The organism is Pantoea sp. SGAir0215 (assembly GCF_043543215.1).
Genome location: NZ_CP028031.1, coordinates 4,319,533 through 4,377,203 on the forward strand (window position 1 = coordinate 4,319,533; position 57,671 = coordinate 4,377,203).

Genomic DNA, 57,671 nt, shown 5'->3' on the forward strand with positions numbered 1-57,671 from the left:
CGCAGATCCCGACGCAGCTGCGCCGGAGCCTCCGCGTCTGCGGGCGGAATGCCGCTGAAGCTTTTGCGCCATAGCCGGACGGTCTCTTCCCCCATCATCCGGGCAGCGTCGTCCTTGTTCAGCCCCTGCAGCGCACCGTAGTGGCGCTCGTTCAGTCGCCAGCTCTTTTCCACGGGCGTCCAGCTTCGGTCAAGACGGTCCAGCACCCGCCAGACCGTGTGAACGCAGCGTGTCATCACCGAGGTGAAGACACGGTCGGGCATAAGGCCCGCTGCCCGCAGCGCGTCACCGGCCCGGTCGGCCTCCTGCCGCCCCCTGACCGTCAGCGGCACGTCCGTCCAGCCGGTAAAACGGTTTTCCCGGTTCCACTGGCTTTCGCCGTGCCGCAGGAGGATCAGCGTTGCAGGGGCCACAGGCATTCCTTCTTTGCCGGACGGGGACCGTCCGGCGGATGTGTTACGTGCGGCGCACAAACGCATGAAGCCCCGCGTAGTGCGCGTCCTCACCCAGCGCCTGCTCAATGCGCATCAGCTGGTTGTACTTTTCCACGCGTTCGCCGCGGCACGGCGCGCCGGTTTTCAGGTGTCCCGCGCGCAGGGCCACCGTCAGATCGGCAAGGAACGTGTCCGTGGTTTCCCCGCTGCGGTGAGACATGAACGCACCCCAGCCGTGCCGCTGGCAGAGAGCCACGGCGTCCAGCGTTTCGCTGAGCGAGCCTATCTGATTGAGCTTGATCAGCGCGGCGCTGGCGAGGTTTTCGTCAATGCCGCGCTGGATGTACTTCACGTTGGTTACAAACAGGTCGTCACCAACCAGCTCGGCCCTGCCCGCAAGCTGCTGGTGCAGATGCTTCCAGCCCGCCCAGTCGTCCTCGGCCAGGCCGTCTTCCAGCAGGATGACCGGAAACTGGTCCATCAGCTCGCCGTAGTATGCCGTCATTTCCGCCGCGCTCAGCGCGCTGCCCTCGGTGCGCAGATGATACTGACCGTCAGCGAAAAACTCACTTGAGGCAGGGTCCATGCAGATGCTGATGTCCTCTCCGGGCCTGTATCCCGCCTTCTCAATCGCCTGTACGATAAACGCCAGCGGGTCACGGTTCGACGACACGGCGGGCGCAAAACCGCCTTCGTCGCCCACTGCCGCTGAGAGTTTTTTGTCCAGCAGGATCTGGCGCAGCGCCTGGTAGACCTCGCTGCCCTGACGCACGGCCTCGCGCAGCGTGGGTGCCCCGTGTGGCGCTATCATGAACTCCTGGAAGTCCGCGCCCTGACCGCGGGCGTGCACGCCGCCGTTGATGATGTTCATGCACGGCACGGGCAGCAGATTCGCCTGCAGGCCCCCCAGGTAGCGCCACAGCGGCTCGTGCGAGGCCTGTGCCGCCAGCCGGGCCACCGCCAGCGATACGCCCAGAATGGCATTGGCACCCAGGCGACTCTTGTTCTCCGTGCCGTCCAGCATCAGCATGATGTTGTCCAGCTGCCGCTGCTCGCGCACGTCCAGGCCGCGCACGGCTTCGCAGATTTCCGTATTAACCGCCCTGACGGCATCCAGCACGCCTTTGCCGCCAAAACGTTGTGCGTCACCGTCGCGGCGCTCTGCGGCCTCGCGCGACCCGGTGCTGGCCCCGGAAGGCACCGAGGCGCGTGCCATCATCCCGTCCGGGGTCCGGGCCTCAACTTCAACGGTGGGGTTGCCGCGAGAGTCAAGAATTTCCCGGGCGGTCACGTTATCCAGTGTAAAGTGCATAGCGTTTCTCCCGGTTTAGTCATTCAGGTGAGTAATAAGCACATCCACCGTGAGGTGGTTGATGTATTCCGCCGAGCGGGACGTCAGCATTCCCATAAAGCGGTTGCGGTGCCCGGCAAGCACGAGGTCCACGCCCAGCTCATTGATGCACTTCTCCACGTCCTCAAAGCGGCGCATGGTCACCAGCTCCCGCGTGTCTACCGCCTCAGGCACGGAGGCCGCCAGCTCGCTCATAAACGCTTTGGCTTTCAGCACCTCTTCCGACACGACGTCGTCCATCAGGCTGTCGGACACGTAGTTCATTTCCCGGTAGTCGTCGCTGATGTGGGCCAGGGTGATTTTCATGCCGAGCGGCTGCGCCAGCGCGACCGCCCGTTTCAGCAGGAGGGTGCCGTCGTCTTTGTCGTTCACAAGTATCAGTGCGTGGGTGTAGCAGGTCATAATGAACTCCCGTTCTGGTTAAGGCGGGACTCAAGCCACGGCAGAAGCTGTTTTTTGCGGCTGAGCATGCCCGGTACGGAGCAGGAGGCCGCGTTAACGCTCTCCCGCCCGGCGAAGTAAAGCGTTGAAAACCCGGCGCGAATGTCGGTCAACATCAGCACCGTCAGCCCGGCACCCGACTGGTCCGCCAGATACGCCAGGGCAGCGAGCAGGTCGTCCATCACGGGGGCAACCTGTGTCGGTGAGCTGACCTCAATCTGGGCAATGCGCACGTCGGTGCCGGCAATGACGAAGGCCTTGAGGTCCCTGCCCAGCAGCTGCTGGGCGCTGAGGCCGCTGACGTCCGTTTTGGCGGTGAGGAGGTCACGGGCGAAGGCTCTGCGGTTTACGCCGGACAGCACGCCCAGTTCGGTCGCCGAACGGATATCGTCTTCGGTGGTGGTCGGCGAGCGAAGATTCACGGTGTCACTCAGGAGTGCGCCCAGCAGAAGCACGGCGAGCGTCGGGGGCAGCGTGCGGCGCGCTTCAGCGTCCATCAGCAGCCAGAGCAGCGTGGCGCTGCTGCCAACCGGGCGGATATGCACCTCCGGCGGCAGTTGCGTTATCAGCCCGCCCAGCCGGTGGTGGTCAGTGATGCCCACGACGTTGCTCCGGAGCAGGTCGTCAGGCCCCTGCGCCGGCTCGGTGAAATCGACCAGCCACACCCGTTCATCCTGCAGCGGAATAGCGAGCAGCGGCGGCAGCGTAAGACCGGCGGTGTCAAAGATAAAGCGGGTTTCCCGGTTAGCCTCGCCGAGACGCCATGCGCGGGCGTCCATGCCGCGCCCGGTCAGCCAGTGAGCGGTGACGACCGCCGTGCAGATGGCGTCGCTGTCAGGATTGATGTGGCCAAAAACGTGTATCAAGGGTCTCTCCCCGTAAAGGGAAGTACGCAGGCCGGGAGGAAAGTAAGGACGGCCTGACGCACCTCCTGAAAATCAAGAGTCACATCAGGCGTCATCAGCTCCGGAACGGAGCGGTTGGGAAAGGTGGAACGCCATCACCCTGTACTCTGAGTATAGAGCCAGACGGAAAGCCTGTCAGTATTATTCTGCTGGCACCCTCAGCCCGCCAGCGCAGCGCGTGCTTCGCGGAGCACCCGGCGGATGTTTTCCGGCACCGCCGGGCTTGTGCAAAGTGAAAGCGGACTGGGGTGAGGCATCTTCAGCACCGTGACGCCGGGGCACTGATGACTGACCGTCCCGCGGGCCTGAGCCGCTACGGCACCGGCCAGCACCACCACGCGCAGCGCGGGCAGATACGCCAGCACGTCCTCAAGCCAGGCGCAGCCGCTGCGGATGTCCGCCGCTGAGGGCCGTTTCTGCGGCCCGTCGCTGACCCAGGGCACCGTATTCCACAGCACGCTGTCCCGGCGCGCAATACCGGCTTCCGCCAGAAACCGCCCCAGGTTCTGCTGGGCCGGCCCCGGGTTATCCCGCGACACAAACCGGGGTGACGGGCTGCTGCGCGCCGGCGACTGCAGCAGGACGAGCAGTCCGGCCCCGGTCCCGCCGTCGGCCGGATCAAACCACGGCAGCTCCACGCCGTGCTGACGCAGCCCGCTGACCCAGCGATTCAGCGCAGCCACGTGCGGCGCGGTGACTGCCGCGAGGCGTTCCTCGCGTAAAAACGGGTCCAGCAGCGACGTGCAGGTTTCACTCACGGCTTCCGGTCCAGGCCTGCCAGACAGGGGGAAACAAACAGTTTCCCGCTCCATGCCCCGCGCACCGTCTTCACCGCGACCAGCAGCCACATGGCGGCCAGCATGACGACAAGAAGCGCACCGAAGCCTTTAAAGAACGCCAGGTCAACGAGGGTGGACAGCTTCAGCGTGGCGACCGTGTACACGCCCAGCGGGAAGGTAAAGCCCCACCATCCCAGATTGAACGGAATGCCTTCACGGAAGTATCGCACGGTTATCAGCGTGGCCAGCAGCATCCACCACAGGCCGCAGCCCCAGAAGAGAATGCCGGCAACGAACCCCACGCCCTGCGCGATATGACCGATTTCCGGCATGCCCGCCGCGGCAAACACCCCGGGCGCATCTCCGCCGATGACCAGCATCCCCAGCGAGCCGGTACCAATCGGCCCCAGTGCCAGCCAGCTTGAGGCCGCCATGCTTTCGTGTGGTAGCTTGTGCAGCGCCATACGCAGCAGCAGGATGGCGAGGATGCTCAGCGCCACCGGCACCGAGTACGCCCACAGCACGTAGCTGGTAATAATGATGCCGAGCTGCGCGTGGGGGTCGGCAATGTGCGGTGCCAGCAGGCCGCCACTGACTGCCGCAACCTCGGCGGCCACGACCGGCAGTAACCAGACGGCGGTCATCTGGTCAATGCTGTGCTGCTGCCGGGTAAACATCATGTAGGGAATACACACGCCACACAGCAGCGACATCGCCACGTCCAGCCACCACAGGGCGTGCGCTACGGGAATGACGTCAGCCCCCCACCGGGGGAGGCCAAACGCCAGCAGCCCGTTGATGATGGTGGCCATGCCCATCGGGATGGTGCCGAAGAACATGGACACCGTTGAATGGCCAAAGATGCGCTTTGCCTCACCGAAGTACATCACCCAGCGGGCCAGATACATCACGGCAAAGACGCTGAACAGGAAGATGTTAAACATCCAGAGTCCCTCGGCGACGAGGCGTAATCCCGGAACCGGCCAGGGGAACTGCGCCAGAGACAGAGACAGGATACCGGTCCCCATGGTCGCGGCGAACCAGTTAGGCGTGAACTGACGTATGGCCTCTTTCGGGCTGCTCAGCGCGCTCAGCGGGCGCGCTCCGTTATGCAGGGTAAATATTTTATCGTTCATGCCGTAATCTCCTGAGTAGACAGAAAGAGTATAGGCACGTCGGGTTAAATCTTTAAAACAGGTTATTCAGTTAAAATAAACCAGTAAAAGTGGTTAGACTCTCCCACTCCGGGAAGGACCGTCACACCGCCGGAGTGAGGGAAGGACTGAATCAGGCCTGCGGCGGGCTTTTAATCGTGGCCGTGACGCGGTTCTGTTTCAGGTCAACGACCGCAATGCTGAGGTCTTTATTCAGCACCCACGCGCGGGCACCGTCTTTGCTGAAAACGATGGCCTGACGGGGCGCATCCAGTCCGGTAACGGTGGAGACCACCTTACCGGCGGCGGTATCAATAACGGAGAGGCTGTTGTCGCCCAGGTTGCCGCTGTAAACATAGCGGTTATCCGGCGTCAGGGCGGCACCGTAAGGATCCTGCCCCACGGGAATGGTTGCCGTAATGGCGAGCTTCTGCGTGTCAACCACGGCGATGGTGTTGCTGCCGCTGTTAGCCGCGTACAGTGTGCGGCCGTCGGCGCTGACTGAAATGGCGCGCAGCTTGCTGAAGCCTGTTATCTCGCCGCGAATCTCGCCCGTTACGGCGTCAACCAGGGTAATTTTATCGCCCTTAAAGTTAGTGACGTAGACGGTTTTGCCGTCCGGGCTGATTTTTATGCCCTGACGGGGCTGGGCAAAACCCGTCACGACCGCAACGGGCCGGTTGTGCGTCAGGTCATACACCGAGAGCGTGCTGGCGGCCTCGTTATTCACATACAGGCGCTGACCGTCACGGCTGATAGCTGTGCCGAATGCCCCGGGCCCCAGCGGCAGCGAGGTCTCCACATCAAGCGTCCCGGTGCTGATTTTTCTGACCACGCCGAGGCTGCTGTCTGAAAGATATACGGCCTTCCCGTCGGGGGAGAAAAGCGCATTGCGGGGCGTGACGTATCCCTTCAGCACCTTTCTGACTTTCCCGGCAGCCAGGTCGTAGACCACCACCTCAGAGCGCTCACTGTAGGACGCCACCGCCGTTTTCTCATCGGGACTGACAGCAAGGGAATTGTTGTGGATATCGCCGTCAAACGTCCAGCGTTCCTCTGCGGCACCGGCGAGGGTGCTGATAAGAAGAAACGCCACCGCGGTCAGTCCCGGGATCCTGTATTTTTTTATCATCATTTTTCCTGCATTGGGGTGGGTAAGGGATAAGACTCATTGCCCGATTGAGGGCTTCAGAGTAAGCGTGGCAGATTAAATCCTGGCGGGCAAATCGATTTTCCGACTATGTCTTACCACCCTCAACCTTCCCCCCTGTCAGTAAGCATACTGAGGTAGTTCAAGGCTGAATAATTCCTGTTCAGAAAATAAACTTCAGAGGAATGGTAACTGATTTTTTTTGTTTAAATTGCATTCCACATAAACGCCTCGATGTCGAACAGGGTAATGAGCGTTTTAGAGGCTCTGTCACCTCGCGTGGAACAGTATTCGATTGATGAGATGTTTCTGGACGTACGCGGAATCGATTTTTGCACGGACTTCGAGACGTTTGGCCGCGAAGTCCGGCGCAGTGTGCGTGAATATACCGGCCTTACGGTCGGGGTCGGCATAGGTAAAACCAAAACGCTCGCAAAATCAGCCCAGTGGAGCAGCAAGGAGTGGCCCCAGTTTGGTGGTGTGCTGGCCATCACGTCGCACGTCCGGGCTGAGAAGATGCTGGCCCGCCAGCCCGTTGAGGAGGTCTGGGGAGTCGGCAGACGCATTGCCAAGAAACTGAATACTATGGGAATTACAACCGCACTGGAGCTCTCCCGCGCCAATCCTGCAATGATCCGTAAACACTTCAGCGTGGTACTGGAGCGAACGGTGCGCGAGCTGAACGGCGAGAGCTGTATCAGTCTGGAAGAGGCACCGCCGGCGAAGCAGCAGATCGTGTGCTCCCGTTCGTTTGGCGAAAGGGTCACCGAGTATGAACACATGAGGCAGGCAATCTGTCAGCATGCCGAACGGGCGGCCGTTAAATTGAGAGGGGAAAAGCAATACTGCAGACAGGTTTGTGCATTCATAAAAACCTCTCCTTTTTCGCCCGGGGAGACTTACTACGGTAACGTGGCTTCAGAGACGCTGATGTCGCCCAGTCAGGATTCCAGAGACATTATTGAAGCTGCGATGAGAGCACTTGATCGGGTGTGGATGAGTGGCCATCGCTATGCGAAAGCAGGCGTTATGCTGAACGATTTCACTCCTTCAGGTGTTGCGCAGCTCAATCTCTTTGACGAAGTTCAACCCAGAGCGAATAGTAAGTCTCTGATGCAGGTGATTGACCATATTAATCAGACTGGCCTAGGGAATATCTGGTTTGCCGGCCGAGGGATAGCACCAGCCTGGCAAATGAAGCGCGAGATGCTTTCACCAGCCTATACCACTCGTTGGAGTGATATACCTTTAGCTAGAATCTAATAGCTAGATAAAGTATACAATAAGTGATGCAGATAAAACTGCATCACTTGGGAACTTAAAAAGCTTTTCCTTGAATAATATTTAAATGTGGCCGATACAGGAAAGGGACCTTCAACTGTAAATCATTTTTAAATATTTTTTGATCTATAAAGCCAATTTCGGAGAGCTGAATTGCAATTTTTTTGGCTTCATCAACGTCTACTTTCCATACTTCAGCAGCTGTTTCTAAAGAATGTTCAGCTTTTTGGTTTTCAAAAGCCATAATGTGCTCCCTCAAATATGGATACTCGGCAAATATAGTTTGCTCTAATTTTACTTTAGATATTTCCAGTGTAGATTTTTTGATGGATTGTCGACTGACAATGTTTGGCGGCTCAGCCTTATCGCTGCTGATATCTTGTTCTCTCCGCTCTTCCAATACCGTTTGATTATAGAAATGGATTAATTCACGGGGCGCGACATAACCCAATCCATCCCTAACCCGACTTATAATCCAGTCAAAGGTATCTGATTGCTTCTCACCAACATCAACCTGAGTTGGAAATAATGTATAATAATAGTCTTTTTGCTTATCAAAATCAGATTTTATTTCATCTGGCACGATAGATAAAGAATCTATTATTTCCTGATTCTCCAGAGATCTTACGACGATAAGATTTAATAGGTTGTTAGTTGACCATTCAATAAGTGTCGTTCTTGTTATGTGGCTGGCTTCTCTAAAGCCTTCTTTTGTAATTCGATTCCAAATATCATTTCTCAGGAATATTTTTAGGTAAATATTCTCAAATTCTTCTAAGTCCAAATAAACCTTGAATAAAGCACGTAACGCATTTTTCTCTAAATCTAAACTTTGCTCAAATGCTACATCAAGACGATCGCATAATATCCAAAAAATTATATTATTTTCACCAAGGTAGGTGTCTAATATCTCAATTAATTCGTCTACAGATTTATAACCCTCCTTCCTCTGTAATTCAGTGGGAGTTTTAAATGTAATTTTTCCTGTAAGGCCGCCCTCTGCGGTTGCGCCGGCTTCGATGGATTCCACATTGACTAACCTTTTTGCGAATCTCATAGCGCTATTTACGAAGTTTTTTAATGAATTTTTTTGTTCAATTAAACCTGAAGTTATTAGCTTATCTATAACTAATTTCGCGCCATCTTTATTATGGCCGTTATTCAAAAGCCAGTCGCACGTTACCTGTAAAAAATATACTTTCCATAAGGTAATAAACTCTCTTTCTGCTGTAGGGGGTTCATCACTCACATCTGAGAAAACAGTTTGACCTGTGGGCTTCTCAGCAGACAAAAGAATCGTATTGCGTCTCTTAAAATCATCGGTGCGCTTAAGTAATAATGTATATAATGCACTTTTTCCTGAACCTTTTGCACCGAAAATGATATCTATATCTCCGTTATAAAGAGATTCCCACTGCTGAGTTTTTATAAAGTAATTAGATAACTTATCAGATTCTTGCTCGGCAACTCTTTCACCGAATGAGATTTTGTCAAGTTTCATTATGGCTCCATATCCAGATAGGTAGAAATAAAAACCGGTAGACCAAGGACCTTTATTCATTTAAAAAAGAGCTTTTTAATCAAAGCATGCTATAAATAAATGCATTACAATGTCAACTGTTTTAAATGATGATAATGATTCATATCATGATTCCAAAAAAAACATTTTATCTTTGATTCCAGAAAAGCTAATTTTTTGATATGGACACTAAATCATTGATATCTATGATTTAGTCCGCTAGAAAAAAGTAACAGCGATGGGTAAGTCATTTAGATTTAGTTCTAATTAGAGTGCTTCAATAAACTAAAGCATGCAATTTTATTCAATTAAAACAGCCTGTTAGGCGGTGTTGATGTAATCCACCCCGACTCAAAATCAATTCTATCTACGTACATGACAGGGCATTTGGCTTCAGCAGGTAAATAATAAACCAAGCTAAGGAAATGTTCACTTGTCCTAGGCGTAAGTCATTCGAGTCCGAACCTGTCGCAGGACCGTTTAACTCAGAATAAATTATGAGGAGATTGTAATAGAAAAAAGGCTTTACTGATTGTTATTTAGTTTGCCCCTAGTTTTGATATAAAAGAACAGTATCTCGCTAAAACATCAAGGCTACGTTTCTGTAGTGCTGAAATTTTTGTGTGAAGAATTCTTGGAAATGTGCGGTCCAGATCCACTTTAAACTTATCAAGCTGTCCTATTATTTTGCTGCTATCTTATGTGACATTTTTAGTAACTTGAGAGAAAATATGCCTCTGAAATTATAAATAGGTTACTAATTCATTGAAAAACTGCATAATGCTTTAAGTAGGTTTTTAGGTCGGAATGAGGAGTCAAGCCGAATGAGGTCAAGTGAAAATCTTTTTATAATTAAAAAACATCTCAAAGGTGAATTTGAGAATCAATTACTTAACGCTGCCTTGTACAACCTTTCAGATGAGAACAATCAGCTGAGGTTCAGTAACTATGCATATGCGCTAAGAGAGCTTTTCTCACTAATCATAAAACGAATGGCTCCGGAGGAAAATGTTATGAGTTGCGAGTGGTTCTCAGGATTGAATGAAAAAAAACAGATTAAAAGAACAGATTCCTATAAATATATTATTCAAGGCGGCTTAAGCGATGAATACGTTTTAGAAGAATTAAAAGTTGATGTCTCAGGGATATTCCCGAGATTACGTGATGCATTCAATGCGCTAAATAAACTCACCCACATAAGTGAGAAAGTATTCCCTATACATGCTGATAAAGGTATCGATATAGTGAATGATGTAGAAGAACATATTAGCACTTTATTCAACAAGCTGGATGAGTGTCATAAGGAGGTGCTTACCAAGCTTGAAGAGGCAGTGGGTGATGCTGCAATTTACAGTTCAGTTACAGACAGTATGTCTTCAATCGATGAATTATCGACTCATAGCTCCATTGATGAAGTATATATAGATGATATTAAAATAATTGAAATAAATGATATTGAAATAGTTTTTTTAGCTACAGGCACTGTGTACGTTGGACTACAGTGGGGTTCTAATTCGGATGTCCGTAATGATATAGGTGCGGTTGGCAATAAAACCTTCCCTTTTTCATGTGAAGTTAGAAGCACCGTATACGAACCTGATAACTTAGGATGTGAAGAAGGCGCATTCAATATAGATACATCTAGTTGGTGGGAAGGCTACTACGATTTAGAAGATTAAAAATATCAATAAAAATTTCGTATCAATTAGCCCGGTTAGACGGGCTTTGTTATGCCTGCCAATTAGTCATGTAAACTGATATAGCGGTTTTTGAGCGCTTTTATTATTCACCGCGTGCTGCTACGTGAATCTGACTGAAGAGACGTTTCACCCAGGCGTCAGTAACGTGCTTCGGATCGGATGAGATATACGTTGATACAACAAAGCTCCCCGCTTTGTTGCCGGTGGCCCCCGTGCCTTTGAACGTCCGGCTAACTTCAATCGTCAGCCTGTCATTTCCGGCCCAGTTCCTGGACATGCGGTAATAACTGCCGGGCTCTGCCGACCAGCTGGTGCCCTCTGAAATGGATGAGGCTGACCAGCCTGAATTCCCCTGGCCGCTGTTGCGTGCGGCAGCCACATCCCCGTCGGATACGAAGCCAAACTTTTCTTTCAGACGCATCGCCACGGTATCGGCCGGTATGGCAATGGGGCCGTAGGCATCACTGACTTGATTGCGTTTTTGCGGGGTGGTCTGGTCTTTAACATCTGAAGACATTTGATTGCCGTCATTTAGCCAGCCAGACTGGCCGATACCGCTCATGAAGCTGCTGCAACCTGTCAGCGTGGTCGCCAGCACAATGGAAGAGAGAGTTAGTGCTTTTTTTAGCATGGGATTCTCCGGTTTACAGGCGGGCTGCACCCGGCAGCCCGCGTTATTCATAATCAGAAAGTGAAAGAAAGCTGCGCTGCAGCGCCATAGCTGCGGTCTGTGCCGGCCATGCCGGTCAGGTCGAGATGTACAACGTTGAAGGGTGAAATCCCCACACCGGCGGTAAACATGCTGCGAGCGCTGTTGCGCATGTCTGCGCGGTAACCGGCACGCAGTTGCGCCCAGTTCCAGGCATTCAGCTCGGCACCCACGCCGGCATACTGCGCTTTTTCATCCGAGGCAAAACCGCTGGCCGGTGTCAGGTCAACGTCTGTGGCCAGCGTGACAAAACCGTTACTCCACGCCGTGCCGGCAGTCGCCTGCGGGCGGATCTGGAACGTGTCCGTGATGCCGTTGATTTCACGCGTACTGATGTTACGCGACACAAGGTTCTGTCCTGTCATTCCGACGGTCCACTCGGGCGTCAACTGAGCCGCAAAGCCGACGTCGACGTTTGCGCCGCTTTCGGAACGCTTCCAGTCACCGCTGCGAAAATCTGACGCGCTGTAATTACCGACGGAAACGTTGTAGTTCCAGGTATCCACGCGCTGAACCTTTGGCGTGATGCCGACAGAAACCGGCGTGTCGCCCGGGTAAACTGATGCGCAGCGGCGATACCGTATTCCGTGACCAGCGCGGCGACGCCCTGCGCCCGTGAGGTCATCTGGTCAATGTCCGTCTGGGTCGGAGAGAAAATGCCGCTCTGTGCCGCATCGAGATACGCCAGGTCACGCTGTGTGATATCGGTGCGGACCTTCGCCTGTCCCCAGCCTTTGGCCACAAAGGCGAAAGGGAGGGTGTCATTGGGAATGGCAATCACCGCAGAAAGACCTGCGCTGGCATGCCCGCTGTCGCCGTCAACGTCCTGCAAGGCCTGTTTCAGCGCTGCCGCCTGTCGTGAACTGTTGCCGGTGCCCGCTGAATCGCGGAAGTCGTCAAAGGTGCTTTTTACCCGGTCCAGCCCTTCACGCAGGTTATCCGGATCGCTGATTTGTGCCCCCACGCCCGGCAGGATGAGCCCGACGTCATCACCTGCATCGTGGCGGGTCATCAGCGCGGGGTTGGCCAGCGCAGCGGCCAGATAACCGGAAGAGGCCACGCCGGTTCCGCCCATGGCATCGTTACGCGCTTCGGTCCAGGTGGTTGCAGCATTCACTGACGGCACGGTTGAAGCCAGTAATGCCAGAATGATGCTGCGGGTTAACAGTTTTGCTTTCATCATTTATTTCCTTTTCTTGTTTTTGACAAAGGGGTTTCCCTGGTGCTGACGCACCAATAAAATAAACAGCCCGGTTTTTTGTTATTTAAATACGGTTAACCGAAACTCATGACTTCTTTCAGATAGTCTTCCCATTCAGGCGTTATATGAAACGCCGGGTTTAGGAAAGGTATCCGTTCCTCCTCATTCCACATGAAATTATGTCCAGGTCTGAACTTACTAATAATTATTTCATCAGCGACGGATGAGACCGAAAACGGCAACTCAGATCCCTCTCTCAGACTGTCAAATAACCTGCCCGGTAATTTTCGAAAAGAAATTTGAGCAACCCTTCCTTTTAACCGCAGTAATTCACAGAAAGAGAGAAAAGCATTTGTTTCTGATTCATTGCTGACCGTAAGAGGGACCACGCCGGTTAAATAATTACTTTCAAAGGACACGCCATTTATATATTTATCCCGGGTCGCTGTGATTACCATCTCGTGGCTGATATTTAGCGCTGGCTCACCTTCATTATGCTGACGTCTGTAAAAACGTAAGGACTTAATCACTGTATCTTTATACGGCAGAAGGCATTCAGCTGCCTGCCAGAAGTCACGCATTAACACGGACTTAACCGGAAGGATGTCTTCTCCGGCGAGCCAGCCGGACTGGACACCGAACCATGACGCAAGCTGTTCAAGCACAGGCAGGGTAATGTGATCAAGCGTGCGCTCCCGGTTCTCAAGCACACTCATGCCGATGTTCAGCTCAGAGAGCAACGTGGCCACCTGCGCCACATCAAGGCTGTGACGGTCCATCAGGTGCCAGAAGCGCTCATAAACGCGGTTTACAGAGGCTTTGCGGGGCGCCGTGGTTTCTGTCATGACGCCTTCGACAATCACATTGACCAGCTCTGAAACGGAGATGCCGAGCTTGTGTGATACCTGATTCAAAAATTCCCGTGATGCCGGCCGGAAACGAATGGTTACTGGCGGACTTACTGTTTTCTTCCCTTCCGCAAACTGCTCAAGCAGTTGCCTCTGCTCATCGGTCTGCTCTAAGGCGACGCGGGACAGAATTTCTGTCAGGTTCATGCGTTTCATAAAGGCCCTGGTGTTGGCTGAATGAGAAAATATTTTGTTAATCTTTTCTGTATTCGTTGTGAATACAGTACCTGGCAAAACCGTGCCTTGTATAACGCGATATTTCGATCGTTCAGATCGAATACATGTGTGTAATCAGTGTGAACATTGCCTTTATGACTTAACACCCGAAATTATTTTTCCGGTTCAGAAGTTTTTTTCAGCAGCATCACCGGCCACCGGGTCCTGGACGGACAGCGCCAGTGCCACTGCCGAAAGAGGATTTCCAGCTGCATCAGCGCGCGGGCTGAATCCCGGAAAGGGACGCTGGTGAGCCTGCTGCGGTAAGACCAGCCCCGCACCTTCAGGTATGTCCTGAGTCTGGCCGCACGGGCAGGCGTCAGAAGGTGGGAAGCTACCACAACGGTTTTTCCCCCGGCTAACGCGGCTTCAGTTGACTCAAACACCCCCGACCAGAACCAGCTCACGCGCTCAGGCGTGAGCCCCACAGTGGGCTGACAGGCTGACAGATGAACGGTGATACGTTTTCTGTGGCTCAGTATGCAGGGCTTTCTGAGCAGCTGACGGGTCAGCCAGTCGAGCGGTCTGAGCAGAAACGGAGAGAGTGCCGTAAGCAGCCACATAAAACAGAATGTGTCACAGCCGGGTGAAATAAAAAGGCTGATGCTGCCGGACAGAGTCAGCCACAGAAGAAGGTACAGCGCTACCAGACGTTGCTGCATGAGTGTGTTCAGTTTAATTAAAGGAAGGTTGTGCAAGAAAAGCACGGGACGTTAAAAGCGTCCGCCGTTAATCCTGAATCCGTTCCTGAAAATTAACGCAAGCTGAATATCTCTCTGCGCTGAATCCAGGTTTAACGTTGCAAATGTCGCCCCGTCTCTTAGCGTTACGTCATTTCAGATAAAGAGCGGGTGTCGATGGAACGGGTGATGAAGTGGCTGACGGGGCGCGGAAACAACAGGCCTGCCGGGCTGCCGGTGGGTACGGTCGTCAGGGAGGTGGCGTTTCGCCCGGTTCTGGAGGGCAGCACGCTCATGCAGACAGAGGAGCGACGCAGGCTTGTCAGAATGCTGGCGGATAACAGCCCGCTTTCACAGTCCGTCACCGATGCGTGGTGGCTGAAGCCTGTGCAGACGATGCTTGAGCGTGTGCAGGACTGCCCGGCCGCATGGAACGGTGCCTATTCGTCACCGGGGGGATTTGGCGACCTGAGCCTCGGCGTGGCCGTCCGTGCGGTCAGGCTCGTCAGGGGAATGATGCTGCCGCCAGGCGCCACACCTGAAGAGCAGTCGGCACAGGCCCCAGGGTGGGTCTGCGCGGTATTCTGGGCAGGTCTGTTCCATCATCTGCCCTGGCTGACGCAGGTGGAGGGCGCGACGCAGTCCGGAAAAATCTGGTATCCGGGGCTGCACAAGCCGGACGGCCCGTGGCGGGTCCGGCCCGCAAAGACTGCCCGGGCTCCGGCCCTGACAGGTCAGTACATGGCGGCAAAGCTGCTGCCTGAGACCGGCATGCTGTGGCTTCACCAGTGGCCGGAAGCGTCACGCTGTCTTCTTCAGTTTCTGTCGGGTGAGCGTGCCGGTGCCGGTGTGCTCTACAGCATCATCATGCAGGCGCGGGAGGGGGCAGGTCTGGAACTAGGTGGCCTTTCAGATATTACTGACACGTCTTCTGTAAACCCGACGCCGGAAATGCAACATGCTGATAATTCCCCAAAATTAGCAGATAGCGCACCTGTCCTTTTGTCGAGTCACATCAATTCAGCAAATGTTTCAGAGCCAATTGAAAGCGAAGCGGCAGCGTATACTTCCACACAGGCAGCCGGAGACGAGACGGCTCCAGGAACAGAAAAACCTGAATTACCGGTACTGAGCTCCGCGCTGCAGTCTGCAATCGGCGGGCGCGAAGCGACTGAGTATGGTTCAGATAGTGAAAATGAAAAGGAAGATTCAGAAATTAAACAGGAGGTGGATTTACTTTCGGTACTGGACCTGATGGCTAAAGGGGAAGCCTCCGTTTTATCAGCCGGACAAACTGCTGAGTCAGCGAAGCAGGAGCAAACGGAAGACGGGAAGCCGGCGGTCGACAGTGAACCCTCTGAGGGCAACGTTTTTCTGGACTGGCTGCGGGAGAGCGTGGATGCCGGAAAAGTTACCGTCAATGATTCCGACAGCCTTCTGCATGTACTGTCCGGCTTTATTTTTATGATATCGCCCGATGTGTTTTTCCGGTTTATTTCCTCGCAGCCAGAAAATAAATACGAAAAAAACAAGCTGCAGAAAAACTTTGAATCACTGGGCCTTCACCACATACGAAATGGAAAGGGGCTTTACTCCTACCATAAATATGAGTCGCCTGATAAAAGCGGTCAGTTCACCAAACTGTCGGGCTACATGATTAAGTCTGACATTATTTTAAAGAAAGGACGCTGTCTTTCAGACAGCATATGGCTCTCTCCTAAAAGAGAGTAATTACAGGGTTAATAAAATACGAGGTTACCATGTCTGAAAAAACGACCTTCGATGACATTCTGAACGACTATTTTTTCAGTAAGGTTCTCCGTCCAGCCAGTGAATGGAGCTACAGAAAGGTTGTAAAAACTTTCACAGAATTCAGTGAAGGTAAAATATTGCCTGAAAGTATATGTCGCCTTGATGTTCTTAGATGGCGACGTCACGTTCTGAACGAACAAAACTGCAGTAAACGGACATGGAATAATAAAGTTGCACATATGAGAGCGCTGTTTAACCACGCTATAACACATTCTCTCGTTACTGCACGGGACAATCCGTTTAATGGCGTGGTTGTTAAGCCAGACCGTAAACGAAAGAAAACGCTTACCCGGGAACAAATGAAGAAAATTGATCTCGTAATGCAACGAAAAATTGAACAGGAGCAAATCGGTATTCATGATTCCCGGCCTAACGCGCTTGAACCTGCATGGTTCTGGATGACAGTGATTGAAACGCTAAAGTTTACGGGCATGCGTCAAAACCAGCTGCTGCATATAAGGCTGTGCGATGTGGATCTTAAACAGGGTGTTATTGAGCTGAGACCTGAAGGCTCAAAAAATCATCGAGAACACCGGGTGCCTGTCACGGACAAGCTGAGGCCTCGCCTTGAAGATCTGTACCGTCAGGCTAAACAAATGGGCGCAAGGCCGAAGGATCAACTGTTTAATATCAACCGTTTCAGTCGTTTAAAAAAGAAAACCGTCACAGGCGGTAACATGGATCATCCCCCAATGCGGGCGTTTTTCAGGCGGCTTTCACGCGAGTGTCAGTGTGATATCAGCCCGCACCGTTTCAGGCATACCATCGCTACAGACCTGATGAAAACACCGGAACGAAGCCTGAATGACGTGAAAATGTTGCTGGGGCATTCAAGTGTTGCGGTCACTCTGGAGTATGTTGAAGCGAATATGGATCATCTTCGAAGGAATCTTGAAAGCGCATTTATGCTCTAGGACTATTCCTAAGTCAAATTTCTAACGGATTGATATCAGTGGAGGAAAAATTAGCGCGGTTTCATTTACAGATCGTTGACACAAACCTTGTGAAAAGGTAAAAACCTGTAATTGAAATACTCGGGATGTGAGAAATCCGGATGATGTTACCAGCATCATCCGGATTCTTAATCCCATAATCTTCAAGTGTAGAACGAATGCGACTCATCCTGCACGATGACGAAAAGGGATCTCTGTCTTGCCCGTTAAGGATCTCAACTCTTAACGAACAGGCTCTGAAGAGTGGTGCCCGAACCCGGAATCGAACCAGGGACACGGGGATTTTCAATCCCCTGCTCTACCGACTGAGCTATTCGGGCAACGGGGCGCATTAAACCCTATGCAGGCCCCAGCGTCAAACGCTTTTCACAAAAATGAAATCAACTGCCGCCTTTTCCATCAACCGCAGCAACATTGACCGCCGGTCCCGGTGGCGCATAACTCGGGTGCCGGATTTTCACGCTGTCTAACGCCGCCTGGCTGGCGGTTTTTCGCTGCTATTTTGCTTTATCCACAATTTATCGGCGCTCTTTTTACTAACTGTTTTTTTGCCATAAATCCGTCATCTGCGCTCATTACTCTTAAGATTATTCCTGGACAATCAAGAGCCGCATCATGCAGTTACCCGCCTCTGTGAATACTGTGGTTTCCGCCTCAAGTCGTTACGATGCGCGGGTGTTATGCATTGAGGTCCCTTTTGTCAGTCCGGAGACGGATAACCGTGCGGTGATGGCGCTGTTTGCCGAGCATAAAGATCTCATCGGTTTGCCCGTGGTAGAAAACGGCAAACCGTTTGGCATGATTAACCGCCACATCTTTTTGTCGCAGATGGCGCGGCCCTTCTTTCCCGAACTGTATGACCGTAAAAGCTGCATTGCCTTTATGGATAAGTTCCCGCTGGTAATCGACGTAGAAAACACGCTGGAAAGCGTGGCGCAGCAGGTGGTGGCCAATGGCGATAAGTCCGTCGCTGATGGCTTTATCCTGACGGAGAACGGGCACTATATTGGCATTGGTTTAGGGATCGATCTGATCCGCCGCGTCTCCGACTTACAGGCGCGCCAACATCAGCAGATTTTACAAAGCATCGATTACGCGCGGGTGATTCAGGACGCGATGCTGGACCGATCCAACCAGCTAATCGCGACTCTGCTCGACGACTGGTGTCTGTACTGGCAGCCCAGGGACGGCGTGGGTGGCGATTATTACGCCTTTCACCGTCATAATAACGGCTGGCTGGCGGTCATTGCCGACTGTACGGGCCACGGCATTCCTGGTGCCTTTATGACGGTAATTTTGCAGTCTGCGCTGGAAAATGCGCTACGCGAGGCCGATCTGCAGGCGCCTGCCCGCATTCTGCATGCGCTTAACCACCATATTAAACAAACCCTGGGACAGTTAAATGCGTCTCAGCAAACGTCACTCTCTAACGATGGCTGCGATGCCATCGTGCTGTCTGTCGATACCGAACTACATCAACTGCGTTGGGCCAGCGCCCGAACCCAGGCATTTATGCTCAGCAACATCAGTAACGAAATCATCGCGCTCAGCCAGGATCGCGTCGGCGTGGGGTATACCGATACGCCGGAGGATTATGACTGGCCGGAACAGAGCCTGGCATTTAATCGCGGCGATATGCTGTTTGTGCTGACGGACGGCGTCACCGATCAGCCGGGTGGCGAGCGCAATATTATGTTTGGCAATAAGCGTATTCAGTCACTGCTGATGCGCTATCAGCATTTGCCTATGGCGGAGTTATCGCTGGCGTTTCAGCAAGACTATTTAAGCTGGCAAGGTAACCAGGCGCGACGCGACGACGTCACCTGGTTTGGCTTTCGCTATTGATTGCACCGGGAAGAAAATGAAAAACGAATCACTCCGTGGTCTGCCGTTCAACACCGAATCGCAATCTGGTCTTATCGCGCTCCAGTACACCGGCTTTTTTTCGCCGCAAAACATCACGGCAATGGGTGAAGTGGTCAAACTGTTTCTGGAGAACCACGAGCAGTCACAGAAAGTGCGACGACGGCTGTTCTCCAGCTTTGTCGAGATCGCGCAAAACATCCTGCGCTACTCGCAGGACAGCCGGGCGCTGAGCCACAACGATCAGCTCTATCGTTTTGGATCGCTGAGCCTGCGCTATGATGGTGGGCGCTACTATCTGGAAAGTGCCAATCTGGTAGGCAGCGATGCCAGCGTTCAACTGCGTGGCGATCTGGACTCGTTACGGGTCATGAACGCAGACGAAATTAAACAAGCCTACCGCAGTCGGTTACGCGCAGAGAGTCCTGTCTGGAGCAAAGGCGCCAATATCGGCTTACTTACCCTTGCCCGCGACGTCAGTGAACCGCTGGAATACTGCTTCCAGCCACTGGAAGCCAGCGAGCTCTCTGCCTTTTGGCTAAAGGCGACAATCTGCCATGACTAAAGAATCCTCTATGCAAACCATTCATCTCACCGCCACCGAATGCACGCCCGCCGTGGAATTTGATTTTGCGGCCCAGCGATTTTCCCTGCGGGGCGAATCCTGGCCGGAAAATGCGGCCGCCTTTTATCGCCCGCTGCAAAGTGCACTGGAATCCTGGCAACCGCAGGCCAGCCAGCTGACTGAAGTCAATATCGACCTGAGCTATTTCAACAGCTCCAGCACCAAAATGCTGTTCGGGCTGTTCGATCAGTTCAACAGGCTGGCGCAGAACGGCTGTGAGATTGTGCTGAACTGGTTCTATGACGCTGAAGATGACGTGTCAGAAGAGTTTGGCGAGGAGCTGTCGCTGGATTTCACCGCCCTGACCGTCACATTACATGCGGAACAGCGCCAATGACGCATCTTAATGAGCTGTTTCTGGAAGAAACCCAGGCGCTGAACCATGCCAGCCATGTGGCGGCGCAGAGCTGTCTGCACGCCGAAGAGTACCGCCAGGCGCTGTCCGATCTTAATAACCACTATCAGCGGCTGATGCGCGAAACCTACCGGCTGATCTCGCGCAGCGATCGAGCCGAGCGTGAGTTAAACCGGGTGAATGAGCAGCTTATTGAGCTGACGAGAGAGCTGGAATACAAAGCCACTCACGATCCGCTGACGAATGTCTGGAACCGCAGCGCCATTATTCAGCGTATCAGCGACACACTGACGCGAACCCCCGCCGCTCTGATCATTCTTGATATCGATTTTTTTAAACGGATTAACGACGAATATGGCCATCCCACCGGGGACAAAGTGATCTGCGAGCTGGTGCAACGTATCCAGCGCAACACACCGGACATTGCCAGCATCGGGCGCATTGGGGGGGAAGAGTTCACGATTATGTTGCCGGATACGTTCCTTGGGGAAGCGGTGATTGTCGCCGGGGCGATTCTCGCCTCACTGAACGCGTCTCCCCTGGATGCGTTGCCCGAGCGGCTGGTCACCGCCAGCCTGGGCGTGAGTTGGGGCGCGGCGGGCTCCCACTTCGAAGCGCTTTATACGCATGCCGACGCCGCACTCTATGATGCTAAAAAGCACGGACGTAACCGGGTATTTTTCCGCTAGCGGGCCGGACGCTGGGCAACCTCAACGGGCGGCGGCGTGGTGGGCGGCAGGAAAATATGATCGAGAAGCTGCCGCATTACCGGCGCGGCCAGCACGCCTTCGCTGCCCCCATTTTCCAGGATCAACGCCACAGCCACCTTAGGATCGTTAAAGGGGGCGAAGGCGGTATAAAACGTATGATCGCGCAGCCGCACCGGGATCATTTTGGCATTGTAGGTCTGATTTTGTTTCAGGCTGAATACCTGCGACGTTCCACTCTTGGCCGCAATGCCATAAGGCGCGGTGTGGAAATACTTGTAGCCTGTGCCGTTCGGCGCGTTAGCCATGCCAAACATCGCGTGACGCACCAGCGACCAGTAAGGGGAATGCGGATCGCCAATCTGCGCCTGCGGCAGTTTCGGCTGGTAAAGCTGCACGTGGTTGCCAAGCTGCGATTTCTCCAGCAGGTGCGGGGCAATGACTCTGCCATTGTTAATCAGCGCCACCAGCGCCTTCACCATCTGGATCGGCGTGGCAATCCAGTAGCCCTGACCAATGCCGACTGACACCGTATCGCCCTGATACCAGGGTTTCTTATGCACTTTCATCTTCCAGTCACGGCTGGGCAACAGTCCGTTGTACTCTTCATTCAGATCGATGCCGGTGGACTGACCGTAGCCAAATTTACTGAGCATGGTGTGAATACGATCGATGCCCATCATAAACGCCACCTGATAGAAGAAGGTATCCGCCGACTCTTCGATCGCTTTAGTGACATCCAGCGTACCGTGACCGCTTTTTTTCCAGTCGCGATAGCGGCGGTCAGTACCGGGTAATGTCCAGGTGGGCCCGCCAAAAAAGGTGGTCTGTGGCGTAATGACGTGCGTGAGCAGCGCCGACATCGCCATATAGGGTTTTACCGTTGAGGCCGGCGGATACAGGCCCTGCGTGACACGGTTGATCAGCGGTAAATTTTTATCCTGCAGCAGCTTTTTGTACGCCTGATAGCTGATGCCCTTTACGAACGGATTGGGATCGTAGCTGGGGCTGGAAACCATCGCCAGCACTGAGCCGTCATGGGGATCTTCGACCAGCAACGCGGCGCGCTGCCCGACCAGCAGGCTTTCCGCGTACTGTTGCAGATGCAGATCCAGCGTCAGCGTAATGTTCTTTCCCGCCACCGGCGGCACTTCTTTCAGCACCCGGACAATGCGCCCGTGGTTATCCACTTCCACTTCCTGATAGCCGGGTTTGCCGTGCAGCAGGGATTCGTAATAGCCCTCAATCCCCTGCTTACCGATGTTATGGTCGGCAGCATAGTTTTCAGCGATGCCCTCTGCGTTCAGCCGCTTGTAGTCGTTATCGTTGATTTTGGAAACATAGCCGATCACATGCGCGAGATCGGCCCCATAGGGATATTCCCGGTCCTGATAGGTATCGATGCTGACGCCGGTAAAACGGAACTGGTTAACCGAAAAACGCGCCACCTCTTCGTCTGTGAGTTCCTCTTTGAGAATGACGGGCTTATAGCGGCTGGTCTGATGCAGATCGTGCTGAAAGCGCTCAATATCTTCCGGGGTCAGATCAACCAGTGGCGTCAGTTCTTGCAACAGCGCCTTCATGTCCTCCACTTTGTACGGGGTAACCGTGATGTCATACCAGGTCACGTTGCGAACCAGCGGGATCCCGTTGCGATCAAAGATCAGTCCGCGCGTGGGCGCAATGGGGATCATTTTGATGTCGTTCTCGTTCGAGCGCGTCTGATAATAGCTGTGGTCGCGGACCTGCAGGCGATACAGGTTAAAACCCAGGATGCTAAAGCACAGGCAAACCAGTACAAACGCCATAGCGGCACGGCGGACAAACAACTTCTCTTCAGCGTCGAAATCACGGAAATTCATCAGGCAGGTATTTTCTGTATGGCGTGTTGTTATTAATTGTTCGGCTTCATGATAGTGACATCAGCCCGTCGTGCCAGCGCGAAGATGCACAAGCCTGATGAAAAGTGTGTCATTTAGTGAGAATGTTGCGAAATGGAAAACGTGAGAGGATCATCCGGCCGCAGATGCGCAGCCGGATGAAGGGGCCGATCAGCCATCGTGGGGATTAATCACCCAGCAGCACCGACTCCAGCGCGATTTTAATCATGTCATTAAAGGTGGTCTGGCGTTCTGCGGCCGTGGTCTGCTCGTGAGTACGGATATGGTCAGACACGGTACAGATGGTCAGCGCTTTGGCGCCAAATTCAGCGGCTACGCCGTAGATGCCTGCGGCTTCCATTTCCACACCCAGAATGCCGTACTTCTCCATCACGTCGAACATCTGCGGATCGGGCGTATAGAACAGATCGGCCGAGAAGATGTTACCGACGCGCGCCTCGACGCCCAGGTTTTTGGCCGCATCCACCGCGTTGCGCACCATGTCGAAGTCCGCGATAGCGGCAAAGTCATGGTCTTTGAAGCGCATACGGTTCACTTTGGAATCGGTGGATGCCCCCATGCCGATCACGATGTCACGCAGTTTCACATCGGGACGCACCGCACCGCAGGAGCCCACGCGGATGATTTTCTTCACACCGAACTCGGTGATCAGCTCTTTCGCATAGATGGAGCAGGACGGAATGCCCATACCGTGGCCCATAACAGAGATTTTGCGGCCTTTATAGGTGCCGGTGTAACCCAGCATGCCGCGCACGTTGTTGACCTCAACGGCATCGTCCAGAAAGGTTTCTGCGATGTGTTTCGCACGCAGCGGATCGCCCGGCATCAGTACGACGTCAGCGAAATCACCCATTTCTGCGTTAATGTGAGGAGTTGCCATGATTCTCTATCCTTTTTAAAAATTTCGCTGTTTTTACAGCATGTTCTTGCCGTAGTCCATGGGGGACAGGTCAAAATAGTGTGCAATCGTCTGGCCGATATCCGCGAAGGTATCGCGGTAACCCAGCGATCCCGGCTCGACCTTCGGGCCGTAAATTAAGATCGGAATATGCTCGCGCGTATGTTCCGTGCCTTGCCAGGTCGGATCGCAACCGTGGTCGGCGGTGAGGATCAAAATATCATCCTCTTTGACCAGCTCCATCAACTCTGGCAAGCGGCGATCGAACAGCTCCAGCCCGCCTGCATAGCCTGCCACATCGCGACGATGGCCCCAGGTAGAGTCGAAGTCTACGAAGTTGGTAAACACAATCGCCTGATCCGGCGCGGTTTTCATTTCCTGGATGGTGGCATCAAACAGCGCATCCAGTCCGGTGGCTTTGACTTTTTTGGTGATGCCCTGCTCCGCATAGATGTCGGCAATTTTACCTACCGAAATCACATGACCGCCCTTCTCATCCACCAGCTTCTTCAGCATGGTAGGCGATGGTGGCTCCACGGCCAGATCGTGACGGTTACCGGTGCGCTCAAAGCTGCCGGCTTTGTCACCCACGAACGGGCGGGCAATCACGCGGCCAATGTTATAACCGCCTTCCGTCAGCTCCTCGCGCGCAATTTCACACAGTGCATACAGGCGATCTAAGCCGAAGGTTTCTTCATGGCAGGCAATCTGAAACACGGAATCCGCCGAGGTGTAAAAAATCGGCTTGCCCGAAGCCATGTGTTCTTCACCCAACTGGTCGAGAATGACCGTACCGGATGAGTGACAGTTACCGAGATAACCCGGCAACTCGGCCCGCTCAACCAGTTTATCCAGCAGTTCCTGCGGAAAACTGTTCTCTTTATCGCTGAAGTAGCCCCAGTCGAACAGAACAGGCACACCGGCGATTTCCCAGTGGCCTGACGGCGTATCTTTACCGGATGAGCGTTCGCTGGCGTAAGCGTAAGCGCCTTTTATCTCAGCGTCAGGATCCAGTCCCGGCGGGAAACGCCCGGTAGAAAGCTCGGCCGCTTTGCCCAGACCTAACGCGGTCATATTCGGTAAGTGCAGCGGTCCTTTACGGCCCTGATCCGCTTTACCGTTAAAACAGGCTTCTGCGATATGACCTAACGTATCGGAACCTGCATCGCCGAATTTGTCGGCATCTTTGCTGGCGCCGATTCCAAAGGAATCCAGCACCATAATAAAAGCACGTTTCATGCCAGTCTCCTGCGCTAACGCGCGCGACAAGTCAAAAAAAAGCGATCAGATCAGTATACCCGAATCGTCTCCGGTATACAGTCTGTTATCCGCGTTATCCCGCTTCAGTCACACGGCGATAAACCACCGGTGTGGTGGCCGGGGCGCTGTCCCCCAGAGTGATGGCCGCTTTGACAGCGGCGGCGGCCTGCTGCCAGTGCGCTTCGCTGCTGGCATGAATAACCGCCAGCGGGCGTGAAGCGTCCACCCGCTCGCCCAGCGCGATCATGTCGCTTAAGCCCACGCTGTAATCAATGGCGTCGCTGGCGCGCTGACGTCCACCGCCCATCGCAACCACCGCCATGCCTAACGCGCGGGTATCCATCTGCGTGACGTAACCTGCGCCATCGGCATAAACCGCTTTGCTCATCACAGGGGGTGTGAGGTAGCTGTCGTAGCGCTCAACGAAATCGGTTGGGCCACGTTGTGCTGCCACCATGCGGGCAAATACCTCTGCGGCTTTGCCGTTATCCAGCACGGCGAGAAGTTGTTCACGGGCGTCGGTTTCGTTAGCCGCCAGTTTGCCGGAAATCAGCATTTCGCTGCACAGGGCCAGCGTCACGTCCAGCAGGCGCGGATTGCGCTGCTCACCCGTCAGGAAGCGCACGGCTTCGCGCACTTCCAGGGCATTGCCCGCCGAAGAAGCCAGGACCTGATTCATATCTGTTAGCAGCGCCGTGGTACGGCAGCCCGCGCCATTCGCCACGCCCACAATGGCCTGCGCCAGACTCTCAGAGGCTTCCCAGGTCGGCATAAAGGCGCCGGAGCCGACTTTGACATCCATCACCAGCGCATCCAGGCCTTCGGCCAGTTTTTTCGCCAGGATCGAAGCGGTAATCAGCGGAATGGAATCCACGGTGGCGGTGATATCGCGGGTCGCGTAAAAACGTTTATCCGCCGGTGCCAGCGAGTTAGTTTGCCCGATGATGGCCACACCAACCTGTTTGATGGTCTGGCGGAAATGGTCATCGCTGGGGAAAATGTCAAAACCGGGAATCGCCTCCAGCTTATCCAGCGTACCGCCGGTATGGCCCAGTCCGCGTCCGGAGATCATCGGGATATAGCCGCCACAGGCCGCCACCATGGGTCCGAGCATCAGCGAGGTCACATCGCCCACGCCGCCCGTGGAGTGCTTGTCGACCACCGGCCCGTTCAGATTCAGTGAAGCCCAGTTCAGGACGGTGCCGGAATCCCGCATCGCCATGGTCAGCGCAACGCGCTCCGGCAGTGACATATCGTGGAAATAGATGGTCATTGCCAGTGCGGCAATTTGCCCTTCGGACACGCTGTTATCGCGCACCCCGTTGATGAAGAAACGAATTTCGTCTTCAGTCAGCGCCTGGCCGTCACGTTTTTTTCGAATGATTTCTTGTGCGAGGTACAATGTCGCCCCCTTACGTCAGGGAAAGAGGAGAAGAGGCGGCCGTGAGCCGCCCGGATGAATCAGTAACCCGACTTGCTGGTGTCGCTGCTGTGCCCAAGCGTGTTGAGCAGATTTGCCAGCAGGCTGGAGGCACCAAAACGGAAATGGCGGGCATCGGCCCAGTCGGCACCCAGCGTGTCATCCGCCAGCTGCAGATAGACAGCGGCATCTTCAGCGGTGCGAACGCCGCCTGCCGGTTTGAAGCCAACCTGCGCTTTCACACCTTTGTCGCGAATGACGCTCATCATGATCTGCGCCACTTCCGGCGTGGCGTTGACCGGCACTTTACCGGTTGAGGTTTTGATGAAGTCAGCCCCGGCATCAATCGCAATTTCAGAGGCCTGACGAATCAGCGCTTCCTGCTTCAGTTCGCCGGTTTCGATAATAACCTTCAGTAAAACGCCGGCTTCCGCACAGGCGGTTTTGCAGGCCTTGACCAGATCAAAGCCGACCTGCGCATTGCCTGCCATCAGCGCGCGATAAGGGAAAACCACATCCACTTCATCAGCGCCGTAAGCGATGGCGGCACGGGTTTCGGCCAGCGCAATCTCAATATCGTCATTGCCATGAGGGAAGTTGGTTACGGTGGCAATGCGCACGTCAGGCGTGCCCTGCTCACGCAGCGTTTTACGCGCCACGGGAATGAAACGCGGATAAATACAGATGGCAGCGGTGTTACCCACCGGAGATTTCGCCTGATGACAGAGCGCGATCACTTTCTCGTCGGTGTCATCCTCGTTCAGCGTGGTTAAATCCATCAGTTTCAGGGCGCGCAGGGCCTGCTGTTTAATATCGGTCATGGTGATCTCCAGAACATCGGGTAAACGTTCGCCCACCCTTGAATGTGATAATATTAACAATGATAACGGCCATTTTGTGTGCACAAAATCACATAAAAGTATGAAACGGCTGCAAACACTCAGCGAAAATTTAGATTATATGCAAGGTATGGCGCAAGGAAGCCAGTATAATTCAGCCACAGGGATGTTACTATTATAACATTTCACCAAAACACGATGTGACGGCGGGGATTATGCAAGCGAAAACAGCGCATGACTGTTGTGCCATAACGCGTCGGCGATTTCGGCGGGCGGCTCGTCACGCAGTTCACACAACACCTGCCAGACTAAAACGGCGCGCTCGGGTCGGTTTGGCTGGCCCTGGTAGCCGTTCAGCGGCATATCAGGCGCATCGGTTTCCAGCAGCAGCGACGAGAGCGGTAAACGGGCAATCGTCTGCCGGGTTTTACTGGCGCGGGGATATGTAATCGTGCCGCCTACGCCAATCGCATAGCCGAGCTTAATAAACGCCTGCGCCTGCTGCAGGCTACCGGCAAAACCATGTACGACGCCGCGCCGTGGCACAGCCTGCCGACGCAGATGCAGTGCCAGCTGATCGTGCGTGCGGCGCGAATGCAGGATCACCGGCAGATCGTAACGTTTCGCCAGCTTCAGTTGCGCATCCAGGAAAAAGGTTTGCTTATCAAACTGCGGATCGTCCCGATACAGATCCAGGCCGATCTCACCGAGGGCCACCAGCTTTGGGGGCCGCTGTTGTAACAGGCTTTCAAGCTGAGCGAGGTGCTGCTCATCGTGCTGCTCCGTCACAATCGGATGCAGGCCGAGTGCGGCATATAACGCGCGGTGCTGCCGGGCTAACTGGCAAACAAGGTCAAAGCGCCCTGCCTCGACCGATGGCACAATAATTTTTTCTACGCCCGCGTCCGCAGCCTGGCGCAGACTGACGTCGGCCGCGTCCACAAACGGCGGAAAATCAAAGTGACAGTGGGTATCAACGAACCTCATGTCAGCGGACCCTCGCCATAAGTGCCATCGTTGCCGGTCAGCGGGATGACCGGAGCGATATCCCCCGGCTCATTTGCCACCGGCGCAGAAGGGACCACAATATCCAGCCCTGTGTGGGGCTCGGCATCGCTCAGCCATTGCCCCAGCGTGGCAATAAAGTAGCGACCACAGCGGCGCCCCAGATGGTAATCCTGATTCAACGCGGCAATACGACTGCCCAGTGCGTTACTGGCTAACACGCGCGGCGGGAAGATTTCGATGATACGTAAATCACCCGGCGGCTTTTCAATAAACTGCTGGGTTTCGCGATAGGTCTGCTCGTGATGGTGCAGAATCTTGATCATCGGCTGCAGCGCCCCGCCGCTGAACCAGCGTTCCATACGGGTCACCCAACGGGGCACATCGAACATCTGCGACGGCACGGTACGGATGACCACAATGGTATCGGCCCCGCGTTTTGCCGCTTCGCGCACGGGAATCGCATCGCTGACGCCGCCATCCAGATAGCTTATGCCCTCCAGATCCACGCCCAAACGGTAAAAGCCCGGAATGGCGCTGGAAGCCTTAATAATATCCAGCCAGTTACTGGCTGTGGGGGCAAAGTAACTGGGGGCATAATCATCACTGCGACAGGCGCACATGTAAAATTGCCGCCCCGAAGCAAACAAGGTTTCTGCGCTGGTCATGGCCAGTGGAAATTCGCTGCGGGTGATATCAATTAACCAGTCGAGATCGATAAGATTACCGCCGCGCAGGAAACGCACGGGGTCAAAGAACAGCTTACTGGTGGTATAGCGGGTAATCACCCGACGTGCATAGCCCGGCTGGCCGCAGATATAAGCGGAAAGGTTCTGCGCACCAGCAGAAGAGCCTAACAGCAACTGAAAGGGATTGAATTTTGCCCGCTGGAACTCATCCAGAACGCCTGCTGTGAAAATGCCGCGCTGGCCGCCGCCCTCGCACACTAAGGCAATTTTGTTGGCTTTAAACGGTGTGAGTGCAAGGGGTTCAATGGCCCCGAGCGTCACGGGAATACGTATACCCAATGTACCGACCTCAGAGTGGGATCCCGAAATACGAATGAAGAGAATGCAGGGAGTTAATTGTGGGTCGATACTAGCACGGAGAACCAGCCAGAGTGTCCATTAATTGTGCTATTAGCGTTGCGCTTTTTAACACTTCGTTGCGAATATGAAGCATCCTTTGCTTCACACTACCTTTCGCGACAAATAACTGGTCTCCGTTTAACGCTGACTATGCCAGCGTTAACCTGTCTGGGTCATCGCTATAGCTTTTTACGGCCAGTAAACAAGCTGATGAGGAACAGAATAATACCCACCACGAACACGACTTTCGCTGCCCATGCTGCGGTACCGGCCAGGCCACCAAAACCTAATGCAGCGGCGATCAGTGCAATCACCAGAAAAATAATGCCCCAACGAAACATAAGCCTCTCCTTAACCATTTTTAATATTGAACTGCTTGTTTCATCCCAGGATGGGTATTCTTATTTGTGCGGCCCGGACAGAGGCCGCACGGAGTCATGTTAAGACTTGACCTTCAGGTCGTTTTTAACACTTTTTACGCCTTCGATAGCTTTCGCGATGCTCTCGGCACGATCGGACTGCGCCTGGTTCGCCACTTCACCTGAGAGCTGTACCACACCGTCGGTGGTTTCAACTTTCACGTTACGTGAAGGAACCTTGTCATCTGCTAATAGCTTAGCTTTAATTTCGCTGGTTGTGGCAGCGTCACCGGCATAACCTTTCATGGACTGCTTTTTCACGTCTTTTACGTGCAGCTTGTCACTAACGGATTTCACGCCTTCCACTTTCTTCACCACGGCCACGGCTTTTTCCGCCTGGTCTTGTGAAGTCACGAAACCGCTCAGCGTCACAACGCCGTTGTGGGTTTTGACCGAAATATCGGTGCTCTTAATCGAGTCGTCATCCACCAGCGCCGCTTTCGCTTTCGCGGTCACCGCGCTGTCGTCCATAAAGCCACCGACTTTCTTCATTGAGCTGTCGATTTTCGCGCCCGCGCTGTCAGCGGTTTGTGACGCTTTCTGAGACGCGGACTCTTCTGCAAAGACGTTTCCGCTTAACAGTGCGGTACCTACCATTGCAGCCATTAATGTTTTAGTAAGCTTAGTTGTGTGCATCGATATCATCCTTCTATCTGTTAATTCGCCCCAGACTGTGGGCGCAAGAGCAGCAAACAACGCTACTGCGGCACAGGACGCATGGAGAAATAAGTCTCTTTAACCGTCCGATGAAATAAGGATAGTCGGGATTTGGCACTTTGCTCGGGTAACTGGTTGATCGTGCGTCAAAAGCGAGGAAAAAGCGTGTTTTAGGAGGGTTCTGTATCGTGGGAAACCGGGCCATTCCCAGGGAGAATGGCCCGGAAAACGCGATTAGTGCTCGCGGGTTTTGCGGAAAATGACTTCAGGATAGCGCTCCTGAGTGATGTTCAGGTTCACCATTGTTGGGGCGATATAGGTCAGATTATCGCCGCCATCCAGCGCGAGGTTGACCTCGTTTTTACGCTGGAAATCTTCAAATTTTTTGGCGTCTTTGCATTCAACCCAGCGCGCCGTCGACACGTTAATCGCCTCATAGATGGCTTCGACGTTGTATTCGCTCTTCAGGCGCGCCACCACCACGTCAAACTGCAGCACACCGACCGCACCGACAATCAGGTCGTTGTTATGCACCGGGCGGAACACCTGCACTGCCCCCTCTTCCGACAGCTGGACTAATCCTTTCAGCAGCTGTTTCTGCTTAAGCGGATCGCGCAGGCGGATACGGCGGAACAGTTCGGGGGCGAAGTTCGGAATCCCGGTAAACTTCATGTTTTCACCCTGCGTAAAGGTGTCGCCGATCTGAATGGTGCCGTGGTTATGCAGGCCGATAATGTCGCCCGGATAGGCTTCTTCCACATGCGAACGGTCGCCCGCCATAAAGGTCAACGCATCCGAAATCACTACATCTTTGCCGGTACGGACCTGACGCAGCTTCATGCCTTTTTCATAACGCCCCGACACGACGCGCATAAAGGCCACGCGGTCACGGTGTTTCGGGTCCATGTTGGCCTGAATTTTAAACACGAAGCCCGTGAATTTCTCTTCTTTGGCTTCAACGGTGCGGGTATCGGTCTGGCGCGGCATAGGGCGCGGCGCCCACGCCACCAGGCCATCCAGCATATGATCTACGCCGAAGTTACCCAGTGCGGTTCCGAAGAACACCGGCGACAGCTGACCGCTGAGAAACGCGTCCAGTTCAAACTCGTGTGATGCGCCCTGCACCAGCTCCAGCTCGTCACGCAGCTGCGAGGCCAGCTCTTCCCCGACGGCCGCATCGAGGTCAGGGTTGTTCAGGCCCTTAACGATGCGGACTTCCTGAATCGTGTGACCTTTGCCGGTCTGATACAGGTAGGTTTCGTCCTTGTAGAGATGGTAAACGCCTTTAAACAGCTTGCCGCAGCCAATCGGCCAGGTGATGGGCGCGCAGGCAATTTTTAGCTCACTTTCCACTTCATCCAGCAACTCCATCGGATCGCGGATATCACGGTCAAGTTTGTTCATAAAGGTCAGGATCGGCGTATCGCGCAGACGGGTTACTTCCATCAGCTTACGGGTACGATCCTCGACGCCTTTCGCCGCATCGATCACCATCAGGCAGCAGTCGACCGCCGTCAGCGTACGATAGGTATCCTCGGAGAAGTCTTCGTGTCCCGGTGTATCCAGCAGGTTTACCAGGCTGTCACGATAGGGAAACTGCATAACGGAGGTAGTAATCGAAATACCACGCTGCTTTTCCATCTCCATCCAGTCGGATTTTGCGTGCTGGTTAGAGCCACGGCCTTTTACCGTACCGGCGGTCTGGATAGCCTGTCCGAACAGCAGAACTTTTTCGGTGATGGTAGTTTTACCGGCATCCGGGTGCGAGATAATCGCGAAGGTGCGGCGGCGTGCCACCTCTTCTAAAAAGGGATTAGACATGAGTGAATTCTTCTCAACGTAGCCACGCACTCTCAGGCGCAGCAGATAAATCACGGTGGCCGGCAGAATTTTACCGGCGAGTAAACGGTGCCAGATGCGACTTTCTGTCGTCGCGGGATGAGCGCAAAGTTACATTGGCGTGATTCCGGTTACCTGGTCAACTTTAAGGCGGCATAGCATACAATATTTTGCGCTATTGGCCTACAGCGGACGGAAGAGAAAGTCGCGCCACCGGCAAACAGCGGTTCACTGTGCAGCAGATGGCTACTGGTGAAGTCAACGCGGGGGAAATGACGCCGGGTTTTCTCCCGTCTTTACGGTATTCATCCCGCCGCCTCGCCAGCGGGTTAATCCACCAGCTCAATGCCCAGACTTTCCAGCAGGCAAACCGCCTCCAGCCGCGAAAAGCGGGCTTTTTCGACTGTGTTGTTAAAGATGTTGATGGCGTAATGCCAGGATTCCGTCAGATCGGCCCCGCGCAGCACGGTGTGATGAAACAGGCTGCCCGTCATGTCACACTCGGTCAGCGTGGCACCCGTTAAATCACACTCTCTGAAATCCACCTCGATCAGTTTGCATCCTTCCATTTTCACGCCGTGTAGCCGCAGACCAAAAAACGATCCGCTGGTCAGGATACACGTTGAAAAGTGCAATTCATGGTCCAGGTAAAAATCAGGCCACCAGGCTTTCGTCCAGTCCATGCCGGTCAGCTTGCAGTCGTTAAAGTGAACGCCAAAGAAGCGGGTGCCGGACGGATCGACCAGACTGAGGTTACAGTGCGTAAAGACGCAGTTAATGAATTTACAGGCTGAAAAGCGCGCCGAGGTAAAGTTAACGTGCGTAAATTCACAGTCTTCAAAATGCGCCTGCGTGAGCACCCGTTCGCTGAGATCGCAGGTGGTAAAACACGCATCATAGTATTCAGTGTTGCTTTCCAAAGATTGCATTTTTACGCCATCCTCTTTCGTGCGAAGACACAGGCCCCGCTCCGCATAGTAAACCCCGGCCAGGCACACCAGTGTAATGCTGCTCATGCTTCCTGACGCGATTATGGCCTTACCTTATCACCGGGACGGGAAAAAGCGGTTTCCGGACAGTAGCAGAACGCCGCAGAACGCGGTCCACTGACGGATCCGGGCCGACTGGATAAACCGCCTTCACGCCCGCGCGTCCGGCACAACCTGGCTCAGACACAGGCAGAAAAGCAGACCACAATGATAATCGCTCGCATTCAAGAGTTGAAATAATTCTTTTTAAATCAATCAGATAAAATGGTGTTTTTTTAACAAAACGCTTCACATTTCTTATTAGCCTGATGCATAATTCATCACTTATCACCTGTCTATTTACAATGAAATAAGGACGCGGCCATGCTGACTGCTGAAATGACTGGGCGTTTAAACGACCAGCTGAACCTGGAATTTTTCTCCGCGAATCTCTATTTACAGATGAGTGCGTGGTGCAGCGATAAAGGCTATGAGGGCGCAGCGTCCTTCCTGAAAATGCACTCACGTGAAGAAATGGAACACATGCAGCGCCTGTTTAACTACCTGAGCGATACCGGTGCGATGCCGGTGCTGGGTACCATCGCAGCCCCGCCTGTTGCCTACAATTCACTGAACGAAGTGCTGATTCAGGCGCTGGATCATGAAAAGCTGATCACCAGTAAGATTAACGAGCTGGCCCATGCGGCAATGACCACCCAGGACTATTCGACCTTCAACTTCCTGCAATGGTACGTTGCGGAACAGCATGAAGAAGAGAAGCTGTTTAAAACCGTACTGGACAAACTGGCGATGGTCGGTGAAGGCGGCAATGGCCTGTTCCTGGTAGATAAAGACCTGGGACGCATGAGCACTGAAACGCACTCAGCCTGAATACAAACCGGCCCACGCAGGTGGGCCGGTGGTTATTGTGACAAACCCTACCGGTCTGACACGTTACGGCTTATGCCAGCCGATAGCATGACGTCATTTCACCGTTGATCCACAACGTACGTTTCTCACCCGGCGGTAAGATAACCGTCATTTCCCGCCATGCTGGCAGATAATCCCCGCGCTTCTCGACCGTCAGATCCAGCCGCGACGCGCTACTGGTTAACGTCCAGCTCAGCCAGAGTGCATTGCCCTGGCGCCAGCCGTGCGACTCGCCGTCATCGTCAAACAGCTCACCGTGGGTCGTGGCGTTGCCCGGCGCAGGCCATACCTGCAGTTCACGCACGTTGTCACGTTGCGCATCGGTGGTGGTTTCACACTGGCCAAGCGGAAGCGCGGCACCTGCGCGCACCAGCAGCGGCAGGCGATCCAGCGGTGCATCCAGCGTAACTGTTTGTCCGCCCGCCAGCCAGTTGCCGTTATGCCAGTCATACCAGCCGTGTGGATTCTCGGGCAGATATACGGATCGGGTACGCGCGCCCTGCTCCACAACGCTGGCGACCAGCAGGTCGCGTCCCAGCATAAAGTCATCGCACTCATCATAGGTCCGTGCATCGTTCTCATGGTCCAGGAAAGTCGGACGCAGCATCGGTTCATCGTGCGCGCTGGCCTGCCATGCCAGCGTATACAGATACGGCATCAGCCGGTAACGCAGGCGAATCGCCTCGCGAATCATTGGCGTGGCTTCCGGATACATCCACGGCTCATTCACGGTGTGATCGTCATTCCATGAGTGAATGGTAAAACGCGGATGCATAACACCATTCTGAACCCAGCGCACAAACAGCTCCGGATCCGGTTTATCCCCGGCAAAGCCGCCGACATCGTGCCCCACGTTAAACAATCCTGACAGGCTCATCCCCAGTCCCATGCGGATGTTGTAGCGCAGGGTCTGCCAGTTGGTCCGGTTATCCCCGCTCCAGGTCTGCACATAGCGTTGCATACCGGCACAACCCGAACGGGAAATCAGGTACGGGCGTTTTTCCGGGGCAAAACGCTGTTGGGCTTCCAGCGAGGCGCGCATCATCAGCAACGGCATGACCGGACGAATATGCTTAATGGCAATCGGCTGGCCGAAGCCATGACAGCGCGCTTCGCCGTCCCAGACTTCATATTCATTATTGTCGTTCCAGGTCGCGTCGATGCCTTTTTTCAGCAACTGCTCCGTGACGTTTTCCTGCCACCACGCCACCGTTTTGGGATGGGTGAAATCCAGATGCGAACCTTCGTCGTCCCAGAACACGGAGCGTTCTGGCTGATCCTGCTCAGAATCACGGATAAACAGTCCCTGAGCCGCCACCTCGTCATAGCGCGGATGATCCTGTAACAGACAGGGTTTGATATTGGCTGCCAGCTTCATCCCGGCATCATGGAACGCGGCGGTCATCGCCTCGGGATTGGGCACTTTGTCGTAGTTCCAGTTAAAGACATAGCGCTTGTTATTAATCGAGGTATAACCGGATGACAGCTGGAACGAATCACAGGGGATCTCATGCTCACGGCACAGCTGGATGAAGGAGAGCAGCTGGTGTTGCGCATCCGGCGCATCGGTGTAGTGCATGGTGGATCCGCTGTAGCCCAGGCTCCATTTCGGCTGAAAGAGCGTTCGGCCCGTCAGGCGCACAAACGCCTTGGTCACATCCAGCAGCGTCGGCCCCAGCATCATGTAGTAATCCAGATCGCCCGCCTCTGCACGATAGCGGCGATAAGGCAGATGGTAATTATCCAGCTCATTGCCCAGATCGAGCCAGCTACTGGAAAGATTATCGTAAAACAGCCCAAAACTGACGCCGTCGCGCTGGGTCAGCGTGAAGGGAATATGTTTATAGAGCGGATCGGTGCTGGCCGCGTTATAGCCCATCGCATCCAGATTACGCATCTCATAGCGGCGATTAACCCGGTTAAGCTCCCCGCTCTTTTCGCCCAGGCCATACACCCGATCCTGCGGCTGACGGCGCTGGTAATGTTCAACGCCATCGCCATGCATGTTCAGCAGATAAGCCCCGGTATGACGATCGGCCGCCAGCGGCTGCCACTCGGTACCATCGAAATGCTCCCAGCTAAGGTACAACGGCGAATGCACCGTCACGCGCAGCCGGTCGGTGGTCAGGCGAACAAACTGCGCCCCCTGTTCATAGGTGAATGCGGGCAACGAAAAGCCTTCCAGCGATTCCCGATCGCGCCCCTGCCAGGGCACATCATCCTGAGGCGCAATGCTCCAGGTCCGGTTTAATGCCAGCTCCCCGTCGCGTTTTAATAACACGCGCATCAGCCCGCTTTCCAATACGTAAATACGTAAAAAGTGACGCTGCTCGGTTTTCAGTTCGACGAAGTGCGCTGCCTGCTGATGGAGCGTCCATGTCTTAAGCGTTTTCATCAGGTTACCCTCAATTTTTAGCAATATTCTGGCGGCGTTCGGCGATAAACATCACCAGGAAAACCGCGCCAATCAGGTCAAAGAAACCCATGGCAATAAACAGGGGATTGAAGCCAATCGTGTCGGCGGTGACGCCGATAATCAGCGAGAAGATAAAGCTGGCGATCCAGGCGCAGGATCCGCGCATGCCGTTGACCGTCGCCATCTGGCGGCGATCAAAACGCTCTACCACCAGCGCACTCAACATGCAGGAGATCACCTGATGACCGAAGCCACCAATGGAGATCAGCGCGATGGCCAGGTAGGGATCTTTAACCAGCGTCATTAACGCCAGCGAGATCATCAGCACCGCACCGGTGATCGAACTGGCGACGATCGAGTTCACCCGGGTGCAGCCAAACCAGCGCACATAGATTTTGGTCAGATAACCACTGGCCACGCTGCCAATATCTGCCGCCAGGAAGGGCAGCCAGGCAAACATCACGATCTGTTTCAGATCCATGCCGCGTTCATTGGCGAGGTAGAGCGGCACCCAAAAGCTCAGCACGGCCCAGGCGGGTTCGGCTAAAAAGGCCGGAATGGCAATGCCATAGAATTTCTTTTCTTTGCCGATGACTTTCAGCGCGGTAAAGAACGGTAACTTTTCACCGATGACTTCCTTGTCCTGCGTAATAAAATCCCGCTCTTCATCCGACAAACGAGGATGGCGTTCCGGTGAGTGATAACCCCACCACCAGAGCGCGACCCAGATAAGGCCAAGGCCGCCGGTCAGCAGGAACGCGCCCTGCCAGCCAAAGGAGATATGGGCGACATAGATGATGGGCGGTGCCAGCATCGCGCCAATAGAGAACCCCACGCCCGCCCAGCCTGCCGCAACCGGACGTTCCTTTTTCGGAAACCATTCGCCGATGGCCTTGGCGTTGGCCGGCGTCGCCGCCGCTTCGGAGGCACCCATCACAAAGCGCAGCAGCGCCAGATGCAGCCAGCTTCCCGCCCCGGCGTGCAGCAGGCAGGTGATCGACCAGATGACGGCGCAAATCAGAAAGCCCATCTTCAGACCGATGACATCGATTAACCAACCGCACACGGGCTGAAACAACGTGTAGGCCAGCTGGAAGGCGGCAACGACCCAGGAATATTGCTCGGTGCTCATATTCAGGGTGTTTTTCAGTTCAGGGGCCAGAATGCCCAGGGAGTTTCGGGTGATGTAGTTCACCGTCACGCCAAGCAGAAACATGCCCAGCATCCACCAGCGCAGATTTTTTATGATCCGCAGCGGGCGCGATGCGCTGCGGGCAGAGGTTGAGTCGAGACTCATGATGACGCTCCTGTAGCCAGTGATTATCACGTTGCCGTGAACAAACTTCTCTCTGCCCCGACCTTAAAAAAGCGCAAAACGTGGGTACAGCCAATTTTTTGCAACTCTTTTCATGGCAAGCTTGCAGCACAACAAAAATGTCCGTTCACACCAGAAAGGACACGATTCAGCACTTTATGAAAAATTTTTCATTTGCAGACTTGAGGGCGATCACAGAATGAAACAAAGCTTAAAAGTGAGCGAAATTGCCGCCCTGAGCGGTATGTCGGTGAGCACGGTTTCACGCGTTCTGGCCGGCAAAGCCAACATTCGCCCTGCCACGCGCGACAAGGTACTGCGTATTGCCCAACAGCAAGGTGTGCTGGACAACCTGCACCATGGCCGGCTGCTGCTTAATGACCTGATCGTGTTTGCGCCGCCGCGTGCCTTCGATATCCGTACGGATATTTTCTATTACAAGGTGATCCAGGGGATCAGCGAAGCCGTGAAACCGCACGATGTCCGGGTGCGCTACTGCCCGCTGGAAGAAGTCGACAGCGATGCGGCACTGTTTATCGATAAGATGCAGCAGACCGAAGCTGCGCTGGTGATTGGTATTGATGATGAACATATCCATCAGCTGGCCGCTGAAATGCACAAGCCCTGCGTGCTGATTAATGCCCGCGACCGCCGGATGCGCCTGCCGTCGGTCTCCCCCGATCATCATTTGATTGGCGAGTTCTCAGCACGCTATCTGTTTGAACAGGGCCACCGGCAAATCCTGTCGCTGCACTGCCTGCGGCGCTACACGATGGAGCAGCGGCTACAGGGCGTCCGTGATGCCTGGCATGCCATGAATCTGCGCTTCGACAGTCGTCAGCATCTGCTAACGCTGAACAGCTTTAGCAGCAATGACGCCCGCGACCGGCTGAGCGACTACCTGCGCCATTGCCCTCAGGCGCAGCGGCCCACGGCCATTCTGGCCAGCGGCGATTATATTGCCGCCGGGGCGGTTCAGGCGTTACAGCAGGCGGGCCTGCGGGTGCCGGAGGATGTGTCGGTGATGAGCATGGATGGTTTTAACCTGGCGACCGTTCAGGAGATCCCCTTAACCTCGGTACAGGTGCCACGCGATGAGCTGGGCGAAGCCGCGGTGAGAATTCTTCAGTCGCTCCGGTTAGATCCGGATCTTCCTCCGGGTAACCTGCTGCTGAACGGCAAACTGGTGGTGCGCGATTCGGTACGCCGCATCCGGGATAATCCGGGCCATGCGCCGGTACAGCAGTACGGGCTTTACAGTTGAAGCCGTTTGCTAAAGCGTCAGACAAAACTCTCCCAGCGGGATGACAGCGTGAAGTGACGCTGCCAGCACAGCGTGCTACCCGCACGGGCCATCAACTGCTGACACTGTTCGGGTGCGACAAAGGCGGGGATCACCTGCTCGGCTCCGCAGTGTTTTATCAGGGCCAGTTGATCGTCCAGCGGCGGATGAACGTTCCAGGGCAGCCACTGCGCCAGCCCGTTTTGCAGCATCTCAAAGGCTCGTGTCCCGCGGGCGACGTGGCTACTAAAAATCAGGGTAAACTCAGGGCAGTGGCTCAGCGTGGCCGCCAGACCGCTGTCGGCGACCGCATCGGCAGCCACGATTACGCTGTCAGGTTGCCAGCGTGCCGGTGTCGGCTCGCGCAGCAGCGGCAGTAACGCCAGCGCCGTGGCGGCCGGTAACGTTTTTTGCGCCAGCAACTGGGAGACTTCCTCGCGCACCTGCGGACACAGCCTGACCGGTAATCCCTGGCTGCGCAGTCGCAGGGCCATCTCTGGCCCTCTGCCATGTAACGGTGCCGTGACCACCGCCCCGTGTCGGGCCGCCTGCACCAGCGCGTCGACCTGTTGATGCAGACGCTGATGACGGTCGCCGTAGGACGCATCGGTAATCAGCCAGCGCGCCCGTGGTGGGCGGTCAAACGGTAACAATAATGACTCGCGGCTCCAGTCACCCATATAGGTGATGCCGCCAGCGACAGGCAGATGAAGCCACACGGATCCTGGTGAATGTCCGCTCCGGCCGGTAAACAGATTCAGTGGCCCTACGGCGCACTGGCCCTGTAAAGGCAGCGCATGTCGGCAGCGCGCAGGCACCGGACCGTCGCCCAACTGCTGCCAGGTGATGTCCGTCGCGTAAACCGGTGGCGAGCCCAGTTGCTGCCAGCTGTCCAGCGCCCCGGTATGATCGCGATGAGAATGGGTCAGGCAGATCGCATCAACCTGACCGATGGCGGCCAGATCGGGTCTGACGCCCGGCTCCGGCCCGGCACCCAGGTCCCACAGCAGACGATAGCCCTGAATCTCCAGCAGGAACGCCGCGGGCAATTTGCCGCCCACCCCGCTCACAACGGTCAGGCTTGCCATGGCAATGTACCCTGTGGCAGACGACGCGTTAAACGCGTCGCCAGCAGCATTAACGTCAGAACCACCAGTATCATCAGGCAACCCACCGCCGCCGCCAGCGGCGCAGATCCGCCTTCATCAAGAAAGATAATCGTGGGACCGAGGGTTTGCGTTTCCGATGTCACCAGCAGAACCGATACCTGAATTTCGTTTAACGCGGTAAGAAACACCAACAGACCGCCTGCCAGTGCGGAGGGTGCGGCCAGCGGCAGTAAGATATCGCGCATACGGCGCATCAGTCCTGCGCCACACAGACGGGCGGCTTCATCAAGCGCAGGTTCGATTTGCGCGAAGCCAGCCAGCACAGGCCGCAACACCAGCGCCAGAAAGTTGGACAGATAGGCGGCCAGAATGATCCAGACCGTGCCATAAATCGACACGTCCAGCAGCGGAAGCGGCGGCAGAAAAAACAGGATTGCCGCCACGCCAGTGACAATACCGGGCAGCGCATAGGTCAGCTCGCTGGCGAACCACAGGCCGCGAACCAGTCGGGTACGCTGCCAGCTCAGAAAAAAAGCCAGAAACAGCGCCATGGCGGTCAGGATCAGCGTCGCCAGCCCGGTCAGCCACAGGCTGGTTGCAAAAGCATGGCGGATGGCGGGATAGCCCCACAGCGCCTGAAAAAAGTTTTCCAGCGTCAGGGTTTGCCACGTCAGAGCCTGTCCAAAACCCCGCGTCAACGCGCTGGTCAGCAACGCACTGACGGGCAGGATAAGCGTTGCGACCATCCACAGCCAGGCCAGAATTTCTGTCGGCAAACGTGCGCCCTGTAGCGGTTGTCGCCACGCCTGCGGGGATCCACTGACGCGGACATCGCGCCGTCCGCCCAGCCAGCCGCTCAGCAACATGCCCGACAGGCTAATCAGCGCCATCAGCAACGAATAGACAGCCGTGTCCGGCAACGCACCCGGACCTGTCGCGTTAAGCTGTTGATAGACCAGGGTGATAAGCGTCGGCAGGCGCGCCGGAATGCCCAGCATGGCCTGAATACCAAAATTGCCGACGGCCGCGACAAAGGCCAGCGCGGCGCCGGCAAACAGGGCCGGACGCGCCAGCGGCAAAATGATGGTGCGAAGAATCTGCCCATGTGACGCGCCACTGATACGCGCCGCTTCCACCAGTTCGGCGGGTAAACGCCGCAGACCGGCCCGTACCGTCAGAAACACCAGCGGCGCGCTGTGCAGGCCCAGCAGCAGTACGATGCCGCCCCATGAAAAGAGCGGCTGATCGCCTGGCGCGAACCAGGGTAAACCCAGTAACTGAAACAGTGAGGCCAGCAGGCTACCCGGTGCCAGCGCCTGCAGCCAGGCCAGCGCGGTCACCTGGGGCGGAATCATCAAGGGCAGAATAAACGCAAAAACCCAGGCTGCTTTGGCGCGCATATCGCTGAGCGCGACCAGCCAGGCAGCGAGCGTGCCCAGCAGCAGCGACAACAGTGTGGCACAAAGCCCGATACTCAAGGTATTGAGCGTTGCACTGAGGACCCGCCGACTGACCAGCAACTGCGCCAGCCGCGTCAGATCGGGGACGCCCTGCGGCGCTACCGCCGTCCAGATAAGCCGGGCAAAAGGCGCCACCGACAGCAGCCCAATCATCAACACCAGCACGCCCAGCACCCACGGCTCGGCGCGAAAACGCCCGCGTGTAAGATGCCAGCAGCGAGGCTGACTGTCGTGACTCAGCACGCTCATGCTCAGCCTCCGAACAGTGCGGTAAACTGCGCCCGCACCTGCGCATCATCCGCAACCGCCTTTTCCACGTCCGGCGTCAGCAGTTTGATCTGCGCAACCGGAGCAAAGCCTTCCGGCGCGGCTACGCGATCGTCAACCGGCCGGTTGCCCTGATCGGCCACCAGTTTCTGGCCCTGCTCTGACAGTAAAAAATTCACAAAGGCTTTCGCAGCGGGCAGGTTGTGGACGGATTTCATAATGGCAACCGGTTCGGTGACGTAAGACACGCCCTCTTTGGGATACACCAGATCGATCGGCGATCCTTGCTTTTTCGCCCGGATAATATCGGCATCGGTGATCACGCCATATTTATCCATCCCGCTCGCCACGGCTTTCAGTGCTGGCCCGTTGCCTCCCTGCGGCGCGATGCCCAGCGCCGCCAGCTGTTTATAGAAGTTCCAGCCGATGTCAGGCGTGGCGATGTCGGTATGGAGTTTGTACAAGGCCGCCCCGGAATAGAGCGGACTCGGCATCGCGATTTGGCCTTTGTTATCGGCGTTGAGCAATGCGTTCCAGCTGTTGACCGGTTTGGCCCGTTGCGTGTTGTAGGCAATGACCGTGGCAATGATCTTGGTGCCAAAAAAGGTCTTGTCACGATCGTAGAAGGACGGCTTCAGGTGTGCAACGGGGGCGTCCTGATAGGCATAGAGCTGCTGCTCTTTCTTCAGCGCGCCGAGATTAATGGCATCCGCGACCAGCAGCACATCAGGCTTGACTCTGCCGCTCATCATTTCCGTATGCAGCACGTTCATTAACTGCGTGGTGCCGTTGCGCGTCCACTCCACCTGAATATCGGGATAGGCCGCTTTGAACGCATCCATCGTTTGCTGTGCAATTTCCGGTGCCTGCGAGGTGTACACCACCAGTTTACCGGTGGGCTGGTCTGCCGCCTGCGCCAGCGCCAGCGCTGAGCCTGCCAGCAATACGGTAAACAGCAGCGAGGTCACCGAAGTGAAAATAGCCTTTTTCATACTGTCTGAAGTCCTTTATGCGGGGAGAATCCAGCCGTCAGTCACGATAATGCCGACGGTATCGTCAACCGTAAGCGCAGAAACGTCGTCGAGGGCCAGGGTAAAAGACACATCAGGCGCTGCCGAGGGAGACAGATGGACGTCGTAATGACCGCCACGGTAGACCAGACGTGTGATCTGCGCGGCAAAATGCCCGGTTTCGCCCTGGGCCAGGCGGAAACTGGCGCGATGGAAACTGGCTTTGCCATAAGGTAAGGCTGTCTGCTGCGCGGCACAACGCAGCCGTAGTCGCGTACCGCAGAGCATGACCGATGCCACGCCCTGTTCCAGGGGTTCAATATCCTGTATCGGTAGCACACGTCCTTCATCGATAAAGGTAGCAACCATCTCGTTGGCCGGTTCGCGCCACAAGGTTTGTGGCGAGGCAAACTGCATCACCTGACCACCCTCCATCACCACAATACGATCGGCCAGTGCCATGGCCTCACGCTGATCGTGGGTGATGTAAATCAGCGTCGCGCCGCTGTGACGATGAAAACGGCGAAATTCGTCTTCCATCGCCGCGCGCAGATGTACGTCAAGGTTAGCCAGGGGTTCATCAAGCAGCACCAGCCGTGGCCTGGCCACCAGACAACGCGCCAGCGCCACGCGCTGACGCTGGCCCCCGGAGAGATCGGCCGGGTGCCGATCGGCAAACGCCAGCAGATCGACCAGCGTCAAGGCCTGCCGGATGCGATCCGCCCGTTCAGTTCGGTTTACGCCGGTGACTTTCAGGCTGTAGCCCACGTTTTCGGCCACCGTCATGTGCGGCCACAGCGCGTAGTTTTGAAACACCACGCCAAGATCGCGACGTTCCGGAGGCAGGTGAAAATCCGGAGCAGCAAACACGGTGTCGTCCACCCGAATCTCGCCGCGATCCAGGGTTTCGAATCCGGCGATCAGGCGTAGCAAGGTTGTCTTGCCGCAGCCGGACGGACCCAGCACGGCGACAAATTCGCCCTGCTGGATCTTAAGCGTTACGTCATGGATAACCGGCTGCGCCGCGAAGGCCTTATGCAGCCCGGTGAGAGAGAGTGCGGCCATATCTACTGTGCCTTTGCCATAAACGTCCTGCGTTAAACGTTACGACACGTTGATGACAGCACCGTGACATCCCGCTACTTCGGCAGATGCACCGCCACGTAACGTTCATAGCGCGACGGCTTGATTTTGGTGAGATCCGCCAGCACCAGCCCATCAATACAGTTGTTAAAATCGGGATCGCTTCCGAAATCAATAAACTGCACGCCGCCCGGCTCGTACACTTCGCAGTACTGTTTGTACAGGGTCGGAATCGCGGCGCCAAGGTTACTGAGCAGTTGTTTCAGCCGCTGCAGATCCTCTTTGTAATCATTACCGCTGAACTGTGCCAGCACGTCAGGCAGCGAGGCCGGATACGGGCAGCGTGAGGTGGCCAGCGGAAAATCTGTCGGGAAGTAGATGCGGTAGAACGCCACCAGCAAATCACGCGCCGCCAGCGGCATGGTGCCTGAAATCGAGACCGGCCCGAACAGATAGCGTACTTCGGGATATTTGGCGACATAGGCACCAATGCCGAGCCAGAGGTAATCCAGTCCACGTTTGCCCCAATAGGCTGGCTGAATAAAGCTACGGCCCAGCTCGATGCCCTGGCGCAGGATCGGGATCATCCGTTCATCGTAATGGAACAGGCTGTGGCTGTAGAGACCTTCCATTCCGCGCCGTTCCAGTTGTTCGCCACCCGGAATAAACCGGTAGGCACCGACGATTTCCAGTTCGGCGTCATCCCACAGAATCAGGTGATAATAGTCATCATCGTAGCTGTCCAGGTCACGACGACGTCCGCTGCCCTCGCCCACGGCGCGAAACGCAATTTCACGCAACCGGCCCAGCTCGCGCAGGATTGGCACCCAGGTTGCGCCGTTGCGTCGCCACAGATAGATCTGCTTACCGTCGGTGGTCGTTCCCAGCAGCTCGCTTTGCAGTAGCGCTTTCTTCAGTTCAGCGCGGTCTTCCGCCAGGGCGATAGCGGATTCGGTCTGGAAGAGCCCCTTTTTTCCCTGCCCCAGGCGATAGACATGTTTACGCACACGTTTTGCCAGCTCTTTGCCTGGCGTGTGACCATCGTGCCAGTGCGCGAACGGAATCTGTGCCCCAATGCGCAGTTTGATGCGCATGCCGCGCTGCTTAAACATTTCACGCACCAGCATCAGCATCGCCACCGGTGGGGCGACTTTGGCGGTGGTGTAAAACAGGGAGCTGTTACGCCCTTCAACGTGCACCGGTACCAGCGGTGCGCGGGCTTTCGCGGCAAGGCGCAGGAAGCTGTGATGCCATTCACGGTCGCGAACGCCCGCGCTGGTGAGACGGGAAACTTCCCCGGCAGGGAAAATAATCAGTACGCCCTGATTATTGAGGTGCTGCTGCATGTGTTGCAGCTGCTGGCGGCTGGTACGGTTACCGATGTTGTCGACAGGCAACATCAGACTGTTGAGCGGCTCCAGTAACATAATCAACCGGTTTGCCACGATTTTGAGATCACGGCGCACCTGGGAGATCGCATGCAGGAGTGCCATGCCATCAATCGTGCCCAGCGGATGGTTCGCCACCACCACGACCGGGCCGCGCGGCGGAATTTGTTCCAGATCGCGCTCGCTGAGTTCGCAGCGTACATCAAGGTGTTCCAGTACCTGCTCCACCATATCCAGCCCTTTCAGGTGCGGATAGCGCGCGGCAAAGCGCTGGAATTCATCTTCACGCAACACCCACTTCAGCATCCGTTTCTGCCAGTTGGCAGGACGCTGGTTAGGCCAGAAACTCTCAATAACCTGATCGACTGAAAACATAGTTAACCTTTCGTGCCTGTCCCAGAGATACAGCGAAAGTAAGTCGCGATGTTTGCACTTTTATGAATCGGGACAAATCGAAGGGCAAAATTGTCAGCACAGTCTGCTGAGAACGCATGGAAACACGGATTTTATTTACTAAAAACAGTAGGTTAATAAAGACAATTTCGCCAGAGCGAAACGCGGCGTAAAGGGGGAAAAGTCGGCTATGACGTGGCAGTCACTTGCCCTTGCCGGGAGAAACAAGGGGCGGTTGCGCGGCGTAAAAAACGGCAGCGCAACCGTGCAGCGGGTCCCTGCCTTACTGCTGGTGCATGATGGTGGCAACGGGATTCCAGATCTCCGTCATCGCCCCGGCTTTGCCTGTGAAGGGATCGCGTGTTGGCAGGGGCACTTTTTTCACTTTTTCCTGCGACAGTTTGAGCAGGCCGATTTCGTCGCGCAGAATCTCGGGCTTCAGGCCCTCGGGATACGCGCCCACGGCCACGAAGTCTTCGCTGGCCGACACCTGACGGTGCCCAACGCCCGCAGGAATCAGGACGGCATCGCCCGCCCGCAGGGTAATCATACGGCCGCTGTCCCCACCAAACAGCACTTCAGCCCAGCCTTCCGCCACACCCAGCAGCTCATGCGTGTTGGGATGATAATGCATGTAGGGGAAGATCTGATCGCGCCAGTCCGAAGGCCAGCCATTTTTTTCAAACGTCGTCTCAAACCAGCGCGCGATGTCCTCTTCCTCTTCAGGCACAACGCGCGGCCAGATGATGAGCGGCAACGGATTATTGGGCACGCCAGCAGACGGGCTGGCGAACATCAAATGTTGCGGGTTATTCGATGCACCGGCTGAAAATGTCCCTGCGGCGAAAGACATCAGCAACATCAGACTGGAAGTTTGGGCAGTCATACAATGTCTCCTTTTTTCTATAGTGTGACAAAGGTCGCAGGTGATGTAATGTGCGCCATGCATCACAATTTACACAATCATCCAAACTCGCTAACCAAAGCCAAATTAATTGTTAACAATTCCACCTTAAGTCGGTAAGGCTTTGTATCGTGGTAGGATTAATCTGTAAAACGCGCAACACAATGCGCCCGTCGCTGAGCAGGCCGGGAAAACCTGCCAGGGCAACCGGCCATGCAGCCTGTTTATATCAGGAAGGGATGAGCGAAAACAGGCTGACCGCGCAGCCTTCTTCTGTCAGATGAGACGGGATTATTCGCCCGTGCTGGCACTGGACTGTCAGGGCCTGTGGGGGAAAATCCGCCTGCAGGCCCTGAATCAGTACACAATACCGGGTGGGTTAATCGTGGAATGGGTGATCGCCTCATCCTGCTCACCCCAGCGTTGCAAAACCTGCTGATATTGTCCGCCTGCAATCGTGCCATCGAGTGCAGTTTGCAGCGCCGCCGCCAGGCCATTGCCCTTTTTCGTCGTGACGGCAACCCAGGCGCGAAACGGCCCCTGGCCCACCAGTTTCGTCTGGCCCCGTGAGGCGACTTTCCAGGCCGCCACAGAATGTGGACCAAACATCACATCGGCCCGCCCAGATAGCAGATACAGCGTGGCTGAAGCATCATCGGTCAGATAGATCGGCGTAACCGGCGGCAAGCCCTTCGCCCGATTCTGTGCGTCCCAGTTCAGCAGAATGCGTTCCTGATTGGTCCCCGAGGCCACGATGATACGTTTCCCTGCCACGTCCGCCGGTGAGGTGATCGCGCGGAGGGGACTGTCAGCTTTGACCGAAAAGGCATGGTTATCGGCACGATAGGTCGCGAAATCAAATTTCTGCTTTCGCTCTTCGGTTACTGCGATGTTAAACATGGCTACGTCATAGCGGCCTGCGCGAATGCCCAGGGGCCAGTCCTCCCAGGAGGCCGGCACCAGTTTCAGTTTGAGTCCCAAGCTGTCTGCCAGCAGGCGGGCAATGTCCGGATCGCTGCCAATGCGCGTCACGTTATCCGACGCCAGCAGCGCCAGCGGCGGTGAGTGGATAGCCGAGGTGGCGACGGTCAAGGTGCCCGGCTCCACAAACGGAAAATTCGCCGGGATTTTTCTCACCGCTTCCGGGTTCACGGGTGCATGAATGGGCTGTTCATTCTGGGCGGCATCCCGTCTTTCTTCGGCGCATACCGCACCGCTCACCAACACCGCTAACAGCGTGAGAGACGCGTATTTCATTTCGGCTCCTTATAATACGCGTGCCAGAAAGCGGCGGGTGCGTTCATGACGTGGATGGTTTAGCACCTGGGCACTGCTGCCCTGCTCGACAATTTTCCCGTCCACCATAAACACCACGTTGTCGGCAACTTCACGGGCAAAGCCAACCTCGTGCGTCACGATAACCAGGGTGGTGCCGGAGCGGGCCAGTTTTTTAATCACATCCAGCACCTCGCCTACCAGTTCAGGATCCAGCGCGGAAGTCGGCTCATCAAACAACATGACACGGGGTTGCAGCATCAGGGCCCGGGCAATCGCAATGCGTTGTTGCTGACCGCCCGACAGATGACGCGGCCAGGCATCCGCTTTATGGCGCAGGCCGACCGTCTCCAGTAGCTCGCCAGCCCGGATGATCGCCTCACGTTTTGAGAGCTGCCGGTGCGCTATCGGCGCTTCGATTAAATTTTCCAGCACCGTGAGATGAGGAAACAAATTGAAGTTCTGAAAAACATAGCCAACGTTGACGCGCTGGCGCAGTATCGCTCGCGCCTTCAGTTCATAGAGTGTATTTCCCCGACGCTGATAACCGATGTACTCACCGTCGATCTGAATAAAGCCTTCGTCCACGCGTTCCAGATGGTTGATGGTGCGCAGCAGGGTCGACTTTCCTGAACCGGATGGCCCCAGAATCACCGTCACAGAACCGGGTTCAAGTTCCAGCGAGACGTCGTCCAGCGCCTTGAGCTTGCCGAAACGTTTGCTGACCCCGGTAATGCTAATGGCCCCGGTACGATGCGCTACGCGGTAATCAATGGCTTCGGACATGGCTGATCTCCTCAACAGGATTGAGCGGTGTGACGCGGCTGCGCCATTGTCGCCAGCGCGACGGTTGGGGTTCACGGCTGACGCTACGCGCCAGCCAGCGTTCGACGCTGTGCTGAATCAGTGACAGAACGGTGGTGATAATCAGATACCAGGCCGCACCGACCATGAGTAAGGGGATCACCTCCTGGTTGCGGTTGTAGATCATCTGAATGGTGTAAAACAGTTCCGGCATCGCCAGCACATAGACCATTGCCGTGCCCTTCGCGAGGCTGATAATTTCGTTAAAGGCCGTGGGAATAATGGCGCGTAGGGCCTGGGGCAGAATAATGCGGAAGGTGCGCCGCGTGGCAGACAGCCCGAGTGCGGAAGCCGCTTCCACCTGACCGTGATCAACGCCCAGAAAACCACCCCGGATGATCTCTGCACTGTAGGCCGCCTGGACCAGGGTCAGGCCAATGACGGCCGCCGGAAACTGCCCCAGCACGTTAATCGTCTGAAAATGGCCCCAGGACAGCGTGGTAAAAGGCACTCCTATGGACAGCGTGTCGTAGAGATAAGAGAAGTTATAGAGAATGATCAGCACCACGATAAGCGGCAGCGATCGAAACAGCCAGATGTATCCCCACGCCAGGCTGCTTAGCAGCCAGGACGACGACAGCCGCGCCAGCGCCAGTAGCCCGCCTAAAAGCAGGCTGAATACTGTGCCCAACAGCGTTAGCAGCAGCGTTTGCCCCAGACCATGCAGAATGACGGGATCAAAGAACCAGCGGGCAAACACGCCCCATTCCCAGCGTGGATTAAACGCGACCGACTGCACCACGCCTGCCAGGATAAACAGCGCGACCACCGCGCCCAGCGTGCGGGCAGGATAACGGGCAGGCACGACATGTAAATGTTGATGAGAGTTCATACTGACTCCTTAACTTGCCTGCACAACGCTGTGCACGCCAATCACTTTGATAAACCGTAAGCGGCCATCGTGCGGTGGCTGCCCGTAACGCTCCAGATCGCCACTCAGATCGAACTGCGGCTCATAGCCGTGGCCGGTATATAAGCGAACGGCCTCGGGCTGCCGGAAACCGGTAGTCAGAAACAGCCGCTGATAACCGGCGCGCAGGGCCCGTCGCTCCAGCTCTTTCAGCACCACCAGGGCTAACCCCTGTCGCCGGAGATCGCCACGCGTCCAGATTCGCTTCAGCTCTGCCGTCTGCGCGTCGTAAGGTTTGTACGCCCCCATCGCGATAATCTCCTTGTCGCGCTCCAGCACGATGAATAAGCCGTGCGGTGGCAGATACCATTCGGTTTTTTCCTGCTCCTTGTGGCGGCTGAAGTAATCGCCATAGCGGGCCGCATATTCACCAAATAAGCCGGTGAGAATGGGCACTAACTCTGGTGCATCAGGTGACAGTTCACGGAATTGCTGTTGACTCATCGTGTGCGCCTCAGTCACCCAGACCGGGTGGATTAATTTCGGAATGGTCAATGCGTTCAACGCCTTCGCCCCAGCGATCCAGTACCTTCTGGTAAGCGCCATTTTGAATGACGCCGTTCAGCGCCGTACTGACAGGTTGCGCTAAGCCGCTGCCTTTCTTCACCGTCACGGCGATATGCGCCGCCTTGGGCCAGCCGCCATCCACACTGCCAACCAGACGAGTCTTACCGTTGAGCGCGGCTTTCCAGGCGCCAATCACATTAGGGCCAAAATAGGCATCTGCACGTCCGGCCTGCAGCGCCAGCGTCTGTGCCGCATCGTCTTTGGTATAAATGGGTGTAAACGGTTTAAGCCCTTTGGCCTGATTTTGTTTGTCCCAGGCCAGTAAAATGGCCTCCTGATTGGTCCCGGAACCGACAATGATGCGCAGCCCGGCGATATCGTCGGCTTGAGTGAGTGATTTAATCGGGCTGCTGGTTTTTACGTAGAACCCCAGCGAATCTTTGCGGTAGGTAGCAAAATCGAATTTCGCTTTGCGCGCCTTCGTCACGGTGATGTTGGTAATGGCGGCATCATATTTTCCGGACGCCACGCCCAGCGGCCAGTCCTCCCACGAGGTGGGCACCACGTTGAGCTTTAACCCCAGGCTGTCTGCGACCAGTCGCGCGATATCGACTTCGCTCCCCAACAGCGTGGTATTGTCGTCCGAGAAAACGGTGAGCGGCGGCGAGTTCAGGGCCGCCACCGCCACCGTGAACGAACCCGGCACAGCAAAGTGGTAACCGGCGGGCAACTGTGCGATGGCCTGCGCATTCTTTACGGTATGGACAGGTGTTTTATTGGCTTCAAGACTGACGCGCTGCCCATTTACCGCGACGCTGGTGCTTTCCGCATGGCTGGTAGCGCTGGCCGTCAGCAGCATCAGCGCCATCAGCATTTTTTTCTGCATAGCAAAGGTCCTTATTGCAAAGTGAACTGATTGACCGGCTTGGGCAAGGCGAAGCTGTCACGCAGTGTGCGCCCCGGATACTCACGTCTTGTCAGGCCACGCGCCTGCAAAACAGGCACCACTTCATCAACAAAGCGCTCAAACGTATCCGGCGTACCGCCATTGATGATAAAACCGTCTGCAGCCCCGCTCTCAAACCATGCCTGCAGGCCGTCGGCAACCTGCGCTGGCGTGCCATGAAACAGCGGCCGTGGCGTGGCGGCTTCCAGTGCCGCCTGGCGCAGTGAATGTCCCTGTTCACGGGCTTTGCGTTTAATTTCGTCGGTGGTGCTGCGGAAACTGTTCTGGCCGATGTCGCCAACGTCGGGGAACGGCGCATCGAGTGGATACTGGGAAAAGTCATGGTGATCGAAGAAGCGGCCGAGATAATTCAGCGCATCATCAATCGAGACCAGCGCAGCGGTAGTTTGATACTGCTGCTCCACATCCTCTGCATCGCGACCCACAATGACGCTGACGCCCTGAAAGATATGCAAATCGTCCGGTTGCCGTCCGTTTTTCACCAGCTGCTGCTTCACATCCCGGTAAAAGGCCTGGGCTTCTTCCCGCGTCGGCTGGTGCGTAAAGATGGCATCGGCATGTCGCGCCGCCAGCTTTTTACCGTCGTCAGACGCGCCGGCCTGGAAAATGACAGGCCGTCCCTGCGGCGTGCGTGAAATATTGAGCGGTCCCTGTACCTGAAAGAAATCGCCGTGATGATGCAGTGTGTGTAGTTTGGCGGGATCGAAGAACTGGCCACTCTCTTTGTTGCGAACGAAGGCATCCTCTTCCCATGAATCCCACAGCCCTTTCACTACCTGAAGGTATTCGTCGGCAATGCGGTAACGCAAAGCGTGTTCCGGGTGCTGCTGGCGGGAAAAGTTTTTTGCCGACCCTTCGAGTGGCGAGGTGACGACGTTCCAGCCCGCGCGGCCACCGCTCAGATGATCCAGGCTGGCGAACTGGCGCGCCACGGTAAAAGGTTCGCTATAGGAAGTGGAGACCGTGCCCACCAGCCCTAAATGTTCCGTAACGCCGGCCAGCGCCGAGAGCAGCGTTAAAGGTTCAAAACGGTTCAGGAAGTGAGGAATCGATTTTTCATTGATAAACAGACCATCGGCGACAAACAGAAAGTCCAGTTTGCCCTGCTCGGCTTTACGCGCGATTTTTTTGGCATAGTCGAAGCTGATGCTGGCATCCGCCTGAGCGGCCGGGTGGCGCCAGGCGGACATGTTACCCGAGGCACCGTGCAACAGGGTACCCAGTCTAAGCTGTCTTGTGGTCATGATTACTCTCTTTTTTCTGCGTCACAATGCCAGGCGGTTGTCCGCGACAAGCCGCACAGGTCGTCAGGAAGTGGAACTTAATTCAGGGCGGGTTCACGACATCGGTCATGAAGATGGCGCAGGGCCTGCTGCGCGAGTTGAGCAAAGTAGTGGGCAGCGGGCGCGATCGACGCTTCATCGGGTGTAAAACCGGCATGGTGCAGACCAAAGTCGCTGCCGCTGCCAATGCTGACAAAGGCACCGGGCACCTGCTGCAGGTAGAAGGCAAAGTCTTCTCCCCCCAGATGCAGGTCAGCCATCTGTACCCGATAGCCGACATCGTGCGCTACTTCGCTGGTAAACTGCGCCCACTGCGCATCATTGATCAGCACGGGCGGTCCGGCGTGCCAGCTCAGACTGGCCTGCGCGCCGCTGGCCCGGGCGATGTGCTCCACCAGCGTGCGCACACGGTCTTCCAGTTCGGCACGGCGTTGCAGGTCGTGGGTGCGGGCAGTGCCGCCAAATTCCAAAGAACCCGGCAATACATTCCAGGTTTTGCCGCCATCAATGCGGGTCACGCTGAGCACCAGGCTGTCGAGCGTATTGAAGCTGCGACTGGTCAGCGTCTGAAGAGCCTGAATAATCTGGCTGGCCACCACAATGGCATCCACGCCCTGCTCAGGATGCGCCGCGTGCGCGCCTTTGCCGGTAACCTGAATGACGAACTTGTCTGCATTGGCATAAAACGCACCGCTGCGCGTGGCAAAGGTGCCGCTCGGCAGGCCCGGCTCGTTATGCATACCAAAAATTGCCTGAACGCCCTCCAGCACGCCGGCCTCAATAAACTGTCTGGCACCGCGTGCGATCTCTTCGGCGGGCTGAAATAAAATACGTACCCGCCCTGGTAGTTGATGCGCCCTTGTCTGTAGCTCAAGGGCAGCGCCCAGCATGACGGCAGTATGGAGATCGTGACCGCAGGCATGCATGACGCCGGGCTGACGGGAATGAAAACTGACGCCGCTGGCTTCATGGATTGGCAACGCGTCAATATCGGCACGCAGTGCGATCAGATTTTCACCCTGGCCGATTTCTGCCACCACGCCGGTTGCCAGTGGGTAATCCAGTAAGCGAACCCCGGCGGCCTGGAGCCACTGGCGAAGGCGCGCGGTGGTGGCAAATTCCTGACCGGAAAGTTCGGGCCAGGTATGCAGTTCACGTCGCCATTCAATTAGCTGTGCTTCGTTCAGACTCATCATGACCTCGGCGATTCAGGCAGCGACCCATTGATGGGTTGCCAGTAATTCCAGAGACCGGTATCGGGCGCGCGCATCGGCAACCGGCGTGTCGATAACGAATTCATCAATGCTGAAGTTCTGATGCAGCGCGTCAAGCTGCGCGTGAACCTGTGAGGCCGTGCCTTTCAGCAGCGAGGGCGTGCGCGGCTCAATCAGGTAGTCCGTGAATCCACCCTGACGGACATAACGTTCAGCCTGTTCCAGACTGGCAACATTGACGCCCGGCCCGTCTTTAACCTGGACATGGAACTGTTTGAGCCCCGCGACCAGCAGATCGGCCTGGGCGGGAGAATCCGCCACCACAACCTGTACCGCCACCAGTGCCCGCTTGCCGCGGGTCAGATGTGAATAGGTCTTCAGTGCACGCTCAAGTAACGGGCGATCGCCATTGATGTGAGCGGCAAAGACAAACTGCCAGCCCAGCTCTGCCGCCAGCTGTGCGCTCTGTTCACTGCCACCCAACAAAAAACGCTGCGCCGGGCGCGCCGGTATCGGCGTGGCGCGTAACGTTTCGTCCTTATTCTCTTGCGCCGCGCCGGGTGCCAGCCAGTGTGCTAACTGGCGCAGCTGTTCCGCAAAGCTGCCTTTTTCATCCTGATGCACACCGCGCTGCAGCGCCCGGGTGGAAAGCGGCAGGCCGCCCGGTGCTTTACCAATACCCAGATCGATACGTCCGGGGGCCAGCGAGGCCAGTACATTGAAATTTTCTGCCACTTTGTAAGGGCTGTAGTGCTGCAGCATCACGCCACCCGATCCCAGCCGGATGCGCGTCGTTTGTGCCGCAATCCAGGCGATTAACACTTCGGGCGACGGACTCGCCAGCTGTTCAATGTTGTGATGCTCAGCCAGCCAGAAACGGTGATAGCCCCATTTCTCGGCCTGTTGCGCCAGCCGCAGCGTACGTTGCAGGGCCGCGGCGGGCGATTCCCCTTCCGCCACGGGCGCTTTATCTAACAGACTTAACTGATATGCCATTCACCTGCCCTCGCTTATTTCCTTTGAAAGCTAGTGTGGCGAGAACGTTATATTTCGTAAAACAACAATTATGAGAATATGAAGTTAAAAAACGGCAATAGAATTTAAAATAATAAAAACCAGGCAGAGAATAACGTTATTTCCGTCTCCCTGTTTAGACGACCTGTGGAAATAAACCCGGCAACATATCTCAGGCATTTGCGTATTTTCACTAAGCTTTGCGCTATTCCTTATTTTATCTGTCAGACAGAACGTTTCATGATGAAACAATTGTAAAAACACCGCGTTTCAAGAGGAAGATAAGGATGAACAACATCATTGGCCTGATACGGGAAAACGTTCTGAAGCCGGGTGGGTTTTCAAAAAAAAGACTGTCGGCTATCCCCCCTGCCCTGCCAGACCGCGCATCTAATCAGACGTATTCTGACAGCGGTTCATGCCTGAATAATATTCCTGCCCCTGAGGCGAGTGAAAAGAACAACGTGCAGCAAGCCTTTATCCAAACGCCATTATCGCGGAACGACAGTGCCCTTACGGTATTACCGGATTATCGCTGGCAGCCCAATCATATTTAAAGACAACGCGGCCCCTTTTGCTGACCGGGTCTCAGTCTGTGTTATCAGGAGAATCATGACTTCTTTAACGGAAAAACTGGTGCAGTGGCGGCGTGAACTGCATCAGCATCCCGAGCTCTCTCATCAAGAGTTTGCGACCACGGAACGTCTTACCCGTTGGTTACAGCAGGCGGATATTCGTCTGTTGCCCCTGCCGTTAACGACAGGAGTGGTGGTGGAGATTGGTCAGGGCGAGCCGCTGATTGCTTTTCGCGCCGACATTGACGCCCTTCCCATTGACGAGGCGGTGAACGTGCCCTGGAAATCTCAGCGGCCTGGCGTCATGCACGCCTGCGGACATGATATTCATACGTCAGTCATGCTTGGCGTTGCGCATCAGCTGAAACAGCAGGAAGCCGCCCTGCCTGGCCGGGTACGCATTCTTTTTCAACCCGCAGAAGAAACGTTCGACGGTGCCAGACAGCTGATTGATGCCGGTGCACTGACGGGCGTACAGGCTATTTTTGGTCTGCATAACGCGCCGGATTTGCCGCTGGGTACGCTGCGCACCCGCCCCGGCGCGTTTTATGCCAATGTTGACCGCTTTACCATTCGGGTGCTGGGTAAAGGTGCGCATGCCGCCCGACCGCAGGAAGGCATTGATGCCATCGTGATCGCCAGTCATATCGTTTCGGCACTGCAAACGCTACCGGCTCGCGTCTTTAGCGCGCTGGACACGGTGGTGTTAAGCGTCACCCGCTTTACCGCCGGCAATACCTGGAATGTGCTGCCAGAGCAGGTGGAACTGGAAGGTACGGTACGTACGCACAATGCGACCATACGTGAGCACATGCCTGAACGCATGACCGCGCTGATTCAGGGCATCGCGTCGGGCTTTGGCGCGCGCGCTGAACTGGCGTGGATAACGGGACCGCCTGCGCTGCTGAATACCCCGGAATGGGCCGACTTTGCCCTGCAACAGGCTGCCCAGAGCGGTTATCGCGCCGAACGGGCTGAAATACCGCTGATGGGAGGTGAGGATTTTGCCTTTTACCTGCAGCAGGTGCCGGGGGCATTTGTCAGTATTGGCAGTGCCAGTGAATCGGGGCTTCATCATCCGGCCTTTAATCCTGACGAAGCGCTGATGGGACCGGCTGTCGACTATTTTAGTCAGTTGGCTCCACACGCCCTACGCCGGATTGCGGCGCGCAAGGAGGCATTGGCGCAACTGTTATAGAAAAACGGGCGTAATCTGTGTCTGAACAAGTTGACTGTTATCTGTTCTAATCGCTATCAGTTGAAAGTGAGGGGAACGATGGACGCCATTAAACAGATCTTAATCGACGAAATTAATACGCTAAACCGTGAAGGACGCCGCGATAATTTGCCGCGTTTCAGCTTCTCGTTTTTAAAAACCCATCCCGGACTGTGGGCAGTGATGTACCTGTGCTATGGCCTGTGCGTCGCGCTGATTTTTTCCACGGATATGCTGGGCTGGCCCGCGTTCTGGTTTGCGACGGCATTTGTGCTGGTGATGAGCTTTCTGATGTTGCTGGACATCAATCCTAAATACCGTTTTGAGGATATTGATGCTCTGGATCTGCGGGTTTGCTACAACGGCGAATGGTATTACGTGGAGCCCGTCCCTGAACAGGCGGTCTCCCGCATCCTGTCACTGCCGGATGCGCCAGAGCGTGTGAAAAGCGGCATTACCCGTTTGCTGAAGCAGAAAGGTGAAGTGGACTTTTACGATGTGTATTACCTGACCTGGGGACATCGTCAGGCCGCTCAGGTTTAATCCTGCGCCATCTCTGCCATTAACCTGCCCAGCGTGACCACCGCCGCCTCGGCCCGCGTATCCCACGGCCAGGCGGTGTTAAGCCGAAAACAGTGACTGAACTGTTCGCCTGCGGCAAACATCTGTCCCGGTGCAATACTGATCCCTTCTGCCAGCGCACGCTGATACAGCTGTGTGGTATTAATACTGTCTGGCAACGTCACCCATAAAAAATAGCCCCCCGCCGCGTCACTGACCGTTGACTGCGCAGGCAGCACCTTTATCAGGGCCTGGCGCGCCAGTTGCTGACGCTTAGCCAGACTTTGCCGCAGCCGTTTCAGGTGATTATCGTAACGTCGGGTCGCCAGGAAATCGGCTAACGCTAACTGCATCGGCGCGCTAGTCGAGAGTGTGCTCATCAGTTGCAGGCGCTGAATTCGCTGCGCATGCCGCCCGGCCGCGACCCAACCGACACGGAACCCCGCCACCAGCGATTTCGAAAAGGAACCGCAGTGCAGCACATTCCCCTGGCTGTCCCAGGCTTTAGCGGGTAACGGCGGTGTGCTGTTGTCGTCCCATAGCTCTGCGTAGACATCATCTTCAATCAATGGCACCTGATAGCGTTCCAGCAGGGCAACCAGTTGCGCTTTACGCGCCGGCGTTAAGGTCACGCCGAGGGGATTTTGCAGCGTGGTCATTAACCAACAGGCTTTAACCGGCCAGCGCTGAA

51 protein-coding genes, 1 tRNA gene, 2 pseudogenes and 1 riboswitch (2 of these 55 only partly in view) are annotated in these 57,671 nt (G+C 55.5%); of the genes and pseudogenes, 13 read left to right on the forward strand and 41 right to left on the reverse strand.

The features are described from left to right. The 7 genes from C1N64_RS20200 to C1N64_RS20230 form a co-directional block, all read right to left on the reverse strand. A protein-coding gene (locus C1N64_RS20200; protein WP_028722238.1) for a 2,3-bisphosphoglycerate-dependent phosphoglycerate mutase crosses the window boundary here: on the reverse strand, window positions 1–413 show its 5' portion. 295 nt of this gene lie to the left of the window's left edge; the window shows 413 of its 708 coding nt (coding positions 1–413); the start codon lies at window positions 411–413; its stop codon lies off the left edge, out of view. Between the two features lie 43 nt (window positions 414–456). Then, on the reverse strand, window positions 457–1,746 hold the full coding sequence (eno, locus tag C1N64_RS20205) for a phosphopyruvate hydratase (protein WP_014606792.1): 1,290 nt from the start codon (window positions 1,744–1,746) through the stop codon (window positions 457–459). A 15-nt stretch (window positions 1,747–1,761) separates the two neighbouring features. Beyond that, window positions 1,762–2,187 carry a universal stress protein gene (locus C1N64_RS20210; protein WP_014606791.1) on the reverse strand — a complete coding sequence of 142 codons (426 nt, stop codon included), beginning with the start codon at window positions 2,185–2,187 and terminating at the stop codon, window positions 1,762–1,764. After that, complete coding sequence (locus tag C1N64_RS20215) at window positions 2,184–3,092, reverse strand: DHHA2 domain-containing protein (protein WP_014606790.1); 909 nt, start codon at window positions 3,090–3,092, stop codon at window positions 2,184–2,186. The genes C1N64_RS20210 and C1N64_RS20215 overlap by 4 nt, the downstream gene beginning before the upstream one ends. 78 nt (window positions 3,093–3,170) lie before the next feature. After that, window positions 3,171–3,240, reverse strand: a riboswitch (Fluoride riboswitch). Between the two features lie 49 nt (window positions 3,241–3,289). Further along, window positions 3,290–3,889 carry a uracil-DNA glycosylase family protein gene (locus tag C1N64_RS20220; RefSeq protein WP_014606789.1) on the reverse strand — a complete coding sequence of 200 codons (600 nt, stop codon included), beginning with the start codon at window positions 3,887–3,889 and terminating at the stop codon, window positions 3,290–3,292. Then, window positions 3,886–5,046: a TDT family transporter gene (locus tag C1N64_RS20225; protein ID WP_014606788.1), complete on the reverse strand. Its 1,161-nt coding sequence runs from the start codon at window positions 5,044–5,046 to the stop codon at window positions 3,886–3,888. The genes C1N64_RS20220 and C1N64_RS20225 overlap by 4 nt, the downstream gene beginning before the upstream one ends. A 151-nt stretch (window positions 5,047–5,197) precedes the next feature. Further along, the gene (locus tag C1N64_RS20230) at window positions 5,198–6,196 is read right to left on the reverse strand and encodes a YncE family protein (protein WP_014606787.1); all 999 of its coding nucleotides are present in this window, start codon (window positions 6,194–6,196) and stop codon (window positions 5,198–5,200) included. Window positions 6,197–6,424: 228 nt separating this feature from the next. On the opposite strand from C1N64_RS20230, the pseudogene umuC reads away from it, so the two are divergent. After that, window positions 6,425–7,477: pseudogene (umuC, locus tag C1N64_RS20235) on the forward strand (translesion error-prone DNA polymerase V subunit UmuC); the annotation flags it as partial. A gap of 55 nt (window positions 7,478–7,532) precedes the next feature. Here umuC and C1N64_RS20240 read toward each other — a convergent pair. Continuing rightward, window positions 7,533–8,996: a P-loop ATPase, Sll1717 family gene (locus C1N64_RS20240; RefSeq protein WP_394515155.1), complete on the reverse strand. Its 1,464-nt coding sequence runs from the start codon at window positions 8,994–8,996 to the stop codon at window positions 7,533–7,535. An 842-nt stretch (window positions 8,997–9,838) separates the two neighbouring features. Between C1N64_RS20240 and C1N64_RS20245 the strand changes: the two genes are divergently transcribed. Continuing rightward, window positions 9,839–10,693 (forward strand): pPIWI-associating nuclease domain-containing protein, encoded by an 855-nt coding sequence (locus C1N64_RS20245; RefSeq protein ID WP_394515156.1) that lies wholly within the window; start codon window positions 9,839–9,841, stop codon window positions 10,691–10,693. 103 nt (window positions 10,694–10,796) lie between these two features. Here the strand turns inward: C1N64_RS20245 and C1N64_RS20250 are convergent, their stop codons facing one another. The 4 genes and pseudogenes from C1N64_RS20250 to C1N64_RS20265 form a co-directional block, all read right to left on the reverse strand. Further along, window positions 10,797–11,345: a hypothetical protein gene (locus C1N64_RS20250; RefSeq protein ID WP_394515157.1), complete on the reverse strand. Its 549-nt coding sequence runs from the start codon at window positions 11,343–11,345 to the stop codon at window positions 10,797–10,799. 53 nt (window positions 11,346–11,398) lie between these two features. Beyond that, window positions 11,399–12,603: pseudogene (locus tag C1N64_RS20255) on the reverse strand (conjugal transfer protein TraF). Between the two features lie 95 nt (window positions 12,604–12,698). Beyond that, complete coding sequence (locus tag C1N64_RS20260; protein WP_394515158.1) at window positions 12,699–13,688, reverse strand: conjugal transfer protein TraE; 990 nt, start codon at window positions 13,686–13,688, stop codon at window positions 12,699–12,701. Window positions 13,689–13,861: 173 nt separating this feature from the next. After that, entirely contained in the window at window positions 13,862–14,410 is a 549-nt protein-coding gene (locus C1N64_RS20265) for a pili assembly chaperone (protein ID WP_394515159.1), read from the reverse strand. A gap of 195 nt (window positions 14,411–14,605) precedes the next feature. Between C1N64_RS20265 and C1N64_RS20270 the strand changes: the two genes are divergently transcribed. Both C1N64_RS20270 and C1N64_RS20275 read left to right on the forward strand, forming a co-directional pair. Continuing rightward, complete coding sequence (locus C1N64_RS20270; RefSeq protein ID WP_394515523.1) at window positions 14,606–16,159, forward strand: TraI domain-containing protein; 1,554 nt, start codon at window positions 14,606–14,608, stop codon at window positions 16,157–16,159. 29 nt (window positions 16,160–16,188) lie between these two features. Continuing rightward, complete coding sequence (locus tag C1N64_RS20275; RefSeq protein WP_394515160.1) at window positions 16,189–17,154, forward strand: tyrosine-type recombinase/integrase; 966 nt, start codon at window positions 16,189–16,191, stop codon at window positions 17,152–17,154. A gap of 283 nt (window positions 17,155–17,437) precedes the next feature. On the opposite strand, the gene C1N64_RS20280 is transcribed toward C1N64_RS20275, so the two are convergent. Further along, window positions 17,438–17,513: transfer RNA gene (locus tag C1N64_RS20280), tRNA-Phe, on the reverse strand. 295 nt (window positions 17,514–17,808) lie between these two features. Here C1N64_RS20280 and C1N64_RS20285 point away from each other — a divergent pair. The 4 genes from C1N64_RS20285 to C1N64_RS20300 are packed head-to-tail and all read left to right on the forward strand — an operon-like array spanning window position 17,809 to window position 20,725. After that, complete coding sequence (locus C1N64_RS20285) at window positions 17,809–19,038, forward strand: SpoIIE family protein phosphatase (RefSeq protein ID WP_006118246.1); 1,230 nt, start codon at window positions 17,809–17,811, stop codon at window positions 19,036–19,038. A gap of 16 nt (window positions 19,039–19,054) precedes the next feature. Beyond that, complete coding sequence (locus C1N64_RS20290; RefSeq protein ID WP_006118245.1) at window positions 19,055–19,621, forward strand: SiaB family protein kinase; 567 nt, start codon at window positions 19,055–19,057, stop codon at window positions 19,619–19,621. After that, window positions 19,614–20,018 carry a DUF1987 domain-containing protein gene (locus C1N64_RS20295; protein WP_033739731.1) on the forward strand — a complete coding sequence of 135 codons (405 nt, stop codon included), beginning with the start codon at window positions 19,614–19,616 and terminating at the stop codon, window positions 20,016–20,018. Before C1N64_RS20290 ends, C1N64_RS20295 begins: the two co-directional genes overlap by 8 nt. Further along, on the forward strand, window positions 20,015–20,725 hold the full coding sequence (locus C1N64_RS20300) for a GGDEF domain-containing protein (protein ID WP_033739733.1): 711 nt from the start codon (window positions 20,015–20,017) through the stop codon (window positions 20,723–20,725). Before C1N64_RS20295 ends, C1N64_RS20300 begins: the two co-directional genes overlap by 4 nt. Here C1N64_RS20300 and mrdA read toward each other — a convergent pair. The 11 genes from mrdA to C1N64_RS20355 all read right to left on the reverse strand — a co-directional run bounded on the left by mrdA (window position 20,722) and on the right by C1N64_RS20355 (window position 32,998). Then, window positions 20,722–22,605, reverse strand: a complete 1,884-nt coding sequence (gene mrdA, locus C1N64_RS20305; protein ID WP_039342248.1) for a penicillin-binding protein 2 — start codon at window positions 22,603–22,605, stop codon at window positions 20,722–20,724. The genes C1N64_RS20300 and mrdA overlap by 4 nt on opposite strands. 205 nt (window positions 22,606–22,810) lie before the next feature. Then, window positions 22,811–23,524, reverse strand: a complete 714-nt coding sequence (deoD, locus tag C1N64_RS20310; RefSeq protein ID WP_054633162.1) for a purine-nucleoside phosphorylase — start codon at window positions 23,522–23,524, stop codon at window positions 22,811–22,813. A gap of 33 nt (window positions 23,525–23,557) precedes the next feature. Beyond that, entirely contained in the window at window positions 23,558–24,781 is a 1,224-nt protein-coding gene (gene deoB, locus C1N64_RS20315) for a phosphopentomutase (protein WP_033739739.1), read from the reverse strand. 94 nt (window positions 24,782–24,875) lie between these two features. Next, complete coding sequence (deoA, locus tag C1N64_RS20320; protein ID WP_033739741.1) at window positions 24,876–26,204, reverse strand: thymidine phosphorylase; 1,329 nt, start codon at window positions 26,202–26,204, stop codon at window positions 24,876–24,878. 59 nt (window positions 26,205–26,263) lie between these two features. After that, window positions 26,264–27,043 (reverse strand): deoxyribose-phosphate aldolase, encoded by a 780-nt coding sequence (deoC, locus tag C1N64_RS20325; RefSeq protein ID WP_033739743.1) that lies wholly within the window; start codon window positions 27,041–27,043, stop codon window positions 26,264–26,266. Window positions 27,044–27,274: 231 nt separating this feature from the next. Then, window positions 27,275–28,048, reverse strand: coding sequence for a TatD family hydrolase (locus tag C1N64_RS20330; RefSeq protein ID WP_367143651.1), 774 nt, complete (start codon window positions 28,046–28,048; stop codon window positions 27,275–27,277). After that, complete coding sequence (locus C1N64_RS20335) at window positions 28,045–29,094, reverse strand: patatin-like phospholipase family protein (protein WP_282498190.1); 1,050 nt, start codon at window positions 29,092–29,094, stop codon at window positions 28,045–28,047. The genes C1N64_RS20330 and C1N64_RS20335 overlap by 4 nt, the downstream gene beginning before the upstream one ends. Before the next feature lie 239 nt (window positions 29,095–29,333). Next, window positions 29,334–29,495, reverse strand: a complete 162-nt coding sequence (locus C1N64_RS20340; protein WP_003848537.1) for a DUF1328 domain-containing protein — start codon at window positions 29,493–29,495, stop codon at window positions 29,334–29,336. Between the two features lie 99 nt (window positions 29,496–29,594). Further along, window positions 29,595–30,209 (reverse strand): molecular chaperone OsmY, encoded by a 615-nt coding sequence (osmY, locus tag C1N64_RS20345; RefSeq protein WP_006117598.1) that lies wholly within the window; start codon window positions 30,207–30,209, stop codon window positions 29,595–29,597. Window positions 30,210–30,464: 255 nt separating this feature from the next. Continuing rightward, on the reverse strand, window positions 30,465–32,051 hold the full coding sequence (gene prfC, locus C1N64_RS20350) for a peptide chain release factor 3 (protein ID WP_367143650.1): 1,587 nt from the start codon (window positions 32,049–32,051) through the stop codon (window positions 30,465–30,467). A gap of 347 nt (window positions 32,052–32,398) precedes the next feature. Further along, window positions 32,399–32,998, reverse strand: a complete 600-nt coding sequence (locus C1N64_RS20355) for a pentapeptide repeat-containing protein (protein ID WP_006117596.1) — start codon at window positions 32,996–32,998, stop codon at window positions 32,399–32,401. Between the two features lie 423 nt (window positions 32,999–33,421). Between C1N64_RS20355 and ftnA the strand changes: the two genes are divergently transcribed. Then, window positions 33,422–33,928 (forward strand): non-heme ferritin, encoded by a 507-nt coding sequence (gene ftnA, locus C1N64_RS20360; RefSeq protein ID WP_006117595.1) that lies wholly within the window; start codon window positions 33,422–33,424, stop codon window positions 33,926–33,928. 70 nt (window positions 33,929–33,998) lie between these two features. Here the strand turns inward: ftnA and C1N64_RS20365 are convergent, their stop codons facing one another. Next, entirely contained in the window at window positions 33,999–36,362 is a 2,364-nt protein-coding gene (locus tag C1N64_RS20365; RefSeq protein ID WP_367143649.1) for a glycoside hydrolase family 31 protein, read from the reverse strand. A gap of 10 nt (window positions 36,363–36,372) precedes the next feature. Further along, entirely contained in the window at window positions 36,373–37,680 is a 1,308-nt protein-coding gene (locus C1N64_RS20370) for an MFS transporter (RefSeq protein WP_033739750.1), read from the reverse strand. A 217-nt stretch (window positions 37,681–37,897) separates the two neighbouring features. Between C1N64_RS20370 and C1N64_RS20375 the strand changes: the two genes are divergently transcribed. After that, on the forward strand, window positions 37,898–38,962 hold the full coding sequence (locus tag C1N64_RS20375) for a LacI family DNA-binding transcriptional regulator (protein ID WP_394515161.1): 1,065 nt from the start codon (window positions 37,898–37,900) through the stop codon (window positions 38,960–38,962). Window positions 38,963–38,979: 17 nt separating this feature from the next. On the opposite strand, the gene C1N64_RS20380 is transcribed toward C1N64_RS20375, so the two are convergent. From C1N64_RS20380 to C1N64_RS20445, 14 genes are all read right to left on the reverse strand, one after another. After that, complete coding sequence (locus C1N64_RS20380) at window positions 38,980–40,068, reverse strand: MBL fold metallo-hydrolase (protein ID WP_033739751.1); 1,089 nt, start codon at window positions 40,066–40,068, stop codon at window positions 38,980–38,982. After that, window positions 40,056–41,798: an ABC transporter permease gene (locus tag C1N64_RS20385; RefSeq protein ID WP_033739752.1), complete on the reverse strand. Its 1,743-nt coding sequence runs from the start codon at window positions 41,796–41,798 to the stop codon at window positions 40,056–40,058. The genes C1N64_RS20380 and C1N64_RS20385 overlap by 13 nt, the downstream gene beginning before the upstream one ends. 2 nt (window positions 41,799–41,800) lie before the next feature. Beyond that, a complete protein-coding gene (locus tag C1N64_RS20390; protein ID WP_394515162.1) occupies window positions 41,801–42,808 on the reverse strand; it encodes an ABC transporter substrate-binding protein in 1,008 nt (335 codons plus the stop codon). A gap of 15 nt (window positions 42,809–42,823) precedes the next feature. Then, complete coding sequence (locus C1N64_RS20395; protein ID WP_367143646.1) at window positions 42,824–43,891, reverse strand: ABC transporter ATP-binding protein; 1,068 nt, start codon at window positions 43,889–43,891, stop codon at window positions 42,824–42,826. 74 nt (window positions 43,892–43,965) lie between these two features. Next, on the reverse strand, window positions 43,966–45,672 hold the full coding sequence (locus tag C1N64_RS20400) for a lysophospholipid acyltransferase family protein (RefSeq protein ID WP_367143645.1): 1,707 nt from the start codon (window positions 45,670–45,672) through the stop codon (window positions 43,966–43,968). A 301-nt stretch (window positions 45,673–45,973) separates the two neighbouring features. After that, a complete protein-coding gene (locus C1N64_RS20405; protein ID WP_033739757.1) occupies window positions 45,974–46,576 on the reverse strand; it encodes a cupin domain-containing protein in 603 nt (200 codons plus the stop codon). A 375-nt stretch (window positions 46,577–46,951) separates the two neighbouring features. Beyond that, window positions 46,952–47,851 (reverse strand): ABC transporter substrate-binding protein, encoded by a 900-nt coding sequence (locus tag C1N64_RS20410; protein ID WP_006118145.1) that lies wholly within the window; start codon window positions 47,849–47,851, stop codon window positions 46,952–46,954. Window positions 47,852–47,860: 9 nt separating this feature from the next. Next, a complete protein-coding gene (locus tag C1N64_RS20415) occupies window positions 47,861–48,655 on the reverse strand; it encodes an amino acid ABC transporter ATP-binding protein (RefSeq protein WP_033739758.1) in 795 nt (264 codons plus the stop codon). Further along, entirely contained in the window at window positions 48,639–49,565 is a 927-nt protein-coding gene (locus C1N64_RS20420) for an amino acid ABC transporter permease (RefSeq protein WP_058708812.1), read from the reverse strand. The genes C1N64_RS20415 and C1N64_RS20420 overlap by 17 nt, the downstream gene beginning before the upstream one ends. Before the next feature lie 9 nt (window positions 49,566–49,574). After that, on the reverse strand, window positions 49,575–50,087 hold the full coding sequence (locus C1N64_RS20425; RefSeq protein ID WP_058708811.1) for a GNAT family N-acetyltransferase: 513 nt from the start codon (window positions 50,085–50,087) through the stop codon (window positions 49,575–49,577). Window positions 50,088–50,097: 10 nt separating this feature from the next. Further along, a complete protein-coding gene (locus C1N64_RS20430) occupies window positions 50,098–51,036 on the reverse strand; it encodes an ABC transporter substrate-binding protein (RefSeq protein WP_205955662.1) in 939 nt (312 codons plus the stop codon). Between the two features lie 11 nt (window positions 51,037–51,047). Further along, the gene (locus C1N64_RS20435; RefSeq protein ID WP_058708809.1) at window positions 51,048–52,361 is read right to left on the reverse strand and encodes an LLM class flavin-dependent oxidoreductase; all 1,314 of its coding nucleotides are present in this window, start codon (window positions 52,359–52,361) and stop codon (window positions 51,048–51,050) included. 77 nt (window positions 52,362–52,438) lie between these two features. After that, window positions 52,439–53,593, reverse strand: a complete 1,155-nt coding sequence (locus C1N64_RS20440; RefSeq protein WP_367143996.1) for an amidohydrolase — start codon at window positions 53,591–53,593, stop codon at window positions 52,439–52,441. 15 nt (window positions 53,594–53,608) lie between these two features. After that, entirely contained in the window at window positions 53,609–54,610 is a 1,002-nt protein-coding gene (locus C1N64_RS20445; RefSeq protein ID WP_367143644.1) for an LLM class flavin-dependent oxidoreductase, read from the reverse strand. 305 nt (window positions 54,611–54,915) lie between these two features. Here C1N64_RS20445 and C1N64_RS20450 point away from each other — a divergent pair, with 305 nt between their 5' ends. The 3 genes from C1N64_RS20450 to C1N64_RS20460 all read left to right on the forward strand — a co-directional run bounded on the left by C1N64_RS20450 (window position 54,916) and on the right by C1N64_RS20460 (window position 56,962). Further along, window positions 54,916–55,185, forward strand: a complete 270-nt coding sequence (locus tag C1N64_RS20450) for a hypothetical protein (protein ID WP_006118154.1) — start codon at window positions 54,916–54,918, stop codon at window positions 55,183–55,185. A 55-nt stretch (window positions 55,186–55,240) separates the two neighbouring features. Further along, window positions 55,241–56,401 carry an amidohydrolase gene (locus tag C1N64_RS20455; protein WP_164482573.1) on the forward strand — a complete coding sequence of 387 codons (1,161 nt, stop codon included), beginning with the start codon at window positions 55,241–55,243 and terminating at the stop codon, window positions 56,399–56,401. A gap of 78 nt (window positions 56,402–56,479) precedes the next feature. Next, window positions 56,480–56,962 (forward strand): YlaC family protein, encoded by a 483-nt coding sequence (locus C1N64_RS20460; protein ID WP_006118156.1) that lies wholly within the window; start codon window positions 56,480–56,482, stop codon window positions 56,960–56,962. Here the strand turns inward: C1N64_RS20460 and C1N64_RS20465 are convergent. Further along, window positions 56,959–57,671 carry the 3' portion of an aminotransferase-like domain-containing protein gene (locus tag C1N64_RS20465; RefSeq protein WP_054633191.1) on the reverse strand. The gene runs 694 nt beyond the window's last position, so the window shows 713 of its 1,407 coding nt (coding positions 695–1,407); its start codon lies off the right edge, out of view — the gene reads right to left on this strand; its stop codon occupies window positions 56,959–56,961. The two genes, C1N64_RS20460 and C1N64_RS20465, sit on opposite strands and share 4 nt — an antisense overlap.

Bases quoted from the DNA above. Each gene is read 5' to 3' on its own strand.
- C1N64_RS20290 (WP_006118245.1), top strand. From the start codon at position 19,055: ATGAAAAACGAATCACTCCGTGGTCTGCCGTTCAACACCGAATCGCAA.
- prfC (WP_367143650.1), bottom strand. From the start codon at position 32,051: ATGTCTAATCCCTTTTTAGAAGAGGTGGCACGCCGCCGCACCTTCGCG.
- C1N64_RS20340 (WP_003848537.1), bottom strand. From the start codon at position 29,495: ATGTTTCGTTGGGGCATTATTTTTCTGGTGATTGCACTGATCGCCGCT.
- C1N64_RS20295 (WP_033739731.1), top strand. From the start codon at position 19,614: ATGACTAAAGAATCCTCTATGCAAACCATTCATCTCACCGCCACCGAA.
- C1N64_RS20355 (WP_006117596.1), bottom strand. From the start codon at position 32,998: ATGCAATCTTTGGAAAGCAACACTGAATACTATGATGCGTGTTTTACC.
- C1N64_RS20225 (WP_014606788.1), bottom strand. From the start codon at position 5,046: ATGAACGATAAAATATTTACCCTGCATAACGGAGCGCGCCCGCTGAGC.
- C1N64_RS20395 (WP_367143646.1), bottom strand. From the start codon at position 43,891: ATGGCCGCACTCTCTCTCACCGGGCTGCATAAGGCCTTCGCGGCGCAG.
- C1N64_RS20300 (WP_033739733.1), top strand. From the start codon at position 20,015: ATGACGCATCTTAATGAGCTGTTTCTGGAAGAAACCCAGGCGCTGAAC.
- deoB (WP_033739739.1), bottom strand. From the start codon at position 24,781: ATGAAACGTGCTTTTATTATGGTGCTGGATTCCTTTGGAATCGGCGCC.
- C1N64_RS20410 (WP_006118145.1), bottom strand. From the start codon at position 47,851: ATGAAATACGCGTCTCTCACGCTGTTAGCGGTGTTGGTGAGCGGTGCG.
- C1N64_RS20365 (WP_367143649.1), bottom strand. From the start codon at position 36,362: ATGAAAACGCTTAAGACATGGACGCTCCATCAGCAGGCAGCGCACTTC.
- C1N64_RS20330 (WP_367143651.1), bottom strand. From the start codon at position 28,048: ATGAGGTTCGTTGATACCCACTGTCACTTTGATTTTCCGCCGTTTGTG.
- C1N64_RS20380 (WP_033739751.1), bottom strand. From the start codon at position 40,068: ATGGCAAGCCTGACCGTTGTGAGCGGGGTGGGCGGCAAATTGCCCGCG.
- C1N64_RS20425 (WP_058708811.1), bottom strand. From the start codon at position 50,087: ATGAGTCAACAGCAATTCCGTGAACTGTCACCTGATGCACCAGAGTTA.
- C1N64_RS20430 (WP_205955662.1), bottom strand. From the start codon at position 51,036: ATGCAGAAAAAAATGCTGATGGCGCTGATGCTGCTGACGGCCAGCGCT.
- C1N64_RS20445 (WP_367143644.1), bottom strand. From the start codon at position 54,610: ATGGCATATCAGTTAAGTCTGTTAGATAAAGCGCCCGTGGCGGAAGGG.
- C1N64_RS20270 (WP_394515523.1), top strand. From the start codon at position 14,606: ATGGAACGGGTGATGAAGTGGCTGACGGGGCGCGGAAACAACAGGCCT.
- C1N64_RS20250 (WP_394515157.1), bottom strand. From the start codon at position 11,345: ATGCTAAAAAAAGCACTAACTCTCTCTTCCATTGTGCTGGCGACCACG.
- C1N64_RS20405 (WP_033739757.1), bottom strand. From the start codon at position 46,576: ATGACTGCCCAAACTTCCAGTCTGATGTTGCTGATGTCTTTCGCCGCA.
- C1N64_RS20390 (WP_394515162.1), bottom strand. From the start codon at position 42,808: ATGAAAAAGGCTATTTTCACTTCGGTGACCTCGCTGCTGTTTACCGTA.
- C1N64_RS20260 (WP_394515158.1), bottom strand. From the start codon at position 13,688: ATGAAACGCATGAACCTGACAGAAATTCTGTCCCGCGTCGCCTTAGAG.
- C1N64_RS20285 (WP_006118246.1), top strand. From the start codon at position 17,809: ATGCAGTTACCCGCCTCTGTGAATACTGTGGTTTCCGCCTCAAGTCGT.
- eno (WP_014606792.1), bottom strand. From the start codon at position 1,746: ATGCACTTTACACTGGATAACGTGACCGCCCGGGAAATTCTTGACTCT.
- C1N64_RS20245 (WP_394515156.1), top strand. From the start codon at position 9,839: ATGAGGTCAAGTGAAAATCTTTTTATAATTAAAAAACATCTCAAAGGT.
- deoC (WP_033739743.1), bottom strand. From the start codon at position 27,043: ATGACCGATATTAAACAGCAGGCCCTGCGCGCCCTGAAACTGATGGAT.
- C1N64_RS20435 (WP_058708809.1), bottom strand. From the start codon at position 52,361: ATGACCACAAGACAGCTTAGACTGGGTACCCTGTTGCACGGTGCCTCG.
- C1N64_RS20440 (WP_367143996.1), bottom strand. From the start codon at position 53,593: ATGAGTCTGAACGAAGCACAGCTAATTGAATGGCGACGTGAACTGCAT.
- C1N64_RS20265 (WP_394515159.1), bottom strand. From the start codon at position 14,410: ATGCAGCAACGTCTGGTAGCGCTGTACCTTCTTCTGTGGCTGACTCTG.
- mrdA (WP_039342248.1), bottom strand. From the start codon at position 22,605: ATGAATTTCCGTGATTTCGACGCTGAAGAGAAGTTGTTTGTCCGCCGT.
- C1N64_RS20460 (WP_006118156.1), top strand. From the start codon at position 56,480: ATGGACGCCATTAAACAGATCTTAATCGACGAAATTAATACGCTAAAC.
- C1N64_RS20415 (WP_033739758.1), bottom strand. From the start codon at position 48,655: ATGTCCGAAGCCATTGATTACCGCGTAGCGCATCGTACCGGGGCCATT.
- C1N64_RS20450 (WP_006118154.1), top strand. From the start codon at position 54,916: ATGAACAACATCATTGGCCTGATACGGGAAAACGTTCTGAAGCCGGGT.
- C1N64_RS20370 (WP_033739750.1), bottom strand. From the start codon at position 37,680: ATGAGTCTCGACTCAACCTCTGCCCGCAGCGCATCGCGCCCGCTGCGG.
- C1N64_RS20455 (WP_164482573.1), top strand. From the start codon at position 55,241: ATGACTTCTTTAACGGAAAAACTGGTGCAGTGGCGGCGTGAACTGCAT.
- C1N64_RS20420 (WP_058708812.1), bottom strand. From the start codon at position 49,565: ATGAACTCTCATCAACATTTACATGTCGTGCCTGCCCGTTATCCTGCC.
- C1N64_RS20240 (WP_394515155.1), bottom strand. From the start codon at position 8,996: ATGAAACTTGACAAAATCTCATTCGGTGAAAGAGTTGCCGAGCAAGAA.
- ftnA (WP_006117595.1), top strand. From the start codon at position 33,422: ATGCTGACTGCTGAAATGACTGGGCGTTTAAACGACCAGCTGAACCTG.
- deoD (WP_054633162.1), bottom strand. From the start codon at position 23,524: ATGGCAACTCCTCACATTAACGCAGAAATGGGTGATTTCGCTGACGTC.
- C1N64_RS20275 (WP_394515160.1), top strand. From the start codon at position 16,189: ATGTCTGAAAAAACGACCTTCGATGACATTCTGAACGACTATTTTTTC.
- C1N64_RS20230 (WP_014606787.1), bottom strand. From the start codon at position 6,196: ATGATAAAAAAATACAGGATCCCGGGACTGACCGCGGTGGCGTTTCTT.
- osmY (WP_006117598.1), bottom strand. From the start codon at position 30,209: ATGCACACAACTAAGCTTACTAAAACATTAATGGCTGCAATGGTAGGT.
- C1N64_RS20375 (WP_394515161.1), top strand. From the start codon at position 37,898: ATGAAACAAAGCTTAAAAGTGAGCGAAATTGCCGCCCTGAGCGGTATG.
- C1N64_RS20400 (WP_367143645.1), bottom strand. From the start codon at position 45,672: ATGTTTTCAGTCGATCAGGTTATTGAGAGTTTCTGGCCTAACCAGCGT.
- C1N64_RS20385 (WP_033739752.1), bottom strand. From the start codon at position 41,798: ATGAGCGTGCTGAGTCACGACAGTCAGCCTCGCTGCTGGCATCTTACA.
- C1N64_RS20210 (WP_014606791.1), bottom strand. From the start codon at position 2,187: ATGACCTGCTACACCCACGCACTGATACTTGTGAACGACAAAGACGAC.